General features: G+C 46.5%; 42 protein-coding genes, 2 tRNA genes and 1 pseudogene (1 of these 45 running past the window's edge). 18 read left to right on the plus strand and 27 right to left on the minus strand.

What is annotated here, in order from left to right:
- The coding region (locus C9I89_RS16890; protein ID WP_146155082.1) for a VCBS domain-containing protein at nt 1–4,647 on the plus strand (4,647 nt) is incomplete at its 5' end.
- Between the two features lie 119 nt (nt 4,648–4,766).
- On the opposite strand, the gene C9I89_RS16895 is transcribed toward C9I89_RS16890, so the two are convergent.
- Together C9I89_RS16895 and gap are read right to left on the minus strand one after the other, a co-directional pair.
- Complete coding sequence (locus C9I89_RS16895; RefSeq protein WP_107284498.1) at nt 4,767–5,645, minus strand: D-hexose-6-phosphate mutarotase; 879 nt, start codon at nt 5,643–5,645, stop codon at nt 4,767–4,769.
- Nucleotides 5,646–5,979: 334 nt separating this feature from the next.
- Nucleotides 5,980–6,975, minus strand: a complete 996-nt coding sequence (gene gap, locus C9I89_RS16900; RefSeq protein WP_107284499.1) for a type I glyceraldehyde-3-phosphate dehydrogenase — start codon at nt 6,973–6,975, stop codon at nt 5,980–5,982.
- 338 nt (nt 6,976–7,313) lie between these two features.
- Here gap and msrB point away from each other — a divergent pair, with 338 nt between their 5' ends.
- Nucleotides 7,314–7,703: a peptide-methionine (R)-S-oxide reductase MsrB gene (msrB, locus tag C9I89_RS16905; protein WP_245905512.1), complete on the plus strand. Its 390-nt coding sequence runs from the start codon at nt 7,314–7,316 to the stop codon at nt 7,701–7,703.
- 163 nt (nt 7,704–7,866) lie between these two features.
- Here the strand turns inward: msrB and C9I89_RS16910 are convergent, their stop codons facing one another.
- Nucleotides 7,867–8,709, minus strand: a complete 843-nt coding sequence (locus C9I89_RS16910) for a DUF2989 domain-containing protein (RefSeq protein ID WP_107284501.1) — start codon at nt 8,707–8,709, stop codon at nt 7,867–7,869.
- Between the two features lie 255 nt (nt 8,710–8,964).
- On the opposite strand from C9I89_RS16910, the gene C9I89_RS16915 reads away from it, so the two are divergent.
- Complete coding sequence (locus C9I89_RS16915; protein WP_107284502.1) at nt 8,965–9,258, plus strand: YeaC family protein; 294 nt, start codon at nt 8,965–8,967, stop codon at nt 9,256–9,258.
- A 63-nt stretch (nt 9,259–9,321) separates the two neighbouring features.
- Here the strand turns inward: C9I89_RS16915 and C9I89_RS16920 are convergent, their stop codons facing one another.
- From C9I89_RS16920 to sppA, 3 genes are all read right to left on the minus strand, one after another.
- Nucleotides 9,322–9,996: a glutathione S-transferase family protein gene (locus C9I89_RS16920; protein ID WP_107284503.1), complete on the minus strand. Its 675-nt coding sequence runs from the start codon at nt 9,994–9,996 to the stop codon at nt 9,322–9,324.
- A gap of 190 nt (nt 9,997–10,186) precedes the next feature.
- Nucleotides 10,187–11,197, minus strand: coding sequence for an asparaginase (gene ansA, locus C9I89_RS16925; protein WP_107284504.1), 1,011 nt, complete (start codon nt 11,195–11,197; stop codon nt 10,187–10,189).
- 89 nt (nt 11,198–11,286) lie between these two features.
- Complete coding sequence (gene sppA / locus C9I89_RS16930) at nt 11,287–13,134, minus strand: signal peptide peptidase SppA (protein WP_107284505.1); 1,848 nt, start codon at nt 13,132–13,134, stop codon at nt 11,287–11,289.
- A gap of 205 nt (nt 13,135–13,339) precedes the next feature.
- Between sppA and C9I89_RS16935 the strand changes: the two genes are divergently transcribed.
- From C9I89_RS16935 to C9I89_RS16955, 5 genes and pseudogenes are all read left to right on the plus strand, one after another.
- Nucleotides 13,340–15,352, plus strand: a complete 2,013-nt coding sequence (locus C9I89_RS16935) for an NADPH-dependent 2,4-dienoyl-CoA reductase (protein WP_107284506.1) — start codon at nt 13,340–13,342, stop codon at nt 15,350–15,352.
- A gap of 301 nt (nt 15,353–15,653) precedes the next feature.
- The gene (locus tag C9I89_RS16940) at nt 15,654–16,202 is read left to right on the plus strand and encodes an NAD(P)H nitroreductase (protein ID WP_107284507.1); all 549 of its coding nucleotides are present in this window, start codon (nt 15,654–15,656) and stop codon (nt 16,200–16,202) included.
- A 113-nt stretch (nt 16,203–16,315) separates the two neighbouring features.
- A pseudogene (gene selD / locus C9I89_RS16945) lies at nt 16,316–17,350 on the plus strand (selenide, water dikinase SelD).
- The gene (gene mnmH, locus C9I89_RS16950; protein ID WP_107284508.1) at nt 17,350–18,444 is read left to right on the plus strand and encodes a tRNA 2-selenouridine(34) synthase MnmH; all 1,095 of its coding nucleotides are present in this window, start codon (nt 17,350–17,352) and stop codon (nt 18,442–18,444) included. Before selD ends, mnmH begins: the two are co-directional and overlap by 1 nt.
- A gap of 158 nt (nt 18,445–18,602) precedes the next feature.
- Nucleotides 18,603–20,537, plus strand: a complete 1,935-nt coding sequence (locus tag C9I89_RS16955) for a DNA topoisomerase III (protein WP_107284509.1) — start codon at nt 18,603–18,605, stop codon at nt 20,535–20,537.
- On the opposite strand, the gene C9I89_RS16960 is transcribed toward C9I89_RS16955, so the two are convergent.
- Nucleotides 20,534–22,147, minus strand: a complete 1,614-nt coding sequence (locus C9I89_RS16960; protein WP_107284510.1) for a GGDEF domain-containing protein — start codon at nt 22,145–22,147, stop codon at nt 20,534–20,536. The two genes, C9I89_RS16955 and C9I89_RS16960, sit on opposite strands and share 4 nt — an antisense overlap.
- Nucleotides 22,148–22,404: 257 nt before the next feature.
- Between C9I89_RS16960 and C9I89_RS16965 the strand changes: the two genes are divergently transcribed.
- Nucleotides 22,405–22,686 (plus strand): hypothetical protein, encoded by a 282-nt coding sequence (locus tag C9I89_RS16965; RefSeq protein WP_170107726.1) that lies wholly within the window; start codon nt 22,405–22,407, stop codon nt 22,684–22,686.
- A gap of 87 nt (nt 22,687–22,773) precedes the next feature.
- Here the strand turns inward: C9I89_RS16965 and C9I89_RS16970 are convergent, their stop codons facing one another.
- The gene (locus C9I89_RS16970; protein ID WP_107284511.1) at nt 22,774–24,636 is read right to left on the minus strand and encodes a DUF3413 domain-containing protein; all 1,863 of its coding nucleotides are present in this window, start codon (nt 24,634–24,636) and stop codon (nt 22,774–22,776) included.
- Between the two features lie 49 nt (nt 24,637–24,685).
- Complete coding sequence (locus C9I89_RS16975; RefSeq protein ID WP_107284512.1) at nt 24,686–24,904, minus strand: YejL family protein; 219 nt, start codon at nt 24,902–24,904, stop codon at nt 24,686–24,688.
- An 89-nt stretch (nt 24,905–24,993) separates the two neighbouring features.
- Here C9I89_RS16975 and yejK point away from each other — a divergent pair, with 89 nt between their 5' ends.
- The 3 genes from yejK to C9I89_RS16990 all read left to right on the plus strand — a co-directional run bounded on the left by yejK (nt 24,994) and on the right by C9I89_RS16990 (nt 28,073).
- The gene (yejK, locus tag C9I89_RS16980) at nt 24,994–26,007 is read left to right on the plus strand and encodes a nucleoid-associated protein YejK (protein WP_107284513.1); all 1,014 of its coding nucleotides are present in this window, start codon (nt 24,994–24,996) and stop codon (nt 26,005–26,007) included.
- Nucleotides 26,008–26,250: 243 nt separating this feature from the next.
- Nucleotides 26,251–27,507 (plus strand): Hpt domain-containing protein, encoded by a 1,257-nt coding sequence (locus C9I89_RS16985; protein ID WP_107284514.1) that lies wholly within the window; start codon nt 26,251–26,253, stop codon nt 27,505–27,507.
- Nucleotides 27,508–27,707: 200 nt separating this feature from the next.
- A complete protein-coding gene (locus C9I89_RS16990) occupies nt 27,708–28,073 on the plus strand; it encodes a nitrous oxide-stimulated promoter family protein (RefSeq protein ID WP_107284515.1) in 366 nt (121 codons plus the stop codon).
- A gap of 134 nt (nt 28,074–28,207) precedes the next feature.
- Here the strand turns inward: C9I89_RS16990 and fldA are convergent, their stop codons facing one another.
- The 4 genes from fldA to nhaC form a co-directional block, all read right to left on the minus strand.
- Entirely contained in the window at nt 28,208–28,705 is a 498-nt protein-coding gene (fldA, locus tag C9I89_RS16995; RefSeq protein WP_107284516.1) for a flavodoxin FldA, read from the minus strand.
- Between the two features lie 173 nt (nt 28,706–28,878).
- Nucleotides 28,879–32,436 (minus strand): pyruvate:ferredoxin (flavodoxin) oxidoreductase, encoded by a 3,558-nt coding sequence (gene nifJ, locus C9I89_RS17000; RefSeq protein WP_107284517.1) that lies wholly within the window; start codon nt 32,434–32,436, stop codon nt 28,879–28,881.
- 251 nt (nt 32,437–32,687) lie between these two features.
- Nucleotides 32,688–34,037 carry a hydroxylamine reductase gene (gene hcp / locus C9I89_RS17005; RefSeq protein ID WP_107284518.1) on the minus strand — a complete coding sequence of 450 codons (1,350 nt, stop codon included), beginning with the start codon at nt 34,035–34,037 and terminating at the stop codon, nt 32,688–32,690.
- A gap of 654 nt (nt 34,038–34,691) precedes the next feature.
- Nucleotides 34,692–36,131 (minus strand): Na+/H+ antiporter NhaC, encoded by a 1,440-nt coding sequence (nhaC, locus tag C9I89_RS17010; protein WP_107284519.1) that lies wholly within the window; start codon nt 36,129–36,131, stop codon nt 34,692–34,694.
- Nucleotides 36,132–36,872: 741 nt separating this feature from the next.
- Here nhaC and asd point away from each other — a divergent pair.
- Entirely contained in the window at nt 36,873–37,988 is a 1,116-nt protein-coding gene (gene asd, locus C9I89_RS17015) for an aspartate-semialdehyde dehydrogenase (RefSeq protein WP_107284577.1), read from the plus strand.
- A 124-nt stretch (nt 37,989–38,112) separates the two neighbouring features.
- On the opposite strand, the gene sodB is transcribed toward asd, so the two are convergent.
- Nucleotides 38,113–38,697, minus strand: coding sequence for a superoxide dismutase [Fe] (gene sodB, locus C9I89_RS17020; RefSeq protein WP_107284520.1), 585 nt, complete (start codon nt 38,695–38,697; stop codon nt 38,113–38,115).
- A 519-nt stretch (nt 38,698–39,216) separates the two neighbouring features.
- Between sodB and C9I89_RS17025 the strand changes: the two genes are divergently transcribed.
- Complete coding sequence (locus C9I89_RS17025) at nt 39,217–39,561, plus strand: Grx4 family monothiol glutaredoxin (RefSeq protein ID WP_107284521.1); 345 nt, start codon at nt 39,217–39,219, stop codon at nt 39,559–39,561.
- Between the two features lie 159 nt (nt 39,562–39,720).
- Here the strand turns inward: C9I89_RS17025 and C9I89_RS17030 are convergent, their stop codons facing one another.
- Nucleotides 39,721–41,043, minus strand: a complete 1,323-nt coding sequence (locus C9I89_RS17030; RefSeq protein WP_107284522.1) for a Na+/H+ antiporter family protein — start codon at nt 41,041–41,043, stop codon at nt 39,721–39,723.
- 307 nt (nt 41,044–41,350) lie between these two features.
- Here C9I89_RS17030 and C9I89_RS17035 point away from each other — a divergent pair, with 307 nt between their 5' ends.
- The gene (locus C9I89_RS17035) at nt 41,351–41,956 is read left to right on the plus strand and encodes a peroxiredoxin (RefSeq protein ID WP_107284523.1); all 606 of its coding nucleotides are present in this window, start codon (nt 41,351–41,353) and stop codon (nt 41,954–41,956) included.
- Nucleotides 41,957–42,027: 71 nt separating this feature from the next.
- On the opposite strand, the gene C9I89_RS17040 is transcribed toward C9I89_RS17035, so the two are convergent.
- The 3 genes from C9I89_RS17040 to rnt all read right to left on the minus strand — a co-directional run bounded on the left by C9I89_RS17040 (nt 42,028) and on the right by rnt (nt 46,937).
- Nucleotides 42,028–44,511 carry a VolA/Pla-1 family phospholipase gene (locus tag C9I89_RS17040; RefSeq protein ID WP_107284524.1) on the minus strand — a complete coding sequence of 828 codons (2,484 nt, stop codon included), beginning with the start codon at nt 44,509–44,511 and terminating at the stop codon, nt 42,028–42,030.
- Between the two features lie 53 nt (nt 44,512–44,564).
- A complete protein-coding gene (locus C9I89_RS17045; RefSeq protein ID WP_107284525.1) occupies nt 44,565–45,806 on the minus strand; it encodes an outer membrane protein transport protein in 1,242 nt (413 codons plus the stop codon).
- 465 nt (nt 45,807–46,271) lie between these two features.
- A complete protein-coding gene (gene rnt / locus C9I89_RS17050) occupies nt 46,272–46,937 on the minus strand; it encodes a ribonuclease T (RefSeq protein WP_107284526.1) in 666 nt (221 codons plus the stop codon).
- A 194-nt stretch (nt 46,938–47,131) separates the two neighbouring features.
- Between rnt and motY the strand changes: the two genes are divergently transcribed.
- Nucleotides 47,132–47,983 carry a flagellar protein MotY gene (gene motY, locus C9I89_RS17055; protein WP_245905515.1) on the plus strand — a complete coding sequence of 284 codons (852 nt, stop codon included), beginning with the start codon at nt 47,132–47,134 and terminating at the stop codon, nt 47,981–47,983.
- Between the two features lie 74 nt (nt 47,984–48,057).
- On the opposite strand, the gene gloA is transcribed toward motY, so the two are convergent.
- The 8 genes from gloA to rsxA form a co-directional block, all read right to left on the minus strand.
- A complete protein-coding gene (gene gloA, locus C9I89_RS17060) occupies nt 48,058–48,450 on the minus strand; it encodes a lactoylglutathione lyase (RefSeq protein ID WP_107284528.1) in 393 nt (130 codons plus the stop codon).
- Nucleotides 48,451–48,535: 85 nt separating this feature from the next.
- Nucleotides 48,536–49,177, minus strand: a complete 642-nt coding sequence (nth, locus tag C9I89_RS17065) for an endonuclease III (protein ID WP_107284529.1) — start codon at nt 49,175–49,177, stop codon at nt 48,536–48,538.
- A 108-nt stretch (nt 49,178–49,285) separates the two neighbouring features.
- Complete coding sequence (locus C9I89_RS17070) at nt 49,286–49,984, minus strand: electron transport complex subunit E (RefSeq protein WP_107284530.1); 699 nt, start codon at nt 49,982–49,984, stop codon at nt 49,286–49,288.
- Nucleotides 49,981–50,616, minus strand: coding sequence for an electron transport complex subunit RsxG (gene rsxG, locus C9I89_RS17075; protein WP_107284531.1), 636 nt, complete (start codon nt 50,614–50,616; stop codon nt 49,981–49,983). Before rsxG ends, C9I89_RS17070 begins: the two co-directional genes overlap by 4 nt.
- Nucleotides 50,617–50,628: 12 nt before the next feature.
- Nucleotides 50,629–51,678, minus strand: coding sequence for an electron transport complex subunit RsxD (gene rsxD, locus C9I89_RS17080; RefSeq protein WP_107284532.1), 1,050 nt, complete (start codon nt 51,676–51,678; stop codon nt 50,629–50,631).
- Between the two features lie 3 nt (nt 51,679–51,681).
- The gene (gene rsxC / locus C9I89_RS17085; protein WP_107284533.1) at nt 51,682–53,868 is read right to left on the minus strand and encodes an electron transport complex subunit RsxC; all 2,187 of its coding nucleotides are present in this window, start codon (nt 53,866–53,868) and stop codon (nt 51,682–51,684) included.
- 2 nt (nt 53,869–53,870) lie between these two features.
- Entirely contained in the window at nt 53,871–54,452 is a 582-nt protein-coding gene (rsxB, locus tag C9I89_RS17090; protein WP_107284534.1) for an electron transport complex subunit RsxB, read from the minus strand.
- A 1-nt stretch (nt 54,453) separates the two neighbouring features.
- Entirely contained in the window at nt 54,454–55,035 is a 582-nt protein-coding gene (gene rsxA, locus C9I89_RS17095) for an electron transport complex subunit RsxA (RefSeq protein WP_107284535.1), read from the minus strand.
- A gap of 357 nt (nt 55,036–55,392) precedes the next feature.
- Here rsxA and C9I89_RS17100 point away from each other — a divergent pair.
- Together C9I89_RS17100 and C9I89_RS17105 are read left to right on the plus strand one after the other, a co-directional pair.
- A tRNA-Asn gene (locus C9I89_RS17100) sits at nt 55,393–55,468 on the plus strand.
- A gap of 54 nt (nt 55,469–55,522) precedes the next feature.
- Nucleotides 55,523–55,598: transfer RNA gene (locus C9I89_RS17105), tRNA-Asn, on the plus strand.
- Nucleotides 55,599–56,308: 710 nt separating this feature from the next.
- Here C9I89_RS17105 and ushA read toward each other — a convergent pair.
- Nucleotides 56,309–57,671, minus strand: the 3' portion of a protein-coding gene (ushA, locus tag C9I89_RS17110) for a bifunctional UDP-sugar hydrolase/5'-nucleotidase UshA (RefSeq protein ID WP_281258263.1). Its footprint extends 371 nt past the window's final position; only the last 1,363 of its 1,734 coding nucleotides appear in the window; the start codon falls outside the window, past its right edge; its stop codon occupies nt 56,309–56,311.

The raw sequence follows: 57,671 nt of genomic DNA on the forward strand, positions 1-57,671 counted from the left end.
GCGGTGTTCGCCCCGCAGAGCAAGGTTGCGGGCGAGCACGGTACCTTCAGCATTGACGCCGAGGGCAACTGGACCTACGAGCTGGACAACAACGATCCGGCAGTACAGGCGCTGAAAGAGGGCGAGATGCTGCCGGCCGAGACCTTCGAGGTCAAGAGTGCCGACGGCTCAGCATCCCACCCGATCACCGTGACCATCACCGGCACCAATGACGGTATCACCGCCCAAGCGGATAGCGGCGCGACCGACCAGAACACGGTACTTGATGTCACGGCCTCCCACGGCGTGCTGAGCAACGACACCGATCTAGATGGCGACAGCCTGATCGTGAGTGAAATAAACGGCGATGCCACTCAGGTTGGCAACGCGGTCACCCTGGCCTCCGGCGCGATCGTGACCCTGAATGCCAATGGCAGCTACAGCTATGACGCCAATGGTCAATTCGACAGCCTGAAGCAGGGCGAAAAAGGGACTGACAGCTTCACTTATACTGTCACTGACGGCAAGGGCGAGACGGCGACCGAGACGGTCACCATTACCATCACCGGCACTAACGATGCGCCTACCCTGGCGGCAGGCAGCATCAGTGCGAGCGAAGATGCGTTGGAAAACGGCATTAACGTCGATGCAGCGACCAGCAATCTGCTGGATAAAGCCCACGATGTGGATGATGCCGACGGTACGCTGGCTATCGGCACTGTGAACGGCAATGCGGCGAACGTAGGCGAGGCGGTCACCGTGACCCTGAACTATACCGATGCGGATGACCAGGCCCAGACCCAGGACGTCAGCCTCACCGTAAATGCCGACGGCAGCTACAGTATCGCCGGCTTTGATCTGGATGCATTGCCGGCTGGCAGCAACGCAACTGCAAGCTTCAGTTACCAGGTGAAAGATGACCAGGGCGAGCTGTCGAACAGCGACACCGCAACCATCACCATCACCGGCACCAACGATGCGCCTGTCATTCACCACCCGGAAATGGGTAGTGATACCTGGGTTCATGACACCTATGCCGAAGGTTCCGGTAAGCAAAATGTATTTTCTGAGGTATCCGTTTCCGATGTAGACAGCGCCAACCTGTCCAGGGCCGTAATAAGCCTTACTTCGCCAACAGAGAAAGACGGTGAATTGCAAAATGGTTACGATCCCGCTCACGATAGCCTGACGCTGCCGGCAGAGTTAGCCGACCAGTTTGTGTTGACTTACAGAGACTACCCGGACGCAAAAGGCAACCCTACCGCATACTGGACCCTGGAGATCAAAGACGGCGGCACTCTGCCTAAGGCCGAATTTGAAGCAGCACTCAAAGCGCTGCAGTATGAAAATACCGCTGATGAGCCGGTAGGGATCAATGCAGCCAAGTCTTTTGGCTTGGATGTGTTCGATGATCAAGGGGCGAGCAGCAACCGCCTATCGCTGGAACTTAAGTTGCAAAATATCAATGAGGCTCCAGAATTTAGAAGTCCCGGTAATGATGACCACGGCCTGGATGCCCAAGGTCAAGCTGATGCGGACAGCTACAGCTTCACGGTGAAGGAAAATGATGCAGGTGCCAAGATTGGTCAGGTTGCATCTTTCGATCCGGATGCAGGTGATAAGCCGACCTATTCTCTGACTAACCACACCGAACTGTTTGAGATCAATCCCAATACAGGTGAGATCAGCCTGAAAGAGGGCGTGGCGCTGGATTACGAAACTAAGAACAGCTACGAGCTCAATATTGAGGTCAGTGATCAAGATGGTCTGAAAGACACGGCCACCGTCGAGGTAAAGGTCGATGATGTCAATGAGGCTCCGGATGCCGTTGACGACAAGGGGATAGAGAGCGAGCCGGTGATCCTGGACGGCAGCAACTGGGATACCAGCGCCGATATCAAGGTCGATTATTATGTGATTGACGTTAAGACCGGCGTCAAGGTAGCGGATGCCCAGAAGGTGGAATTTACCGGAGACGGCAATACTGAGTTTGGTGTCCATTCTGATCTTATTGATGGCAAGGGATCAGACCCAGAGAATATATGGGTGGCTCAAATGGCTCACGCTGACGGTAAAAGTGAGGCAATGTGCTTTAGCTTTGAAAACAATCAGCTTTCAAACCATGTGGATGTATCTATCGGTAACCTCTGGGGTAATGGCTGGGAACTTGAGCAGGGTGTATGGAAAGCCTATTACCAGGGCTCTTTGGTTGCGACAGATGTTTTCAAAAGGGCCGATCTTGCCCCGAGCGAGTCGGGTTACACTGATTACCACCGATTGGGAATTGATACCGGAAATCGTTATTTCGATCGCGTAGAGTTTTCTGCTATTGAGTACGGCGAGGGTACAAAAGGTGCTGATAGCTCCGACTATTTCATCACGAAAGTAGAAGCGAATCTAACCACCTTCGATCAGGCTTTCCAGGCTGGCGAAGGCGATAAGCTAATCATAGATGTGCTGAGCAATGATACCGATCCGGATACCGGAGATAAGATAAGTATCGTTCCTGGCAGCTTCCCGAGCGAGTTTGTCTCTCTGAATGACGACGGTAAGCTGGAGTTTGATGCTGCCAAGTATCTGCAGACCCTGGCTGCTGATGAGCGGGATCTGCAGGTCGGTGAGGTCAGAAATGTTGAGTTCGAATATACAATTCAGGACGAGGCCGGTCTGCCAGATACTGCCAAGGTGACAGTCACTGTGATTGGCGAGAATACGTTACCTGAATTTATTAGTGACACCGACAATGATGCAGGAATGGGTTCCGATGGTACACCGACCGATGACAGTTATCAGTTCTCGGTAGCCGAGCATGAGTCAGGGGCCAGTATCGGTATGGTTGCCGCCCATGATGCGGATAGCGACAGTGGGCTGAGCTATCAGCTGATTGACGAAAGCAACCTGTTCCAGGTTGACGGCTCAACCGGTGAGATATCGCTGAAAGCAGGGGCTCAGCTCGACTATGAGACCCAGACCGAGCATAAGTTGCAGGTGAAGGTTACCGACAGCGAAGGCGGCAGCGATCTGGCCGATGTGACCGTCGCTGTCACCGATATGAATGAGGCGCCACGGGTAGCTCCACTGCATGGCTATGGAGATATCGAGCCGAGCCCAGTTAATAAGGTAACAATCATCTTCGATAATTCAGCAAGTATGGGGAATGATTTTTCGGGTAAAAGAATTTATGAAGATGAAAATGGCCGTTTTAGCTGGGATGAATTTTGGTCTTCAGACCGTTGGCCCCAGACCCGTATGTACAATGCGGTTCAGGCTATTAAGACTATGCTGGATGGTATTGAAGAGCAGGGTGGTGACAGCACTTATATCCATTTGGTAACTTTCAACAGCGATGCAAAATCTGAAGGATGGTTTACTGTTGACAGCCTGCAGGAATGGCTGAGCAATAACAATAACCTCATTCCCGGGGGGAGCACGGATTATAGTTTAGCGCTCCAGAAGGCGATGGATAACTATGATTCAGGTGATTTGAATTCCGGTGTACCTGCTGATCTCCATCAATTAGATGGAGAAAATACCATTTACTTTTTCTCGGATGGTGATTCTGATGTTCAGGAGCAAGTTATTACTGATTGGAAAGCTTTTACACAGCAACAGGACGCCAAGGTATGCGCTGTAGGTATTGCCACTGAGGGTAATGACAAAGCCGAGGCGGCGCTGGGAAGCGTCTCTTCCGAGGTGGTTTATGTTAATAACGGAGAGGATCTGGCTCATTACCTAGACGAAAATAAGCCTAATCCTATTAATGGACATTTGTTGCAAGGGGTGAGTGACCCGAATGGCGATCTGGCTCTGTCGGTGGTTGTTGATAGCATTGATGATATCAACCTGCTAAAGGCCGAGTTATCAGAAGACATCAATGCAACGGAAAATGTTTTGCTTGGGAAAACGGTCATCGATGGTTCGCTGCAGATAGACACTGTCTTTGGTAATTTGATCATTGAGGCAAATGGGGACTATAGCTTCAACCCCGGCAGTAACCCTCAGGTTCAGTTGACCGACGGCCAGCAGGTTGATCTCAAGTTCCAGTACCAGATCGAAGATGGTAAGGGGGGCGTCAGCGACAACGTATTTACCCTCACCCTGACTGGTGGTATCGGCAGTGACAGTAAGCCTATTGAGCTGGAGCAGAACGCACAGGCTGGTGATGAGCTAGCTAATATTTTGTCTGGAACCGACAGAGCCGATATCCTGCTGGGACAAGGCGGTGAAGATACCCTCGATGGGGGAGCCGGCAATGATATCCTGGTTGGCGGCAGCGGCAATGATATCCTTTCCGGCGGACTGGGCGATGATATTCTGACCGGAGGTGAGGGCAGTGATGTGTTTACCTGGCATACATCGTCGTTGAGTGATGTTGTGCAACAGGATGTGATCACGGACTTTCAGTTGGGTGAAGACAAGCTCGATTTGATCGAGATCCTTCCGGGGATCAAAGATGATAATCCGGATATGGATGCGCTGCTTGATCATCTGAAAGCTGATGTGACAGATGATGGTAAAGTCAATCTGACGATAACCGCTGATTCTGGCCAGCAGAATATCGTGTTGGATAACGTTGATCTGTCCGGTTTGAACCTTGAGTCAGAGGCATCTTCCCGTGATATCGTCGATCAGCTGTTCCAGCATCAGGCATTCAAGACTGATCTGTAACTCATAACCCAACCCATAACAAAAAAGCCAGTCACTTAATGACTGGCTTTTTTCTGCTTAAAGAGAAGTACTTTGTATCTATGTCTTCTTATTTTCGCTAAGTGATGTGAAAAGCAGTGTTATAACTTGCTAACCGACACGATAGTACTCAGGGTATGAGACTCGCCGGGTGCCAGCGTAATCCCCTGACCATGTATGGTTGATTCTACGCAAACCATGGTTTCATAGCTGTTATCGGCCATATCAGCCATGCTGACGGACAGTGCCTGCCACGGGTTCCAGATCACCGCTGCGTTGTGCCCCTGATTTTCGATATGGATCTGACGCTGATTGTTTGGATCAGTGATTATGATCGGATTTTTCGGCTCGGTATAAACGCGATCAACTTCCTGGTCGATGGTCAGTGTCTCACCACCTTCACACGCAATGTCACCTTGAACGCTATCGAGATATTTATCACCCATGCCAGTGATAGATACGGTGTTGATATCGTCAATATTAAAGTAAGAGTGCAAGGCTCCGCTATAAGACCACTCATGGTCGTCAGTGTTGGTTGACGTCAGGTGAACTTTTAGTTCCTGACCAAATTCAAACGTAAGCTGGTTGTGAAATTTGTGCGGCCAGATGGCATGCGTTTCTTCATTGTCTTCCAGCGTGAGAGCGACAATAACTCCTTTTTCATTTTCACGGTGTTCGTGAAGCGTCCATTGGCTGTTTCGGGCAAATCCATGAGATGGGGCGCCTGCTTTGCCAAACCATGGCCAGCAGACCGGAATGCCGCCACGAATGGCTTTTTGTGTGTCAAATTCAGCTTTCTCACTGAGCCAGATCACGTCTTGCTCGCCCGCAGGTTTGTACCATACGAGGTGGCCTCCGTGTAGCGAAATGCCAGCTTCTGCTGTTTGGTGGATAATACGAACTATTTTTACGTCTTGAAATTGACAGATGGTTACGGCATCTGAAAGCGCATTAATCGTAGAAAGCTTACTTAAATCCATCGATTATTCCTTAAGTTTTAATATCTATTCCATTGATTATCGCAGAATATGGTTGAGAAAAGCAGGGGGATAGAAACTTATTTCTTGTTTGAAAATATCAAAGTGTATGAAAGTAAATTTGTTGAATTTGTGAAGAGTATAGAAGATAGCTTTGGTCGTTGAGGTACTTTATTCTAGTTTCTAGTTTCTAGTTTCTAGTTTCTAGTTTCTAGTTTCTAGTTTCTAGTTTCTAGTTTCTAGTTTCTAGTTTCTAGTTTCTAGTTTCTAGTTTCTCAAATTTTGCTTACAAAAAAGGCGGCTATCAGCCGCCTTTTATCACTCAACTAAGTAGCAATTACTTAGAGATGTGAGCTACAAGGTCAAGAACCTTGTTTGAGTAACCGATTTCGTTGTCGTACCAAGATACAACTTTAACGAATTTGTCAGTTAGTGCTACACCAGCTGTTGCATCGAATACTGAAGTCTGAACTTCACCGATGAAGTCTTGAGAAACAACTGCATCTTCAGTGTAACCAAGAACGCCAGCCATTTCGCCTTCTGATGCAGCTTTCATAGCAGCACAGATTTCTGCGTATGAAGCAGCTTCTTTAAGGTTAACGGTTAGGTCAACAACAGAAACGTTAGCAGTTGGTACGCGGAAAGCCATACCAGTTAGTTTGCCGTTTAGTTCTGGAAGAACAACGCCTACTGCTTTAGCAGCACCAGTTGATGATGGGATGATGTTCTGAGAAGCACCACGACCGCCACGCCAGTCTTTAGCAGAAGGACCATCTACAGTCTTCTGAGTTGCAGTAGTAGCGTGAACAGTAGTCATAAGACCAGATTCGATGCCCCACTTGTCGTTAAGAACTTTAGCGATTGGCGCTAGGCAGTTAGTAGTACAAGAAGCGTTAGAAACGATGTCTTGACCTGCGTAAGTCTCGTGGTTAACACCCATAACGAACATTGGAGTTGCGTCTTTAGATGGACCAGTAAGAACAACTTTCTTAGCACCAGCAGTGATGTGCTTACGTGCAGTCTCGTCTGTTAGGAAGATACCAGTTGCTTCAGCAACAACGTCAACACCGATTTCGCCCCACTTAAGGTCTTCTGGGTTACGTTCTGCAGTTACGCGAACTGTTTTACCGTTAACGATTAGGTTACCACCTTCAACTTCAACAGTACCGTTGAAACGGCCGTGAGTTGAATCGTATTTTAGCATGTATGCCATGTATTCAACGTCGATAAGGTCGTTGATACCAACAACTTCGATGTCGTTACGCTCTACAGAAGCACGGAAAACAAAACGTCCAATACGGCCAAAACCGTTAATACCTACTTTGATAGTCATTACAGTTGCTCCACAACTTAATTTCTAATGAAAGATAACTGGTAGTAAAATTACAGAATACTTAGTGACCCTGCAAGCAAAAAACGAACTTAAATTGCTTAAGGTCAAAAAAATGTTCGGATTTTTTTTACATTCCCTCTACAACGGCAGTAATTTGAACATGATTTATTCAATTATCCGCAAAAGTAGTTGTTAACTTTTAATATGAATACCCAAAACAGATAAACTGAATTAGGTAAGTAAACAAATCTTTAAAGCAGAAAGTATGTGCTACAGTTGTGATAATTGGCAACCTTAAATGCCAAATTGAACTGAAAGGAATGAACTCAGGATCGAAAATGACTGATAAAACAGATGATTATTGGCGAAAAAATTTAACAGAAGAACAGTATAAAATTTGCCGCGAAAGGGGGACAGAAGCGCCGTTTTCTGGCACTTTGCTTCATAACCGTGAGACTGGAATTTATCGCTGTACTTGTTGTGATCAGCCCTTGTTTCGTTCCGACAACAAATATGACTCCGGTTGTGGCTGGCCCAGTTTTGATGCGCCAGTGAACGGTAAGGCCATCAGGTATATTGAGGATAACAGCTATGGCATGCATCGTATTGAAATTCGTTGTGCAAATTGTGACAGCCACCTGGGGCATGTTTTTCCGGACGGTCCCAAAACAACAGGTGAAAGATATTGTATAAACTCAGTTTCTCTCATCTTTAAGGCTGACGATTAATTGACTGGTTGAGACTAAAAAGGATGACGGTGTCTATTTTAGTCTCAAACCAACGCCCACTACTGTCTGACATAAGGGGCATCGCCAGAATAATCTGCTGTAATAAAAGAGTGAGCTGGTAATAAAGAAAATGCGAGTGATTAACTGGTCTTTTTTTGTGGTTTTATTTCACCATATTAACCGTAAAATCACCTTTCTTGAGTGCTTTTGTGATTTTCTTAGCTTGTATATTCAAAGCCTCGCGTTCAGCATCTTCCATTGGATAGAAGGCAGCAAGCCTTTCAGGCCTGACGACTGGCAGGTTAAAGTCTCTTCCTACTGTTGCCCATATATAAGCATGGTGTGCCAGCCCCTGCTGATGCGATATTGTTGCAAGGCTCAGAATAATCTCCGGTTTTATCGGCTGATCCTCTTTGTACAGCTCAAGTGCATGAGACAGTATCTGTAATGTCTTTTCTTTATCTTGGCCGGTGTAGTAGGTGGCCAGTGCGAGCTGAAGCTCCGGAGTTTCGAGCTTAGCGCTGCCTTCGAGCAGCAAAAACTGACGAAGTGCTTTTTTATCGCCCTGCCCCCATCGATAGTAGATAATATTTGGATCTTCAGAGCTTGCCAATTCCTGATTCAGACGCTTAATGGAATCATAGCTATGGATCAGCGCGCTCATGCGACGCGACTTGCGCTCTTTCAATTCTGTCGGCTCTATGCGCGCGGCATACTCCAGACAGACCTGATACTTATGGGTGAGTTTTAACTCTTTGAATTTTTCTGCATCAGCTGAATTTTTCAAAACATCATAGCGTTGCCATATCAGGTTAGAACGCTGGATCCGGCACTGGCCATCATTGACATTCAGTCCGGCACAGAGTGAGGGGTAAGCTTCACACAGACTGTCTGTGGTACGGTGGCGCTCATAACAGCCGCTGAGCAGAGAAACACAAAGCGCAACCAGGCCAAACTTCAGGTGAACAGGCTTTAAGTAACCAAGGCTTCGGTTGGAGATACGCATATAATATTGACAACTCATTGGGATAGTAGGGGAAAGCTCGGTTTTCATATTATACGAACTCAATAAAAAAAACTTAAGCCAACGATAATTTTACCTTTTTGTGAATAGAGGTCTCAGTAATCCGTTATTCGATAAGGGCAGCCTGACATCTCTGTGATCCTGAAAGCAAAATTATTGCTCTTGCTTGACTGTATGCCCAAACTACCTCAGGGTTCAGAGTTCTGTGCCTTTTTTGTTGTGCAATGGAGCGTGTGAATGGACGTAAAACAATTATTAGAAGCAATGACGCCTGATGTTTACCAGCGCATCTTAACGGCAGTGGAGATCGGCAGATGGCCTGATGGTACCCCTTTGACGACGGAGCAAAGAGATTCGGCGCTTCAAGCGGTGATGTTATACCAATCTCGTCACAACACGAATGCCGAACATATGTCCGTCGAAGCCGGTGGCGAAATTAAATTTAAGTCTAAAGCGGAGCTAAAGCGTGATTTTGGGGGCGAAAGATCCGCTCAAGATGATATCGCCCGATTTAGCCATGGTGACATATAGTTACGTCTAGTTGTTTTTAAAGGCCATAGTTATTAACTACCATGCCATTAAAGACCATTATTATTAAAGATCATTGTCATTCAAGATCATGGGTTCACAATAAAAACTGCTGAGTTCATGATCTTCTTCGCTGATTAAATTAGCGATCCAAGGCTCTTGCTCTATTGCCGTGATATAGGCATGTAGTTTGGGGTAATGAGGAGCAAGCCTTAACCCAGCCATCCAGCCATTTCGAAGAATGCTCCACAGACTGATTTCTGCCATAGAAAAATGGTCGGTAATATACCCTTGTTCTGGTATTTGCTCTTCCAGATATTGCAGTACCTTAGGCAGGTGATGGTGCATGCATTGATCAATGGCATCCTCATCAACGCTTTTGTTGAGCATTTTACCCCGCATGATTTTCTGATAAAACAGTACCCCACTGACCAGAGAGGTTAGCCTGGTATCGGCATATTCTTCCAACCAGCGGATCTGGGCTCGATGCTCTGCCGTGCCGGGATAGAGAGGGGGGACCGGACAGATATCATCCAGATAATGAGCAATGACCGTCGAGTCCATAATGCTGTGGCCATTGTGTTCTAACACTGGCACTTTTCCCATCGGATGGCGTTTTTGTGCCAGCTCTTTTTCTAGATAAGGGTTGAGCGGCTGTAAATCATAGGTCATCCCTTTATAGGTCAGTGCCAGCATGATCTTTCTGACAAATGGAGAGATAGATGCACCGTGTAAAATCATAAGCGTGTCTCTGATTAGTTCAGACCGATAAAACTGTATTTATTCCAATACACTAATCCGTTTGGTCTTGATGTGATAGGTATAAGTGTGATTGGTATTTATGTGACTGGTATAAGTGTAGCCGTAAAAAAAGAGCCGAATTAAATTCGGCTCTTTTATGATGATTTGCAGATGTTACCTGACGGTGGGATCAGAGAGTCAATTCACCACGCAGATCCTGCTGCATTTTACTACGAAGCGTTTCCAGCGGCAGATTCTGGCTCAACAGGAAGTGTAACTTTGCCAACGCGGCTTCAGGTGTCATATCGTAACCACTGAGAACGCCCGCATCAGCCAGTGCACAGCCCGTTGCGTAACCGCCCATATTCACTTTACCTGACAGGCATTGCGTCAGGTTCATTACGATTACCCCGCGATCTGTTGCTTCTTTAAGCTGTTCAAGCAGCTCTGGGTTTTGTGGTGCATTACCTACACCAAAGGTCAACAAAATCATGGCGTTAACTGGTTGTCGCAACGTATTTCGGATCACTTTTGGTGAAATGCCCGGGTACATAGTAATCACTCCAATGGGTTGAGGTGTGATTGTGTGTACCTTAAATTTACCTTCCGGTTTTTTGTCTAATTCAACATTGTTTAGCTTGATGTTGATACCCGCTTCCAGCAGTGGTGGCAGGTTAGGTGAAATGAAGGCGCCAAAGCCGTCAGCATGGGCTTTAGTACTTCGGTTTCCACGGATCAACTGGTTGTTGAAGAATAGCGTCACTTCATTAATCGGGTAATTTGCCGCAATGTGCAGTGAGTTCAACAGGTTGCTTTGACCGTCTGAACGCAGTTCTGCCAGTGGAATTTGTGAGCCGGTCACAATCACTGGTTTATCAAGGTTTTCAAACATAAACGACAAAGCAGAAGCAGTGTAAGCCATGGTGTCCGTACCATGCAAAATGACGAAACCGTCATACTTGTCGTAGTTTGCTTTAATATCATCAGCAATGCGCTGCCAATCCGCTGGCGTCATATCCGAAGAGTCGATAAGAGGTTCGTACTCATGGATAGTGAATTTAGGCATTTCTGCACGATGGAATTCCGGCATGCTTTCCAGCTGCTTCTCCATGAAGCCAGCAACGGGAACATAACCATGGTCTGATTTCTGCATACCAATGGTTCCGCCGGTGTAAGCAATGTAAATGTGTTTTCTTTCCATATTTAGGCACAGACTTATCGGTTTGGTGGGCGCATTATACGGTTAACGCTCGTTAAAAAAAGCCCGGCAGTGCCGGGCTGATCTCACTTTTAATTATTGATGCAGTTCAGGCAGAAGGCATACTGCCCTTTTGGGTCATTAAAGTTATTCAATGTGGAGAGATCGGCTACAACTTGCTGGGTGACGGGTTGTAACGCACCAGGCAACTGCCCCAATACCATAGTGGCGACCTTAGTGCTTACTTCACCAACGAATTCCTGCATAAATTGCTCTGCCGGGCTAAGAGGCTCTGCCATCCAGTTTATTTCATAACTCTCAAGTTTCGCCAGCTCTGTCGCGGCGATAATGGCATCGTCAAAATCACCCAATTGATCGACCAGCCCTAACTTAAGTGCATCGTGACCGGTCCATACCCGGCCCTGAGCGATTTTATCGGCTTGCTCAAGCGACATGTTCCGATACTGGCTGACTAAGCCGATAAAGCGCTGATAGCCATGCTCGATACCAAGCTGGAAAACCTGTGCGACCCCTTCGGGTAATTCGCGAGTAACGCCCACCCCAGAAAATGGTGTTGTACCAACCCCGTCACTATAGATGCCCATCTTCTCCAGTCCTTTTTCAAAGGTGGTTAAAATGGCAAAAATACCGATAGAACCTGTGATGGTTGTTGGCTGAGCGATGATCTTATTTGCACTTGATGAAATCCAGTAGCCGCCTGATGCAGCCAGGCTCGACATAGAAACGACGACAGGTTTACCCGCCAGCTTCAGTGCATCGACTTCATTGCGGATCACTTCGGACGCAAAAGCACTGCCGCCAGGGCTGTCGACCCGAAGAATTACCGCTTTAACATCATCATTTAATCGCGCTTCGCGCAGCAGGTTTGCGGTTGAATCGCCACCCACGGTGCCTTGGCGCTGCGTACCATCAATGATGGCACCGCTGGCGACAATAACGGCGATCTGGTTTGGACTTGGCAAGTCCATTTTGACCACTGTTGGCTGGTAGTCATAGTAGCTGATTTGATTAAAGCTGCTGTCACCGTCACTGCCGAATTCATCAATCATTTTCTGGCTAAGTTGAGGGCGAGAAATGAGTTCGTCCACTAAGCCCATATTGAGTGTTAGCTGAGCAAAATCACCTTTAACGGCTTTGAGTTGCTTGACAAAGCTATCAAGGTCCGGGGTTAACGAAGCGGCTTCGATATGGCGGTTTTGTGCCACATCACCCGTATAGGCTGACCATAATTGATTCAACCAGACGGTATTGGCTTCACGAGCCGCTGGTGACATGCCATCACGAGTATAAGGTTCAACGAAAGACTTGTAAGTACCCACGCGGAATACATGGGTATTGACGTCGAGTTTCTCTAACAGGCTTTTGTAATAAAGGGTGTAGCTGCCATAGCCCGTTAGCATTACGCCGCCGTCAGGTGACATGGACACCTTATCCGCGTAGCTGGCGAGATAGTATTGGCTCTGGCTGAAGTTATCACCAAACGCATAAACTGGTTTTCCGGCATCTTTGAACTGGTCAATGGCCTTGGCAATGTAACGCAATTTGGTCAGGTTGGTGTCTGCCATGTCTTTCAGGTTCAGCACTAATCCGGTAATACGCTGGTCAGTGGCAGCCGTTCGTATTGTTTCCACAATGTCAAACAGTACATTTTCCTGTACAGGCTGTTGCCCCAATGCATTACTGGTAATTCTATCAATTGGATTGATATAACTGCGCTGTTCAACGATCGGGCCGGATAAATCCAGAACCAATGCGGCTTCTTCAGGTAATTCAGGCCCTTGGCTATCTTGGCTTAGCGCAATAATAATTGCACCCACAATTAGTAAGAAGAAAATGTTGAGGATAAATTGTCGGGTGAAACTGATCAGTTTCCAGATAGCTTGGAATATTTTCCCAATGCCTTTGAATATCACTTTCATGAACGTTCCTGATGATGATTCTTATTTCTTATCGTAACTTACTCAACATGGAATTTCAGTAACTAATCCACGCATTGTTCTTTCATTCGGCACCTTAAGAACTGAATCAAATCACAAAATGTTGTATTAATGTAAACAAATGTTTGAAAAAGGTTACTCTTGTGCAATATACTGGTCAGACCATAATTAAAAAAGAATGGAAGCCATGGACGATAAATCTTACCCTCATTTGTTAGCGCCCTTAGATCTTGGTTTCACTGAGTTACGTAACCGAGTATTAATGGGGTCGATGCACACAGGCCTTGAAGAGGCTCGTGACGGCTTTAAGAAATTGTCGGCATTCTATGCTGCTCGTGCCCGAGGCGGCGTTGGGCTGATTGTGACAGGTGGTTTTTCACCTAACTTTCGAGGTCGTCTGCACCCGCTCAGTGCGCAGTTCAGCTCTGCTCGTGCAGCGCGTGCTCATCGCGTGATTACTGATGCGGTCCATGAAGAGGGCGGTAAAATTGCGTTGCAGCTTCTTCACGCGGGCCGTTATGCGATGCATCCTTTTGCGGTTAGTGCTTCGGCGATTCGATCGCCAATCTCCAAATTTACCCCGCGAGCAATGAGCTCTCGACAGATCCATAAAACTATCGAAGCCTTTGCGAAAAGCGCAGAACTTGCTCGTGAAGCCGGTTATGACGGGGTGGAATTAATGGGGTCTGAAGGGTACCTGATTAACCAGTTTATCTGTAAGCGCTCTAATCATCGTTATGATGAATGGGGCGGTAGTTATGAAAATCGTATTCGCTTCCCGATAGCGCTGGTAGAAGCGGTACGTAAGCGCGCTGGACGTGATTTCATTATCATCTTCCGTTTGTCTATGCTGGATCTGGTCGAGCAGGGCAGTACCCTGGAAGAAGTTGTCAAACTTGCAAAAGAATTAGAAAAAGCGGGAGTGACTATTCTTAATACGGGGATTGGCTGGCATGAAGCCCGCGTACCGACGATTGCAACACAAGTTCCTCGTGCCGCTTTTACCTGGGTAACGGAAAAACTGAAAAATGAAGTCAATATTCCATTAGTTACGACTAACCGTATAAATACTCCGCAAGTTGCCGAAGATATTTTGTCGTCTGATCAGGCCGACATGATCTCGATGGCTCGTCCGTTCCTTGCTGACCCGGAATTTGTTGTTAAAGCCGAGCAAGATCGAGCGGATGATATTAACACCTGTATTGGCTGTAATCAGGCTTGTCTGGATCAGGTGTTTGCCGGTAAGCGTGCAAGTTGCTTAGTCAACCCGCAAGCTTGTTATGAGACAGAGCTGGTGTTGACGCCTGCGGCCAATAAGCGAAAAGTGGCCGTGGTTGGGGCAGGGCCTGCGGGTTTAGCTTTCGCGACTGCGGCTGCAGAACGTGGTTTTGACGTCGATTTGTTTGATAAGAATGAATACGTCGGTGGCCAGTTTAATCTGGCGATGCAAATTCCAGGGAAAGAAGAATTTAAAGAGACCATCCGTTACTTCACTCGTCGTTTAGAGCAGACAGGGGTGAAAGTGACACTGGGGCATGCGGTAGAAGCGGACGAATTGAAGGGCTATGACGAAGTGGTTGTTGCCACTGGGGTCAAACCGCGTCTGCCGAATATTCCGGGTGTCGAGAGCGACAAGGTGATTGATTACCAGACCCTGATCCGTGATAAGGTTCAGCTGGGCCAGAAAGTCGCCGTTATTGGTGCGGGAGGGATCGGGGTGGATGTTTCCACCATGCTAACCGAACCCGACCATCAGGATTTAGACAGCTGGCTCAAAGACTGGGGTATTGATAAAACCATTGAACATGCGGGTGGATTGTATCCTTATGAGCAGCATATGAGCCATCGGCAGGTATGGTTGATGCAGCGTAAACCTGGCAAGGTTGGTAAAGGGCCGGGCAGAACAACAGGCTGGATCCACCGACGTGTGCTGGAAAAACGCGGTGTTGAACTCCTTGGTGGTGTCAGCTACGACAAAATTGATGAGCAGGGATTGCATATTACCGTCGAAGGACAACCGCGCATTCTCGATGTTGATAATATCGTGCTGTGTTCGGGACAGACCTCTGTTGAGCAGTTATCAGATGATCTCAAGCACATGAATGTGAATGTTCATGTGATTGGCGGTGCAGAGATTGCGGGTGAGGTGGACGCTAATCGGGTGATTCGCGAAGCGGTTGAGTTAGCAGCGAAGCTGTAGTTGCCGGGAAGGGCGGGAAGAGCGGACCTAGGGCCCTGGGGTTCTGTGGGATCTAGTTTCGAGTTCCTAGAAACGAGTGACTAGGAAGAGCGGTAAGGGCGGTTCTATGGAGGACTCGTTTACCAAGTTCCTAGAAACTAGCCCCTCGACACTCGTACCAAGTTCTTAGATGCGAGTAACGAGTGGCTAGAAAGGGCGGGAAGAGCGAACTTATGGCCCTGAGTCCCCTGAACTATCATGGTTTTTCACCTCCATTTTTGTGATATATTAACAATAATAATCATTTGTATTTGAGGCCGCCATGGATGCGCTAGCGCTTTTGTTAAATCGACGTTCATTGCCAAAATTGATAGAACCGGTTCCACAGGGTGATTCGTTAAATAATATCTTCCGGGCTGGGCTGCGAGCACCGGATCATGCAGGTTTAACCCCATGGCGCTTTATCGTATCGCAAGGCGAAGGCCTGCAAAAATTAGCCGACATTCTGGTCGAAGCCGCAAAAGCTGATGGTGCCGATGACACCGTGATCGAAAAAGCAGGCAAGGCGCCGTTCCGCGCCCCGATGGTGATCACTGTGGTGGCTAAAGTCACCGACCATGACAAAGTGCCGGTTATCGAACAGCATCTATCGGCAGGGTGTGCAGTGCAAGCGATGCAACTGGCTGCGGTAGCGCAAGGTTTCGCCGGTTTCTGGCGAACGGGCAAATGGGCTTACCATCCGGTAGTACGTGAAGCCCTGGGTGTGACAGGGAATGATTTAATTGTCGGCTTCCTCTATATGGGCTCGCCAGCCTGTCGTGAGGCGAAAGTACATGAACGCGATATCGCACAATTTGTCGAATATTTGTAACCTTACCTTTTCTTGCTAATTTGATTTTTATAATCGACATACGCAGGTTAGGGTGACACATCTGGTTCTCAGGAGTAGAATCCTTGGCTCTCTTTGTTATTCCGGAGTGTGTCATGGAAAACGTTCGTCTTACTCAATACAGCCACGGTGCAGGATGTGGTTGTAAAATTTCTCCTCAAGTTCTTGATACTATTCTCCAAACCCAGTTAAAGCCGTTTGCCGATCCTAACCTGCTGGTCGGTAATGAAAGTAAAGATGATGCAGCCGTTTATGATTTAGGAAATGGCACGGCAGTGGTCAGTACAACTGATTTCTTCATGCCTATCGTCGATGATCCGTATGATTTTGGCCGCATTGCCGCAACCAATGCAATCAGCGACATCTATGCCATGGGCGGTAAGCCAATTATGGCGATTGCGATCCTCGGCTGGCCTGTCAATGTGCTGGATCCTGAAATTGCCCAACAGGTAATTGAAGGCGGCCGTTCGGTTTGCCGTTAAGCGGGGATCTCCCTAGCCGGTGGTCACTCGATTGATGCGCCTGAGCCTATTTTCGGTCTGGCGGTAACCGGTATTGTCGATACTGACCGGGTTAAGCGTAACAACCGCGCTGAAGCGGGCTGCAAACTATTTTTGACCAAGCCGTTAGGGATTGGTGTATTAACAACGGCGGAGAAAAAATCCAAGCTTGCCGACGAACACCATGGTCTGGCCCGAGACTGGATGTGTAAACTGAATATCCCTGGCGCTGATTTTGCCAATGTTGAAGGCGTAAAAGCGATGACGGATGTCACCGGCTTTGGCCTGCTGGGGCATTTGAGCGAGATCTGTGAAGGTAGTCAAGTTAAGGCAAAGGTATGGTTCGATAGCGTTCCTCACTTGCCAGGTGTCTTTGACTATATCGATCAAAATTGTGTGCCGGGTGGTACAGAGCGTAACTATGCAAGTTATGGCAGCAAGATTGGTGCACTAACGGATAAGCAGAAAGCACTATTGTGTGATCCGCAAACTTCTGGCGGTTTATTACTGGCTGTAACCTCTGATGCGGAACATCAGGTTCAGGAAGTGGCAGAAAAACATGGCATTGAGCTGCAAGCCATTGGTGAACTACTGCCACAAGATGGCGAAATCCTGGTTGAGATTTGTTAATGCCACGCCCAAATTGTGAAGATTATCGCCAGCTGTTTGTCAATGACACGCCGTTGATGGATATGCGTGCACCGATAGAGTTTACTCAAGGTGCATTTCCAACCTCGCTCAACAATCCGCTGATGTCGGATGATGAGCGAAAAGCGGTTGGTACTTGCTACAAAGAACATGGTCAGGAAGCTGCGATTGCTTTAGGTCACCAGTTAGTTAATGGTGAAGAGAAAGCCAGGCGTGTCGCGCAGTGGAAAGCGTTTTGTGAAACCAACCCGACGGGTTATTTGTATTGCTTCCGTGGGGGCTTGCGCTCACATATTACTCAGCAGTGGCTGAAAGAAGCGGGCATTGATTACCCGATGATAGTCGGCGGTTATAAAGCGTTGCGCCGTTTCCTTATCGATACGATAGATCAGGTGGCTCAGCAGCCAATGACCTTGATCGGCGGGAATACCGGCAGTGGTAAAACTATCATGGTGAATCAGCTTGCCAATGGTATTGATCTGGAAGGGGCGGCGAATCACCGTGGCTCATCTTTCGGCCGTTATGTTACCGCACAGCGAACACAAATTGATTTCGAAAATGCGTTGGCCGTTGAGATGCTGAAAAAACAAGCGTCAGGGTGTAGGCAATTTGTGTTGGAAGATGAAGGTCGGGCGATTGGTTCTGCCAGTGTACCTTTACCGATCAATGCGGCGATGCAAACTGCAAAAATCGCCATAGTAGATGATCCGCTTGATGTTCGTCTTGAACGTTTATTAGAGGATTACGTAGTACGCATGCAGCGTGATTTTGTCGCTCTTCATGGCGAAGATCATGGCTGGCAGATGTTTGCTGATTATCTTGAAAAAGGGATGTACGGTATTCGTAAACGACTGGGCCTGCAGCGTTATGAAGAATTGCTGACCGCACAACAGCTCGCAGTTCAAGCTCAGCAGAATAATGGTTCCCTTGCCGGACATGATGCCTGGTTGAGACCTTTGCTCGAAGAGTATTACGATCCGATGTATACCTATCAACTGAGTAAAAAATCTGATCGGATAGTATTCCGCGGTGACTTCAATGAGGTCAAAGCGTGGCTGGTGGAGCATACAGGCTAGCATTGAGTTACGAGTTTCTAGTATTGAGTTTCGAGGCCCTGTGATCTCGAAACTCGCCCCTTCCCCTACGTATACTGTCTTTTTATCCAGTAACTTCTTGTCCTCATCCCGTTCTTTCGATAAAGTTTCCTTCAAATAACACTAACCCGATTAACCGGATGACTCGTCTTTATATTGCAGAAAAACCCAGTTTGGGTCGTGCTATTGCCGCGGTTTTGCCTCGCCCTCATAAAAATAACAATGGTTACATTGAAACGGGGAATGGGGATATTGTGACATGGTGTATCGGTCACTTGCTCGAACAAGTAGAGCCGGACGCCTATGATGAAAAATATAAAAAATGGAATATGGCGGATTTACCGATTATTCCCGAGCAATGGCAACTTGTCGCAAGAAAGTCAGCAAAGCAGCAATTGGCGGTTATTCGTAAATTAGCGAAGCAGGCAACGGAAGTCGTGCATGCGGGAGATCCCGACAGGGAAGGGCAGCTGCTGGTCGATGAAGTTATCGATTATGTGAAATTATCGGCCAAGAAAAAAGCCGAGATCCAGCGTTTGCTGATTTCAGATTTAAACCCTGCAGCCATCAAGCGGGCATTGGCAACAATGCGCAGCAACCGCGATTTTATTCCGTTATCGGTTTCCGCTTTAGCGCGATCACGTGCAGACTGGATGTACGGAATGAATATGACCCGAGCGTATACGTTGCTTGGACAGAAAGGGGGATATCGTGGTGTCTTGTCTGTTGGTCGAGTCCAAACTCCGATATTAGGCTTAGTCACTCGACGTGATGATGAGATTGCAAATTTTAAGCCTAAACCATTTTACGAAGTCTTTGCCTTAATTCCATATCAGGATATGGAAATCCGAGCGCGTTGGAAGCCCAGTGAAGCCTGTCAGCCCTGGCAAGATGAAGATGGGCGAGTGCTCAATCGCCAGCTATGTGAAAACGTGGTTAAGCGAATTAAAGGTCAGCCCGCCGAAGTCACTGAATCGGAGCGTAAGGAAACCCGGCAGGCACCGCCGTTGCCGTACTCCTTGTCTGCGTTGCAGATCGATGCTGCAAAGCGTTTCGGTATGAGCGCGGCCGATGTACTGGCTAACTGTCAGTCTCTGTATGAAAAACACAAAGTGATCACTTACCCTCGTTCTGATAGCCGTTATCTGCCAAACGAGCATTTTAAGCAGGCCGGAGATGTCTGCCTGGCGATTGTCAGTAATGCCGGTGAGTTAGCTAAGGCGGGTGACGGGGCAAATCTGTCACTGAAATCAAAAGCCTGGAATGATAAAAAAGTCGATGCTCACCATGCGATTATTCCGACGCCAAAGCAGATTAATTCTGGCATGTTGAGTGCCAGCGAAAGCAAAGTTTACCAGTTGATTGCCCGTCAGTATTTGATGCAGTTTTATCCGGTGGCTGTTTATGCCGAAGCGAAGTTAGTCTTTACTATTGCTCAGGGGCATTTTATTGCCCGTGGTCGCCAGTTGATGAGCGGTGGATGGCGTGCGCTACTGGGGCGAGATGATTCTGTCAATGATCAGGCTGATAAGGGATTGGCTGATAAAGTGCCGCCACTTGAAAAAGGCACGGTGTTAACCTGCCGCAATGGCGAGATCAAAGACAAAATGACCGAGCCTCCGAAAGCCTTCACTGAAGCGACATTGCTGCAGGCGATGACGGGGATCGCCCGGTTCGTATCGGATACTTCGTTGAAAAAAATTCTGCGAGATACCGATGGCCTGGGTACTGAAGCGACGCGTGCGGGTATATTAGAGCTTTTGTTTAAACGGCAGTTGCTGAAACGGCAGGCCAAGAACATTCATGCGACAGAAGCGGGCAGAGGGCTGGTATATGCTTTGCCAGATGAAGCCACTTATCCGGATATGACGGCTCATTGGGAGCATCAGTTGCAAGATATGGCGGATAAGAAATGTGCCTATCAACCGTTTATGGACGCTTTACAGCAGCAAGTACACCAGCTGATGGATAAAGTAAAGTACAGCGAAGTACCCATTAGCTTACGTGAATTGAAATCACCCGAACCGAGACAAACGGGTAAAAAGCGACGTTATACCAAGCAGAAGAAAAGCTAAATCACGCAGTAACGGTTCCTGCCTTGTGATTTCGCCTCATAGAGTGCCATGTCGACCCGCTTGAAGAACTCATCGGGTGAGCCGTGTATTGACGGGATCATGGTACTGACACCAATGCTGATGGTGACAATGTTGCGGGCGTCGTCGACGCCGTACTCTCTCGGCAACTGCAGTTTTTGTATTGCAGATAAAGCCCGTTTAGCTGCGAAAATAGCGGCATTATGATCCTGACCGGGTAATAGCAGCACAAACTCTTCGCCGCCAAAGCGGGCAAAGAGTGAACCAGAACGTCGCTCAAGCTTGGCCAGTGTGGAGGCGATGACTTTTAAGCACTGATCACCGGCAGCATGACCATATTGGTCGTTATACATTTTAAAGTGATCGACATCCATGATTAGTAAGGAGAATGGCAGTTGGTGGCGTTCAGCCCTATGCCATTCTTCCATAATTTTTTGGTCAAAAACCCGGCGATTATACACTTCTGTCAGGGGGTCGAGTTTGGAAATTATTTCGAGTCTGGCGTTTACCCGTTCCAGCTCGGCGGTTCGCTCAGTGACACGCTGTTCCAGTTCTTTGTTCAGCCTGATCAGGCTTTCTTCTGCCTGACGGCGTACGATATGCTGCGAGACAATAAAGCCAAACTGTTTGAGCAGGTAGTGGTGGTAATCATGCAGTGGCATGCCAGTCAGCAGGTTATCACAGGCAATCCAGCCAACAGGCGTATCTTCATCCCATAGTGAGATATAAGCACTCCAGCCAAAGCCGACCTGTTTCAGGTCATGGTACAAAGGCGTATTATTTTCAATCGCAAGATATTCCTCATTTGACACGGTATGGGCGGTAAACCACAGATCGGGGATTTCCGATTCAAAGTAATGCTCATCGACAGTATTGCCGTGAATGTCTGTGCCATAAGTCCCGCGCATGCGCTGGTTCTTTGCGAATAGAAAAATGGCCATACGATCGAGGTGTAACTGTTTTTTCCCTTCATCTACAGCGGTAAATAGCATGCTATTCATCGAATCAGCTCGCCATAATTTAAAGGAAATCTCATGTAAGGACTGAAGCTGTTGTAACAGGTTTTGTTGTTCATGCTGGCTGATTTGTAATTCACGCTCAGCTGAACGGCGCCCCAAATGCTCATCTTTAATTGTCTGGCTGAGTAAGCCGGCATCGAGTTCAGAGGCAAGCAGGGTCGCTAACAGCGAAAAATCTTCACATGCCTGTTGTGTTTCGGAGGGAAGATCGACAATTAAGCAACCTATGATATTTGAACGGCGTTCTAGCGGTAACCATAGACGTTTAATGTTGCCATGGGTGGTATATTGCGGCCTGTGATTGCTGATGGCCTTAGTGACATGCTCACTGGTAATACGAACATTGCTGACAACGTCGATAGGAGGGAATTGGTAGTGAATCCCTTCATGATCCATATCGAGCAAGGTTTTCCATGTCGACTTATAAGCGACCAAGAGTTGGCTATGGATCACACCAAAACTTTCGCTGAAATTACGGCATGTTAATTCACAAACAGTACGAAGCCCATGGGCATTACCCCATTGTTCAATAATCCTTTGATAGAAAATACTTAACTGTTTTTGACTGGCCAACGTCTGACTTCCATATATTTATTTTTATAAGCTGTATTCTTAACGATTGGAGAGAATAAATTTAGCATGGAAGCCACAGTTTAATATGAAATTTGCTTTGAATTTATAAATTTGCGACAGGAGCCTCATAAGTGTAGGGGAACAAGTCCAATGGGGGCTGAAGTACAAGTCAGTAAGTTTCAAATATAAGCTAGAAAAATTTGCGTTTATATGCTTATTTTATTGGTATCGCAATTGTTTTTCAGTGGAGTACTGCTATGAGGCCAATAATAAGATTTTGCCTGTTCCTCACTGGATTATTGTTGTTAACGGGAGTGGCGGGGTGTACGACTCGCCATGATCAGCTGGCGGAATTAGGCTTCACCCGTAACTATCTTGATGGTTATCAGGACGGCTGCAGTAGCCGTAAAGAACAAACGACCACGTATATCGATGGTTTTCGTCGTGATCCCGAACGGATGATGGCTGACATGAAATACGCCAGTGGCTGGACCGATGGCTTCGAGCAATGCTATGCCGATAACACGGACTTTTACTAGTAGCGCGAATGGCCTAATCTTGCAGAAGGCGATCAAAAAAAGCCGCGAGTTTACGGCCTTCTAATTCTTATTTCTAGAAACTTAAAACTACTCAGGTTGGTAAAAGCGTTTTAACTCATGCATGACCTGCATCAGTGTCGACAGTTTTGGTTTACCTTCATCCATCAGTTTGTAGTTGTTATCGTAAACGCGGTAGTTGCCGTATTTATCGACCACCGTGGTGCGGTTTTGCTGAATTACCACGATGTCACGACTGTCACCCGCTAAAATCCAGCTGCGTTTAGGATGTTCTTCAAACAGGTTAACGCCACTGCTGTAGATTTTCGGTGATGATGAGACATTAAGTAGAGATTCCATCACGGTGGGTACCACATCAAGATGACTGGTTGGGCGGTTGATCTCTGCTACAGGCTGCCCCGGCCAATGAATGACCATCGGTACTTTCAATTGATACTGGCTGTAATTACTGTTTGCGCCCCAGCTATTAGTACCCGTTTCATTGAACTCCGTTCCATGGTTAGCTGTGATAATCACAATGGTATTATCCAGGTCCTGTTTTGCGGTTAGTTCTTCAAAAATATCAGCCAGCAGCTCATCGACATAATAGGCTGCATTACGGTAGCTGTTTTTAAGTAACAGCGTAGAGTCAACGCCCTCGGCGTTTATCTTGACGTTACCAAGCGAAGGTGTGAATTGCGGCACATAATCGCCACCTTCTTCAAATTCTTGTACGGACTTCAGTTCAAGATAGCTGAACCAAGGTTTTTCGCTATTTTGACTATCTAACCAGGTTTTCCAGTCAGCAATAGCCAGTTGGTCATCTGGCTGCTGGCTTTGATTGGTAGCCAGATTTTCTTCAGCTTGCTTGGTGTTAAAAATAGCCTGGTAGTAAATAGGGGCTTTAAACTGGTTACCACTGAACAAACCGAAGTCATAATTGCGTTCTTTAAGGGTCTTCAACAGAATTGGCGTCGAGCCTTCAGAACGTACACTATTGATATACCCACCAGGCAGGCCGTAGAACAAGCCAAAGATGCCGGTCATATTGTCATTGCTGGCACTGTAGTGGTTTTTGTAGTTTAAATTCTGGTTAGCAAAAGCTGTCAGGTAAGGCATGGTTTCTTCATTTACCATGTCACTGCGTAAGCTATCAATCATCACAATCAGTAAGTTCTGATTAGTACCACGATTGTTAAAGCTCAGTTTTTCAATGGGGTAGCGGATCAGTTCACTTTCGTCTAAACCTTGCTCAGCCCGGCGTTTAACATAGTCTTGACGATCAAGCAGGCCGTGTTTTTCCATGAAGCTTTTCGCTGTCATCGGGTAAGATAACGGGAAGTTTGAACGCTGCATGGTGACAGGGTGATACAAGTTAGCATCTGCCCAGATATAGAGCAGATGACTACCCAGGAAGCATAAGCCAAATACGGTGGCAATCGGCACACCCACGTGCTTGCGTGTGAGTTTTCTGAGTTTGCGCCATAACCATTCGGAAAGAATTAATTGCAGCAGGAAGATGATAGGAACAACAACAAACAGGTATTGCCAGCGGGCATTCAGTTCTGTTTTCTCACCACTTAATAGCAGATCCCATACCAGCGGACTTAAATGTAACTCAAGACTTTCGTAGGCATGGGTGTCTAACAATAATGTTGTCAGACCAATTGTAGCGACTAACACCGCAAACAGGCGCATCAGGCGCTGTGACGGGATCAGAAAACTGGCAGGAAAAAGGATTAAGATATAAAAACCAAAGACAAGAAACCCGAAATGTCCGATCCAACTAAATCCAAGATAAAGCTGTCCCAGTAGCGTTTCAGGCCATTCAGATTGCACAATGTAACGCGTGCCTAAAAGCATGGCTGCGATAATATTGAAAAAGCTGAACCAGTGCCCCCAGCTAATTAGCTGGGAGACTTTGTCTTTATAATTATTTCCGCTGGCGACCATAAATGTCTGTTCTTCTCAGTCTTAAATGTAAGCGTACAAAAAGGTAAGCTTAATCTTTTTTAATTGAGTTCAGCAGAGCTTGTGCGAATTTCTCCGCGATGGCTTTCTTTTGCGATGCCGGAACATCGGCATTGATGATGTTAGTTGCAATATTACCCACCACCATAAGTGCAAGTTCTGCAGAAGCGTTATGGTTTTCAAGTACGTCGTACACATCGCTAATGATCTGTTCAACTTGCTGATTGCTGTATTTTGAAGTAATTGGCATAGGAAGTCTTGTTTAATGTCTTAGTTTAAAGTTTAAGAAAGCGACTTATAATAACCTACACTTTACTCTTACTGAAAACCTTTTCCATTATGAGCCTTATACTTTCGAACGTCATCCTTCACCAGTTGACAAAAAACGAACAAGATGAGCTTGAGATTCATCTTAGAAAACAAATGCTTGATCAGGGTGAGTCAACAGAAGACCTAGTTACTGAACTGCATCGAGTATATAGCAGTAAAGGTGCCAAAGGGTTCGCACATTTTGCTGAAGACAGTGAATTTTGCCATTGGTTGAAGCAATGTCGCACTGGCGAACTGGACTTTTTGACATTTTCTAACCAATCTGCCCAACGATTACAGGCTGAATTAGCAAAATATCCGTTCGCTGAAGCCGGTACCTTAGTGATGGCTGAATATCAGTCATTGGCTACGGATTACCTGTTTATTGGTTTGTTGCCAACCCGCCACAGCATGAAAGTTACCGAACAGCTGGATATCAGTGCAACTGATTATCTGGACGTTGCCAAAATGGATATCGCGGCGCGTATTGATCTGTCGTCTTGGGAAACGGATGCGGATTCTAATCGTTACCTGACGTTCATCAAGGGCCGTGTGGGCCGTAAGATCGCTGATTTCTTCTTAGATTTTCTGCAGGCGGTTGTTGGTTTGGACGTGAAGGAACAAAATCAGGTGCTGATGCAGGCGGTAGAAGATTTCTGCGCCGACTCACGCTTAGATAAGGAAGAGAAGCAGCAGTATCGTAAGCAGGTTTACGATTACTGTAACGGGCAGCTTCAGTCCGGTGATGAAGTGGCAGTAAAAGAACTGGCCGGTGAATTACCTAATGCTGAAGACGGGACAAACTTCTACGAATTTACGTCGAACCAAGGGTATGAATTGGAAGAGAGCTTCCCTGCCGATCGCACATCCATGCGTAAATTAACCAAGTTTGTAGGATCTGGCGGCGGGCTAACAATTAATTTCGACAGCATGTTGCTGGGTGAGCGTATTTTCTATGATGCAGAAACTGACACGCTGACTATCAAAGGTACGCCACCTAACTTAAAAGATCAGCTACAGCGACGTTTGAACAGCGATAACTGATCTAATACCAACCGGTATAAAATGGCTATGTACGTAAACCATCTTCGTTCTGACGAAGGTGGTTTTTTTGTATCTTCGATGTGTTTGGTTTTACAGGCAGATTTGATGTGTATGTATTAATCTTATTGCTTATTGGATTTCATCAGCAACTTTGTCTAAAGTTAATACTAACTAATTGTATAAAAAGAATATTGGAGGCGATGGTACCAATTTTCTTTTTCTGATGCGATAACAGGAGTTAGCATGGATGACAGAGAAACCGTACTTTCACTCCAGGCTGAAAAGACTGCCCCCAGTCATCGTAAAACCAGATTGCTACTCTCGAAGAAAGTACTTTATACCTTCGTATTGGTGATTATTTCGAGTGCTGGCCTGTTTGGTTACCTGTCATTTCAGTCTTCCCAAGTGCGAGAAGTTATTGGCCTGATTTCTCAGGTTGAGTCGGAAGCAGAGCAACTAAGAAGCACTGTCCCCCTGAATATGGCAGTGCCTGAATCAGCGCAAAGCCATGTGTCGGTGGCACTCCGAAAACACCTGCTTGAACTCAACGATGTCTCCGTTGCCAGTCAGTTTGAAGAACCGCTGAAGACCTTAATTTTACAAGGCGGACAATTCGTTGAGGAAGTCGATAAGGCTTTAATGACCGGGCAGGCGAACCATCGGTCAGCTGTTCAAAATATCAGCCAGAGCAGCTCTCAGAACCAGTTTTATACGCTTAAAAATGACCTGTTGGCTTATGAGCTCTGGTTGTCCCAGATGAACTTGATACTAATGGCTGTCGTATCACTTTCAGGGGTGATGATGACACTCTATGCCGCGAAGAGGGCTGACGAAGTCGCAACAGCAGGCGTATCAACAACGGAGGCATCAATAACATTAAGAGGAGAAAAGGTGAATGCTGCCGTTGTAGTTGCAATGCCGGCAGAAGAGGTCAGTGAGGCCGAAAAAGCAATAATTTCAGAGTTGATGACAGCGATACCTGAGCCTGTTGAGCCTTCAGCGATGTGTGCAGAAGTGTCACCGGTGGAATTGACAGAAGTGGCTTATTTACAGCAAGAGGCAATATTTGATGTTCAATCTATATTAGACAGTATGGATGGCGATAAAGAGTCGGTAATAATGTTGCTGGAAATCTTCATTGAGGAACATTCTGGTGACGGGGAGCACCTGAAAAACTGTATTGAGCAGTCTGATGTCGATAAGGCCAGTTTATTGATCCATAGCTTGAAAGGAGTGGCGAGCAACCTCGGAGCGGCGTCATTGCGGTCGATTTCCGAGCATATTGAGTATGCTTTAAAAAATAAACAAACAGTGACCAGTACAGACTGCACAGATCTCAGTCTGGCGATTAAAAATGTCGTCAGTGCAGTAGAAGCCTATCTGGTGGAAGAAAGAAGTGTTTCTGAGGACTCCCCTGATACAGCCGAAGAAGTGAAAAAATGTCAGTTTGTTGAGGTTAATACCAATCGTGATGATAATCTGGCCATTCAGCAAGAATGAATGGGTTCAGTAAGAGGTACTTGACTGCGGAGAGCGCCTTTCTCTGCGGGTATTTATTCACATGGGCAATGCCACCACCGTATATTGTATAGACCGTTTTACTGCAACAATTCAGCCTCTAGAGGATAAAAGTGTGAGCAATGCACAAAGTTGATCCTTATCAATAGTTGGTTTTCGAAGGGGTGGATAATAGCCGCCCTATGATTATTCTAAATAAACAGTCAGTTCGTTCACAGCGTGAACTGGATACAGTGAAAGCGATGATTCGCCTATATTGTAAAACGCTGCACCGTGGGGCGATTGTTTGCCCTGAATGTGAAAGTCTTTTTGAGTATGTTAAAAACAAGGTTGATGGCTGCCGTTTAGCGGATGAAAAGCCAACCTGTTTGAAATGTCACCGGCATTGTTATCACCCTGCCAAACGTCTGCAAATGGCACATGTGATGCGCTGGGCGTTACCAAGATTCATCTGGCGTCATCCGCTACGGGCATTACAATATAAATTTTATGGGAAGAGTCAGAATAGCAATCTGCCATCACGCAATGTTACGGAGTATCTCAAGTAATTGTTGATGCATTGATGTGCGATGGAGAGATACCGACTGACAAGGACGTTGATATAAGGATTAAAGAGAAGGCTGCCAGAGGCAGCCTTTTTGTTTGCTGTTCGTTTGCATACGGTTATACCGATTGGTATTAATTATGCGGCGCTCAGCCCCAGGTTTACCAGCCAGGTCGCAATACGGTCATCGGTCAGTTCTGGCTGACGGTCTTCATCCAGCGCCAAGCCGACAAATTTATCATCAACTACCGCGCGGGAGTCATTAAAGTCATAGCCATCAGTGGACCATTGACCGATGAGTTCCCCCCCCGCATCTTCAATCAGCTCAGCAAGATCGCCCATTGCATCCTGGAAGCTGTCTGGGTAATCAACCTGATCGCCAAGGCCAAATAGCGCGACTTTTTTGCCACTGAGATCGGCATCTTCCAGTTCTGGTACAAAGTAATCCCAATCAGGCTGCATTTCACCGTAGTTAGCGGTAGGGGTGCCTAAAATGATTAAGTCAAGATCATCAAAAATTTCGTTGCTGCAGCCGGCAATGTCACTGGCGTCAACGCCTAACTGCGCTGCAATTTTATTAGCAACGGCTTCAGTGTTTCCGGTGTCACTACCAAAAAAGATACCAATGTTTTTCATGTTAATCTCCAGTGCCATTACGCTTAACTATTTAGTCGCTATGGCGGGTGTTTAAAATTAATTTCGAGTTTCGAGTTTCGAGTTTCGAGTTTCGAGTGTCGAGGACCTAGGGGCGAGGATCTAGAATCGAGTAACTCGGACCTGGGAACTCGATACTCGCCCCTCATGACTATTTACTCGCTTTTACTTCTCTTCCAGCCACCTAACTGCTCTAGCAATTGCAGTTTGTGCTGGACTTGCTCTCGCAAGCGTTCGAGGTTGGCCTGATACTGCTGCGGATCACGGCGCAATACCTGAGTAAAACGGGCTTCGCGGCTGATCAGGGCCTCCACATCTTTCTTTGGTGGCTTAGAGTCCATCTGCAGTGCTGCCCGCCCTTTATCGACGCGGCGCGGATCAAAGCGGAACAGCGGCCATAAGCCGGTTTCAACCAGTAGTTGCTGGTGTTCGATGCCTTCTGCCATGTCATAACCGTGGGTGATACATGGTGAGTAAGCAATGATCAGGGATGGCCCCGGATAGGCTTCTGCTTCTTGCAATGCTTTGATGGTCTGGTTCATGTTGGCACCGAGGGCAATTTTGGCGACGTAAACATTGCCATGCATCATCATGTTTATTGCCAAATCTTTGCCATTGCTTGATTTGCCCTGGCTGGCAAATTTTGCGACCGCGCCGGTTGGCGTTGCTTTCGATTGCTGGCCACCGGTATTGGAATAACCCTGGGTATCCATCACCAGTACATTGACGTTCTCGCTACCCGCTAATACATGATCTAAACCGCCAAAGCCTATGTCATAAGCCCAGCCATCGCCGCCGAGAATCCAGTTACTTTTTGCTACTAAATCTTCGGCTCTGTCGATTAAACGACGGTGCGAATAATCAAGCTGGGCGCGTAATGTTGCGATGTTCTCGCGCTGACGGATAACAGCTTGTTCGCTGCTATCAAATGCATCTTGCTTGAGCTGTTCCAACAGATCTGCTGGCAGTATGTCGGCGGCCATGTTAAGCAGGTTCAGGGTATTATCCCGCTTGCTGTTCAGGGCTAAACGCATGCCTAAGCCAAACTCGGCATTGTCTTCAAACAGCGAGTTCGCCCATGCCGGTCCACGGCCATGTTTATCCACGGCGTAGGGGGTTGTCGGCAGGTTGCCGCCATAAATCGATGAACAACCGGTAGCATTGGCAATTAACAGACGATCGCCAAACAGCTGGGTTAGTAATTTAACGTAAGAGGTCTCGCCGCAGCCGGAACATGATCCCGAGTATTCAAATAATGGCTGCAACAGTTGGCTGGTTCGAGCATCGATGCGTTTAATATTGATACGCTCTAATTCTGGTAAATCGAGGAAGAACTCGAAGTTATCGCTTTGCTGTTGCAATAATGGCTGCTTCGGCGCCATGTTGATAGCTTTACGGCTTGGATCATCTTTATCGCTGGCCGGGCACGCAGTGGTGCAGAGGTTACAGCCGGTACAGTCTTGTGGTGAAACCTGCAAGGTGTATTGCTGGCCTTTAAAATCACGCTGTTTGTATTCGGTTGACTTGAAGCCTTCAGGTGCGTCTTCAAGCTGTGCCGGGTTAACGGCTTTGGCACGAATGGCTGCGTGCGGGCACACAAGAGTACAGATATTACATTGGGTACACAGATCGTCTTCCCATACAGGGACTTCCTGAGCAATATTTCGTTTTTCCCATTGGCTGGTGGCTGTTGGCCAGCAACCGTCAACTGGGAATGCACTGACAGGCAGTAAGTCGCCTTTATCGGCCATCATCATGGCACTGACGCCTTTAACCAGTTCAGGTGCTTTTTCACTGACAACGGCAGGGCGGCTGAACGGGCTGCTAACCTGATCTGGAATGGTGACCTGTTGCAAGTGAGCCACCGTGGCATCTACCGCTTTATGGTTGGCTTCAACAATGGCCGGGCCGCGTTTACTGTAGCTTTTCTCAATTGCCTGCTTTAGCTGGCTGATAGCTTGTTCCAGCGGCATCAGATCACTGAGGGCAAAGAACGCGGTTTGCATGATGGTGTTCAGGCGGTTCTTTAAGCCTAGCTCTCGTGCCAGCTCAACCGCATTGATGACGTGTAAATTCAGCTGCTTGTCAATGATCACCTGCTGGACTTCACGAGGAAGGTGATCCCACACTTTATCAGCAGGGTATGGGCTGTTTAGCAGTACCGTACCTTGTTGTGTCGTGTGCTCAAGCATATCCAACTTTTCAATGAACTGGAATTGATGGCAGGCGACAAACTCGGCTTGCTCTATCAGGTAAGGGGCTTCAACCGGCACGGCATCAAAACGCAGGTGAGAAACCGTTGTGCCACCTGATTTTTTTGAGTCATAGACGAAGTAACCCTGAGCATGTAATTCGGTATTTTCGCCAATAACCTTGATGGTGTTTTTGTTTGCGCTGACGGTGCCGTCAGAGCCTAAACCGTAGAAAAGTGCCCGCAAACGTGAAGCCGGTTCGACTTCAACAGCGGCACCAATCGGCAGTGACAAATGGGTAATGTCATCGTTGATCCCAACGGTAAAGTTATGCGTCAGGGTATTTTCTGCCATTGCGTCAAAAATAGCTTTGGCATGTGTCGGGTTGAATTCTTTGGATGATAACCCGTAACGGCCGCCGACAATGCTTGGTTGGTGCGAATATTGTCCGGAAGTCACGGCCTGGTTTATTGTCGCAACAACATCCAGATACAGAGGTTCACCCATTGCGCCCGGCTCTTTGGTGCGATCCAATACCGCGATTTGCTTGACTGAAGGTGGTAGCACCTGAACGAAGTGTTTGAGGGAAAACGGACGATAGAGGTGAACGCTCACTACACCTACTTTACGGCCCAGTATCAGCAGGTGATCGACGGTTTGTTCCATCGTCGATGTTGCTGAGCCCATAATAACCACAATGTCAGTGGCTTCGGGGTGACCATAATAATCAAAGAGTTTGTATTCACGGCCTGTCAGTTCAGCGAACTGCGCCATTTTCTCGGCCACAATCTCGGGGCAAGCCTGGTAATAGTGGTTGGCGGCTTCTCGGGCCTGGAAGAAAGTATCCGGGTTTTGGGCTGTACCGCGAATGCTTGGCGCGTCAGGTGTTAAGCCACGCTTATAGAAAGCATCGACCGCATCCTGGTCAATCATATTATCAATGATATCATCGTCAATCATCGCAATCTTGTTGATTTCGTGAGAGGTGCGGAAACCATCGAAAAAGTGCACAAATGGAATGCGGCTGTTTAATGTTGCAGCCTGGCTGATCAGGGCCAAGTCATGCGCCTGCTGAACAGAATTGGCTGCGAGCATCGCAAAACCCGTCTGGCGTACTGCCATCACATCGGAATGGTCACCAAAAATAGACAAGGCATGGGTGGCAAGCGTGCGAGCCGCAACATGCATCACAAACGGAGTCAGTTCCCCGGCAATTTTGTACATGTTAGGAATTTTCAGTAACAGGCCTTGTGATGACGTAAAGGTGGTCGCAAGAGAGCCTGCCATCAGTGCGCCATGAACAGCACCCGCTGCGCCACCTTCTGACTGCATTTCCATCACCTGGGGTACTTGTCCCCACAGGTTGGTTTCCCCCTGGCTTTCCCAGCTTTCGCAGGCTTCAGACATAGGTGATGACGGAGTAATGGGATAAATCCCGATCACTTCATTGCAGCGATAAGCAATTGAAGCGGCGGCTTCATTACCATCCATTGTCTTATAGGTACACGGTTTTTTAGGCATAACAAACTCCAGCGAACAGGCACCGTCTATTCTAAATCGGTCGAATAAATTTGTATTATGTATTTAATCAATCAATTCAATTCGTAATAATTATTTTAAAATTGATTAAATGTGCAGTATCTGTTTTGTTGAATTGAGCCAGTCCCTGAAAGTAGGGTAAGGCTGACTCAGGTAAGGTATCCCCTCATATTTGAAATTGCAGACTGCATTTCCAATTAAGAGGGGCATAGGAGTGGGTGATCAGGGCCGGATTAGACCTCGACTAGTTCAATCTCAGGCTGTGGGTTCAGCATTTTAGCCAAATCGTCTTGCGCCTTACCCGTTAACTGCAAGTTAAACTGCTGCTGTAAGAATGCGAAGATATCTTCGTTAACAAATTCTGGTGGGTTCGGTCCCAGGTAAATGTTCTGGATACCAAGATTAAACAGAGCCAGCAGGATCAGAACCGCTTTTTGCTCCATCCATGACAGAACAATATTAACCGGCAGATCATTGACCGGCACACCCATAGCGTCGCTAAGTGCCAATGCAATCATTACCGCACCGTAGCTGTCGTTGCACTGGCCAAGATCCAGATAACGAGGGATTTCAGTACCAGGAACCGTGCCGAAGTCATGGTCATTAAAGCGGAACTTACCGCAAGATGAGGTCAGGATGATACAGTCATCCGGAACAGACAGTGCCAGATCACGGAAGTAGTCATTCGGTGTACCTGGCTTATCACAGCCCGCAATGACGAAAAACTGACGGATCTTACCCGAGTTAACTGCGTCCAGAATTTGCGGTGCCAAACCAAGAATTGTTTTGTAGTTGTGACCCGTCATCAGGGTTTCTTTGCTGTCAAACCCTTCGATATCCGGCAGGCTGAGTGTCTGCTCGATCAACGGGCCAAAATCTTCACCAAGCTGGCGGCAATTGTCGATACCGACAATACCATAGCTGTACAGGCGATTAACGTAATTGGCGCGGCCAGTTGGTGGAACAATACAATTAGTCGTCACAATGATCGTGCCATTCCATTTCTGGAACAGTTTTTTCTGATCAAACCAGGCTTTACCCACGTTGCCTTTAAGGTGGGAATATTTGCTTAGCTCCGGGTAGCCGTGAGCTGGCAGCATTTCTGAGTGGGTGTAGATATTAATACCTTTGCCTTCTGTCGCGATCAGCAGACGTTCTAAGAGTTCAAGATCATGGCCTGTAACCAGGATCCCTTTGCCTTCGGCCTTGTTCTGAGGAACACAGACAGGGGTAGGAACACCTAAACGTTTATGGTGAACTTCACCAAGCAATGACATCATCTCGCTGCCAGCACCACCAATTTTCATTAATTGCTCAATGTGCTGATCAAAACTGAAGTTAACGTTAGTTAGTGTGAAATATAGGGTTTCAGCAATGACATCATCAACGGTTTTAGTATGCGCTCCAAGATCATCGGCGTGGGTACGATAGGCTGATAAGCCTTTCAAGCCAAAAATCATAATATCCTGCAGGCGAGAGAGGTTTTCATCTTTACCGCATGTGCCTTGAGTTTTACCTGTGCTACCACAGCCACCGGTTTGTGCCATTGAGCACTGGTGACAAAACATTGCTAGGTTCGACATTACTGCATTCCTTTAAAGGTATATTTATAGTGCAACTTTTCGTAAAGGATATCGAGACAGCTTTCGGTTGGTCTTTGATCCGGATCATCAATTGCTGATTAAGGTGTATTTCGAATGCGATTTATAACCAAAGGGGTAGGCAATTTCGCTCAGACATCCAGCTCAGGATCGATTCAATAGCTTAGTACTGGTTGGATTTGATGGAATCATTGAGCAACGTATTATCCCGTCTTGCTTGTTTTATGCGCGCTCTGTGACTAGTTATGCGGGCAGTGCATGATTTCTTGGTTTGTGTCGTTAGAAGATAACGAGTAAAGAATCAATGGTAGTTTTCTTGGAATAGCCACTACCTTGAACCAAGTTCACCTTGAGAAAGATAAAAGGGAGTGGATACCGTTCATGAGTTACCACAAGATGAGTCGACAGTTACGCCGCAAAGCTGAAAATGAATCACAAGAACACCTGCGTCAGATCAGAGCAAAGTTTTTAAAACAACATTTATTTAAACAACAGGATGAAAAATGCCTTTTACCGGCAAAGAGTGACTCGTGGCAGTAGCAGTTGTTTATTAGGGCCTACCTGAAAAACCATATTTTTCTAGCATATAAAAAGAGCGCCTAAAGGCGCTCTTGCTGTTTTCAGTGTTTACATTACTTACGCAGTTTGTTGTGTGACTGTCATATTTTCATCTTCATCCAAATCAGCTGTTGCTGTCGGCGGGCAACGGTCTACAAACCAACCCATGTAAGAAGAGACAATAGTAACCAGAATACAAACGAAGCTTAGCCACATGAAAGGGGCGTAAGAGAACGTTGCAACCCCCAGAATACTCGCCATGTAGATACCGTTATCACTCCAAGGCACCATACCCGATGTCAACGTACCACCAAACTCAGCGTTACGAGACAGGTTCTTGCGTTGGTAACCTAAGCGATCATAATTCTTCGCACAGATTTTTGGCGTCAGGATCAGCGATACGTACATTGCTGAACCGAAGACATTACCCAGGAAAGCGGTTGCAATGGTTGATACCGATAGGCTGCCCGCAGAGTTGACGCGCTTCTCAAACAGTTTAGCGACGGTTTGCAGTACACCCACTTTATCAAGCAGGCCACCAAAACCCAGACCGAAAATGATTACAGCCACTGAGCCCAGCATGGATGACATACCGCCACGGTTCAGAATCGCATCAATGAAGTCAACGCCAGAGCTGATGGAGAACGGAGCCCAGGCTGTGTTGAATGCAACAAGTGGATCCATGTCCTGAACCATAACAGCCCAGACAATACCCAGCAGTGAACCCAGCGTGATCACAGGGAAGGAAGGCAGGCGCATCGCTAGCAGAGCAAGTACGATGATAACCGGCACAAATGAGAACGGAGAGATAACAAACTGGTCTTCCATTGCCAGAATTACAGACTCAACCTGACCCATATCAACGTTACCTGCGTAGTGCAGGCCAGCACCGGTAAACAGAATACCCGTGATGACGTAGCTGATCAGCGCAATCGGCAGCATGCCTTTAATGTGCTCCATTACTTCTACGTTAGACATAGAAGAAGCCAGGATCACTGAATCAGACAATGGAGACATCTTGTCGCCGAAGTAACAGCCGGAAAGTACGGCACCAGCAGTCATCGGTGCCGGAACGCCAAGACCTTGACCGATCCCCATCATAGCAATACCGGCAGTACCCGCAGCCCCCCAGGATGTTCCAGTTGCCAGAGCGGTCAGTGAACAGATAACCATGGTGGCAAGCAGGAAGATGGACGGGTGAATCGCTTTCAGACCGTAATAGATGATTGTCGGAACAATACCACCTGCGATCCAGGTACCTACCAAGGCACCAACAGCAAGAAGGATCAATATGGCACCTAAGCCGTTAGATATGCCATTGGTTGCTGCTTTTTCTAAAGATTTATAATCGTGACCGAGTTTTATACCCAGAGCCATGATGATGAACCAGCCGATATAAAGTGCCAGCTGGATGGGTAAATCAAGTTTAGCGGTGAAAGAGAATGCCAGTGCAAGGAAAGTACCAAGGGCAAGTATAACTTGCATCATCGATGGTAATTTCACAGTCTGTTTGTCCATACTTTTAACCTTGTTTAATCGAACCTGTAAAGGGAATGTCCCTGAAATTAGCGTTAACAGGAAGCTAATAATTAGTAGTTATTATGACGTTTGAGTCACTCTTTAAGGGACTCATGTTGTTTCGGCGCTACTCTATCTAAATGACCAATTCACTGCGATAGATATTGTGCCTTTCTGTGATCTGAATCTTTCAGCAGGTATAAACAGGAAAAACAATATGTTTGCATGTTCATTTACTGTTAAATTCTGGTTTTAATGTTGTGTGCTTGCTGTTTTTTAACCGTTCTAATGTATGTCTGTTTGTGTTCTTTTTTGGCGTATGTGCGGGTATAAATATCCTCAAATCATGATTTGCTGGGTAATTCATCTCATCATATGCTGTATCTTAGGTTATCAGGGTGAGGGTACTATTTCAAAATTTATGCATTTATAGTGTTTGGTCTGTTAATGGGTGAAATCAAGTTTAGGTTCGTAAAATATACAATTACAGGTGTAAAAGATGGTCAATTGAGCGCGGCTTGATGCTTTTCTAGCCCGGTATGACCACCTGATAAAAATGTTGTAACCCGACAGGCAAAGGGAATCCTTCCGGAGCAAGAAAACTATCACAATTTGGTCAGTAAAGAATTTTTATGCATTTTCTTCAGATTATGCTTGTTTTTAGGTGTTTAAAACTCTATAGATGGGAGTAGAAATACCAAATTAGTGTGTAATTAAAAGCAGGGAGTGTAGTAAGCAATGATGAAAGTTGGTTTAGTCGGTTGGCGTGGCATGGTTGGTTCTGTGCTGATGCAGCGTATGGTTGAAGAGGGTGACTTCAATTATATAGAGCCTGTTTTTTACTCGACATCACAAGTAGGTATTCCTGCTCCTAATTTGGGTAAAGATGCTGGCTTACTGCAAGACGCTTTTGACATTGAAAGCTTAAAACAACTGGATGCCGTCATTACCTGTCAGGGTGGCAGCTATACAGAGAAAGTTTATCCGGCATTGCGTGCAGCAGGCTGGAAAGGTTACTGGATTGATGCGGCTTCGACACTGCGTATGAATGATCAGGCGATCATTACGTTAGATCCTGTTAACTTAGAACAAATTCAACAAGGAATTCATTCTGGTACCAATACTTTCGTTGGCGGCAACTGTACGGTCAGTTTGATGCTGATGGCAGTGGGTGGCTTATATAAGGCTGGTCTGGTTGAATGGATGACGTCACAAACTTACCAGGCTGCTTCTGGTGCCGGTGCGAAAAATATGCGCGAGTTAATCAACCAAATGGGCGTGATTAACGATACGGTATCTAGCGAGCTGGCTAATCCTGCAACATCCATTTTGGATATTGATCGTAAAGTAGCTGAAACACTTCGTTCTTCAAACTTCCCGGCACAGGAATTTGGTGCGCCGCTCGCGGGTTCATTGATCCCGTGGATTGATGTTAAGCGTGACAATGGCCAGAGTAAAGAAGAGTGGAAAGCGTCGGTTGAAACCAACAAGATCCTGGGTCTGCAAGATAATCCGGTTCCAATTGACGGTACTTGCGTACGTATTGGTGCGATGCGTTGCCACAGTCAGGCATTAACGTTGAAATTGAAGAAAAACGTCCCTCTTGATGAAATTGAAGAGATGATTGCGTCACACAACGACTGGGTTAAAGTGATCCCGAACGACCGTGACATTACGGTTCAGGAACTGAGTCCGGCGAAAGTAACAGGTACGCTATCTGTTCCTGTCGGCCGTTTACGCAAACTGGCAATGGGGGATGACTTCCTCAATGCCTTTACGGTCGGCGATCAGTTGCTATGGGGGGCGGCGGAGCCACTACGTCGTACACTGCGTATTATTTTGGCGGAAAAGGCTTGACGGATCTAAGCTGCATAATACGGGCGGCATAGTGATTGTCGTTTCGGTTAATACAAAAAGACCTCGCAATGCGAGGTCTTTTTTATAGCAGCTGATAGATTTAATCAGCTATCGAATCAGAGCATTAAGCTGCTAGATTTTTCGCGACGAAATCCCAGTTTACCAGTGCCCAGAACGCATTCATGTAGCTTGGACGAAGGTTACGGTAATCAATGTAGTAAGCGTGTTCCCACAGGTCAACAGTCAGAAGCGGTGTTACGCCTTCTTCTGTTAGTGGAGTACCTGCGTTAGACGTGTTGACGATATCTAGAGAACCGTCAGCCTTCTTAACAAGCCAAGTCCAGGAAGAGCCGAAGTTGTTGATCGCTGAATCAGTGAACTTCGCTTTGAATTCTTCAAAAGAGCCGAAGGCTTTAACGATAGCATCAGCGACTTCGCCTGTTGGTTCACCGCCAGCGTCAGGGCTTAGGCAATGCCAGTAGAAAGTATGGTTCCAGATCTGAGCTGCATTGTTAAATACACCACCAGTTGATGTTTTGATGATCTCTTCAAGAGATTTTGCCGCTAGATCAGTACCTTCAATCAAGCCGTTTAGCTTAACAACGTAGGTGTTGTGGTGTTTTCCGTGGTGGTATTCCAGCGTTTCCTGAGAGATATGTGGCTCAAGAGCGTTGATTGCGTACGGTAGAGCGGGTAATTCGAATGCCATTGCTCAATTCTCCATTTTAGTATTTGAGAGGGCAAGCCCTCGACATTGCTTCCGGTAGACTTCAGGTCTACTTTATAGTTTTGAATCTGACTTAGTTTATTTTAGCAAGTTTTTACTTTATTAAAAGGGTTTGTCGGTAAAAAAGCGATTAAGAATATCCTTATAAATAATAGGCATTTTTTTCCGGTTCGTGACAAAGTAGAATGATGTATGTAAAACTCATAATATATACCCAAACCACTTCAAGATGCAGGATTCAGAGTGACATCAGCAAGCCTAGTTTAAGGAAAACGACGGTAGGAATGGTGTACCCATTTCAGCGTCATTGGACGCAGAAATCGGCTTGCTGAATCACTCCCGAAGGGCGAGTTGACTGGGCTAGTATGCTGTGTTGCTGCTTTTTAACGTAGAGCCACTATGTTTTTAAATCAGCGCCTTGCCTACCAGCCCAGTCATTCTCGCTGAAACGAGCATCTTGAAGTGGTTTGGGTATCAGCAAATTGTCGTAACGAGGAAGCTATGGAAACCATTGATAAGATTAAGCAACAGATCGCTGAAAATCCTATTCTGTTGTACATGAAAGGCTCTCCAAAACTGCCAAGCTGTGGTTTTTCATCTCAGGCGTCACAAGCACTTATGGCATGTGGTGAGAAATTTGCTTATGTCGATATTCTGCAAAACCCGGATATTCGTGCTGAACTACCTGTTTATGCCCAATGGCCGACTTTCCCACAGCTGTGGATTGAAGGCGAGCTGATCGGTGGTTGTGACATCATTCTGGAAATGTTCCAGAAAGGTGAACTTCAGCCAATGATCAAAGAAGCCGCAGCCCGTCGTGACGGCGACGAGGCAGCCGCTGAGTGATCTGCTAGCATCAGAACTTATGATGTGTTTTAAAATGCCCCGAACATGTGTCGGGGCTTTTTTTATCTAAACGGTATAGGTGAATAGATAGAGGGATAAACGAGAGGGCTAGATCAAAAAAGACCGCGGAAGCGGTCTTTGGTATTTGTTTATGAAGGCTTACAAAACCATGGCTGCTAACCAGCCAAATGCGATAAGCGGCAGGTTGTAGTGAAGGAAGGTCGGAACAACGGTTTCCCACACATGCTCGTGCTGACCATCGGCATTCAGACCCGCCGTTGGGCCTAATGTTGAGTCTGAGGCCGGTGAACCAGCATCACCTAGCGCTGCAGCAGTACCAACCAGCGCAATGGTTGCCATTGGCGAGAAACCAAAGGTCAGACACAGTGGCACATAGATAGTTGCCAGAATTGGAATGGTCGAGAAAGAGGAACCAATACCCATCGTCACCAGTAAGCCAACAACCAGCATCAGCAAGGCAGCAAGTGGTTTGTTGTCACCAATCACCGCAGACAGTGAGCTGACCAGGGTTTCAACGCCACCAGTGGCTTTCATTACGGAAGCAAAACCAGCGGCAGCAATCATGATAAACCCAATCATGGCCATCATGTGAACACCACGGGTAAACACATCGTGGGTTTCTTTCCATTTGATCACACCGCCAAACGTGAAGACCATGAAGCCGACCAGGCCGCCGATGATCATCGAGCCGCTGTATAGCTGGGCACCCAGTGCTGCAACAATAGCACCGACGGCAATGTATACGTGGCGCATGTTGATTACAGCGTGCTCCGGTTCGCTTGCCAGGATCTTCTCTTCTGAATATTCACGCGGTTTACGGTAACTTACAAACGTTGCGAGTAGCAGGCCGAAAATCATGCCTGCGGCGGGTAAAATCATAGCTACCGGAACCTGGCTTGCAGTGACATCCAAGCCGTTGTCATGGAGGTTTTTCAGCAGAATATTATTCAGGAAAATGCCACCGAAACCGACAGGCAGTACCATATAAGGCGTCACCAGACCGAACGTCAGTACACAGGCAATCAGGCGGCGATCAAGCTTCAATTTCGCAAAAACATGCAGTAACGGCGGAATGACAATCGGAATAAACGCGATATGAACAGGGATAACGTTCTGAGAAGAGATAGCAAGTAAAACTAAAATGGTGAGAACGCTATATTTAACGCCTGTTGCCGCGGCAGCATTTTCATGGCCACTGATACGTATAATGACTTTTTGTGCCAGGACATCCGTAATGCCAGAGCGAGAGATCGCCACAGCAAACGTACCAAGCATGGCGTAACTCAGAGCCGTTGTCGCACCGCCCCCTAAGCCGCTTTCGAAGGCAGAAATAGTTTCTGCAAGTGGCATCCCGCCGATCAGGCCACCGATAATGGCACTGAAGGTAAGCGCAACGACGACATTGACTCGCATCAGAGCGAGTACAAGCATGACGCATACCGAAATAACTACTGGGTTCATAAAACTAAGATCCATCCGTTTTGTTATATCATATATGTAAAATTAACTAAGCTGAGTAATTATGTGAGTCACTTAATTATTCTGCCCGTTTTTATTCAATTTTTGACTATTTTGCTCAGGAAAATTCATTTTGCTGGAATTTTCTGACATGTCGAGAAAAAATTGATACCTGTGCAGAATTTTATTGGCATTGCGCCTGATGTCGAAGTCTTATCATCACGCGGTGTCTATAATCAATATTGCTTTATTGGTAGGCAGAACAATCTGTTACTGTCGATTTGAACGCTAATTGTTAATGGAGCTAACCATGAGTGTATTAGTAGGCCGTCCCGCGCCTGATTTTACTGCTGCAGCTGTGCTTGGAAACGGTGAAATTGTAGATAGTTACAACTTGCTTGAAAACATTAAAGGTAAACCCGCGGTTATTTTTTTCTACCCGCTCGATTTCACCTTTGTCTGCCCGTCAGAATTGATTGCGTTTGATAAACGCTATGCAGATTTTCAGACGAAAGGCGTGGAAGTGATTGGTGTTTCTATCGACTCTCAGTTCTCTCACAATGCGTGGCGAAATACCGCTGTTGAAGACGGCGGTATTGGTGCTGTGCAATATCCGTTGATCGCAGATACCAAGCATGAGATTTGCAAGGCTTATGATGTTGAGCACCCAGAAGCGGGTGTGGCTTTCCGTGGTTCATTCCTGATTGATAAAGAGGGTGTGGTTCGTCACCAGGTCGTGAACGATCTGCCGCTAGGCCGTAATATCGATGAAATGCTGCGGATGGTCGACGCGCTTCAGTTCCATGAAAAGAACGGCGAAGTGTGCCCGGCTCAGTGGGAGAAAGGTAAAGAAGGCATGGATGCATCACCGCAAGGGGTTGCGAAGTACCTGTCTGAGCATACTGATGACTTGTGATTTAGCTTAAAATTTCGAAATGAAAAAAGAAAGGCTAGCCGAGTGGCTAGCCTTTTTCTATTGCGCTACTTTTATTGAATTAAAGTTCTATCTCCAACACCTACGGCCTGACCTTCGGCGGCCGTGAAGGTGGCGATTTGAGTTTGAGCTGCTTTGGTTGTGCCTGCGGCTAAGACTGGATCAATAACATTGTTCTCACCATCTTTATATTGAGGTGCGATAGCTGAGCTATGTTGCGCTTTTGATTGGTCATTAAATTCAGCGACACCATTAATTTCAGCCGTTTGATCTTCAGTGATTTTACTTAAACCTAGCTGTTTAACCAAAGGTTGTGTACCACCAATGACACTGTAGGTGGTGGTTTGGTTCGGTACTACCTGATCTTCAAATGCCTGCATTACATATACGGGGCCTTTAACACCAGATGCCAAGTTATACGGATCGACAGTATCCATTACTGTTTGCGCCGCATATGCAAAGGTACTGAAAACACCGTCAATTTCGGCTTGTGTTGCCGCATCTAAGCTATTGAAGAACGTGGTGAAACAATTTGAACCAATTAGTGCAGAACCACAGACTGACTCGTAGGTTGCATCACCTGAACCCAGCAACAGCGAATGCTTGATGGTTGGGCCGAATGCTTTTGACTCAAGTAGTAGCGATGGAATACCACCGCCCGGATTGGCAAAGGCACCAGAGCTGAAGTTAAACAGTGCGTTTGCTTGAGCTTCTTTAGCGGGATCAGTTAAGCCCAGACTCTTATTACCTAAGCCATAGGTGCCAATACCTGTAATAGCTCCCATTGAGTGGCCGAAGAAGCTGATCTTGCTGATGTCAATGGTCTTAAGGATCGGATGAGGACTTCCTTTCATCACGGTTAGTGAGGTGCGTAACCCAAGATCATCAATGATGCTCTGACGGATGTTATCACGACCGACATTTAGATAATTCAGGTTCATGTATACGTCAGGAGTTGCTGATGTGGTCACGGTTCCATCAGTCAATGCCCGTTCACCATGTAATGGATGGTCGATAGCAATGATTGCTTTAGGTGTTTGACTAGATCCTACAGCCAGCCCCATGTGGTTGGCTGCAAACATATAAGACGTTTCTTTAACGGAAGTGATACCGTGTTGGTAAATGACAGCGCCAGGTGCAGGGGCTGAAGCGGTGTCAGGCATAAACACTAATACGGGTACGGGTTTTATCGATTTGATCTTCGGCAACGGGCTATATTTGGTGATCAGGCGCTCTGTATCCAGCTGGCTACCGTCAGCAAGTTTGCCTTCAAGGCCAATCAGATGAATCATTTCTGCTGGATCACCAGTTAGTAATTTGGCGATATCAACTCCAGCCAGTGATTGTGCCAGTGCTGCTTTATTAGCATCGGTGCCACTTTTCATCACATTAGCGATTTTTGCTAGGCTCGGTATCGCACTTTCCCATGGCGTTTTCTTCCACGCTTCATTTGTAGGGTCATCACTCAGGAAATAAGGAAGGTTTACGGTTCCTTTGTATACCTTAATTGTGACACCTGTGGCCGAAGTGGTGTCCTCATATACTTTTTTAAGAGCAGCTTTAGCCAATGAACCATCTGGATCACTTTTACTTTTCACGACGTTGGTCAGCATCAGGTCAGCATCAATGGCATCAGCTAAATCAACGCCAGTCACTGGAAGATCAATCGAATACAATTTGCTTAAATCAAGATCGTTCGGATTCGACTCACCTTTCCAGATGATTTCTGGTGTTCCGCCAGCCTTCACTGTTGCGATAGTTTGGGCAATAACGGCCTTGGTCGCGCTAAGCACATCCCCCACAGAAGCGGTAGTAAACCAGCTGGAGAAGATAATGCCGTCAGCATTTACACCCGCAATATCAAGTTCTTTCTCCGTTGCATGAACAATGGTCTGGGCAGGGATAAGCGCTGGCGATGGTGGTGTTGTTGTGGCTTTCAAAATTGCGTAAGAGCCTGTCATCCCGACGCTGTTGCCTTTTACGTCTTTTAGATCGTCAGTGATAGCAAACATATAATTGCTGGCAGGCTTAAGCGGTTTCAGTAAAACAACCGTTAGTGTTGAACCCGATACCGTTACCATGAAATCGCCATCAGCAGCAGATAAAGAGGTCGGCTGAGCCGAGTCTGTAGCATCTGTTGGATTTTTAGATTCAATCAGGTAGAAACCATTATCAGCGGATGCTGCATCCAGATCGTTACCCGTAAAATTAATGACAAAGGGTTGTGTGGTACTCCAGCCATCGGTTTTACCCATTGCGGTTTTAGGGTCTGCGAGATTGGTTGAGTATTTATCGCTGCCATTGCTTCCCTCAACACTTAAGGTGCCATCCGTTGCATCCATCGCGAGGAAGGTTGGTATGACTATTACAGGGTTCGATGAGTCGGTAATCAGATCAAAATTGATTTTTGTTTCTGCTTTTAAGCTTTTTTCGATGATTGGGTCAATCGTCGGGTTACCGGTAAGTTCTGTTTCGTCACCGCAACCGTATAAGCTGATGCTTGATGCAATAAGTACTGCTAATATGTTCTTTTTCATATGAAATCCCTATCTTTCAAATCAGATGCAGACTGGAAGGTGCTGCTGAAGTTTTAAAATTTATAATTGATTTGCGCGGCGGTGATAAATGCATCACTTGTCGAGGTGAAAGAGGTCTCATCTTCTTCGAAGGTGATTTCTTTACCACGCAGATAGGTAAAACCAAAGTCAAACGACATATTTGGGCTGTAGGTATAGGTGGCACCGGCTGAGTACCAGTAGCGATCGGTATCAGGAATACTCAGGGTCGATTTACCTGCTTGTTCGTCGAAAGCAAAGCCGGCACGCAAGATCCACTCAGGGTTTAGGCTGTAGGTTGCGCCTAAAGCCCAGCGGAAGTTATCGTCATAATCTTCATCTTTCATCAGGCAAACCCCCGCTTCGCCTTCATAACCGGGGTTACACTGGTCACTTGTTGCACGCAGTTCTTCAAATTTGCTGTACTGAGTCCATTGCACGCTATAATGAACAGCCCATTGATTATTCAGAGCGTGATAGCCGGAGAACTCAGCAATGGCAGGCAGAACAACAGGGAGTTTACCTGTAACTACAGTATTCGGTGTGCCAGTAATTTTACCTGTGTAATCAGTAAAATCGCCTTCAAAATCAAGATCAACTTGTGAACGGTAGCTCAGGCCGAAACGGTGATCGTCATTGACTTCATAGAGAGCAGCAATATTCCAGCTCCAGTCATAAGTATCTCCTTCCATCTTGATGGTATTATCGCTCGAATTTTTTCCGACAAGACCTAATAATCCATAATGACGCTTAAGTTCGGCATCACCGTAGACTAGGCTTATACCACCACCAATACTGAAATGGTCATTAATGCGATAAGCGATATTCGGGTTCAGGTTAACGGTCATCAGCGATGTCTCACCTGCTGTTGATCCCGCATTAAACTTATCCGGGTACTCGGTTGCGACGCCATAGTTGGAAAACATTGCCAGTCCGACCGCGATGCGATTATTGATCGGGTGGATATAATATGCGGATGGTATAAAACCCATCGGTGCAACATCTTTTGCAGACTGACCGAAATCATTGTCGTCAACATCAACCGTCGGGTCGACAATGCTTAATCCACCAGAAAGTTCAGCTGTTTTGAAAAGAGTCATCGCGGCAGGGTTACGGGCTAGCACTGCTGCGTTATCTGCTATTGCCGCTTCGCCAGCGAAAGCTCGGCCTAAACCGGAAGCGGAGTGTTCTGATACCTGAAAACCTGCGCCACTTGCATTAAGTGAAGTCATGGCGACGGCTACGGCAAGAACGGGGTATCTTTTTTTTACGGACATTATACTGCCTCTCTATTATACAACTTGATTCAGCTTCTTGTTCTTCAGTCCATGAAGGAAAAACAACCATTTATATGCCGGGTCAGTATAAGGATGTTGCGAGCAATGTTAATTGCTTGTAATCACAGTTTTTTGCTGCAAATATCACGCAGTCAGCATCACTTTTATCTTTATGTTTTAAATGGTCGTTTAAAATGAAATGAGCGTTTGAAAACATCATTCTAAAAGCCCGGCAATACTGGGTTTAAAAGGGAGGGGGATGAATATGCTTGTTTAATTTTTTAGGCTTTGATATTTCATCTGTTTGAGAAGGTGAAAAGTCACCTGAAAGCTATTTTTTTCTATTTGTTAACGATCTCACAAAATAGTTCTGCTGTTCTTTTTGTATCCGTTTGAAAAAGTATTCTAAAAGCCCAGCAACGCTGGGCTTGAGTAGTGGTCCGATGAGTTTGTTTGTTTGACTTTTTATGACTCAGGTACTTCTTCCGTCTGAGGTGTTAAAAGCGGCCAGCCACCTAATTTTTTCCATTTATTAACAATTTCGCAAAATAGTTCAGCGGTTCTTTCCGTATCATACAGTGCTGAGTGAGCTTCTTTATTATCAAAAGGAATACCTGCCGTGCTACAAGCTTTAGCCAATACAGTTTGACCAAAGGCAAGACCGCTTAATGCTGCTGTATCAAAGGTTGCGAATGGATGAAATGGATTGCGTTTTAATTTAGCTCGCCCGGAGGCTTCCATCACAAAGCTATGATCGAAGTTTGCATTGTGTGCCACCATAATGGCACGCGAGCAATCTGCCGTTTTCTGTTCTTTGCGGATCTTCTTAAAGATCTCTTTTAAAGCGGTCTCTTCAGACACAGCGCCACGAAGTGGGCTGAAGGGGTCACGAATTCCATTAAATTCTAATGCTTCTTTATTTAAGATCGAGCCTTCAAATGGCGAAACGTGGAAATGAATGGTGGTGGCGGGCTTTAACCAGCCATCTTCATCCATTTTCAGGGTGACGGCACAGATCTCAAGGAGTGCATCCGTTTTTGCATTAAAACCTGCAGTTTCAACGTCAATGACCACGGGGAAATAGCCGCGAAAGCGACTTTTTAATGTATTTAGTTCGTTATCTTCGCTCATAACACTGCTGTCGATATAAAGTAGGCGGGCATTATGTCAGATTCATAAACGGAGCTAAACCTTCAGGCCGGAAATGTTGATACAAAGGTGGCTAAAGATTTTCTGTGAAGATTCGATACAATAGGTAGCATTACGATCGACGTAGTTGGAATGGTATGAACAATTTTTCAAAAATGGCATGGCTGAATGCTTCGATGCTGGTGGGCTTGATGATCAGTCTTCCGGCGCAGGCAACAAAACAATATGTGGCAACGCCAGCGCAATCGAGTTGGAAGGTCGCTGTTGATACGCCATTAGAATGTCGGATGATCCATGCCATTCCTAGTTACGGAGAAGCGCAATTCACCTCCAGGGCCGGAAAGAAAATCAACCTTGATTTTGAATTGAAAATGCGTCGTCCGATGGGTGAAACTCGCGATGTTAACCTGATATCTATGCCTGCTCGCTGGATGCCTGGTGACGCCGCCGAGCCGATCACCCGATTGACGTTTTTTAAACAATTCGATGGTTATGTCGGAGGCCAGATGGCCTGGGCGATGTTGAGTGAATTGGAAGGTGGTCGCTATCCTACCTTTAGTTATCAAGACTGGCAGCACCGGAATAAAATGATAGAAGTTTCGCTTGCTGCGGTCTCTTTCCAAACCCCTTATCAGCAGTTCAGTCAGTGCCTGGATAACTTGTTGCCTTATAGCTTTGAAGATATCGCCTTTACGGTACTGCATTATGACAGTGACAGTGATGAACTGAACAAGGCATCACAGAAGCGACTGGCGCAAATTACGGACTTTGTTCGTTACAGTGATGATATTGATTTAGTGCTGCTTGCCACTTATACCGATTCAGATGGCGGGAAAAATGTGAATCAGAACTTGTCTGAACGGCGGGCGAAGAAATTAGAAGAGTACTTTATGTCGCTGGGCTTGCCGGAAAACCGGATTCAGGTTGAGGCTTATGGCAAGCGCCGGCCGATTGCTGATAATTCAACGCCTATCGGTCGTAATAAAAACCGACGTGTTGTGATTTCGTTAGGCAGAACGATCATTTAGAAATGGTGTGTCAGGTTTGAGTTTCTAGTACCGAGTATCTAGTATCGAGAACCTAGTCTCTCGAACCTGCCTCTTTAGCCCCGCTGGATCAGTTCTATCTGGTAGCCATCGGGGTCTTTAACAAAAGCGATATGCGTTGTTCCGCCTTTCACCGGCCCCGGTTCTCGGGTGACATTACCACCGGATGCTTTGATGGCAGCGCAGGTGGCATAAATATCTTCTACCCTAATCGCAATGTGACCGAAGGCACTGCCCACATCGTATTCTGTCGTTCCCCAGTTATAGGTCAACTCAATCACGGCGCCTTGAGTTTCATCACCATAACCGACGAATGCCAGGGTGTATTTGTAAGCTTCATTATCATGCTTACGAAGCAGTTCCATGCCCATTACATCAGTATAAAACGCAATAGAGCGGTCAAGATCGCCAACCCGTAGCATAGTGTGAAGAATACGTCCGTTTGCCATAATGCTCTCCAATGTTCAGGGCTTTCGCCTGTTTGTGATGTTATTAAAATTATCGAATAAATGGCTAGCGCTCTACCGATTGCTATTACTCGTCCGGATACACTTTATCTTTGTATTCACAAAGATCTTCGATGATACAGCTACCGCAACGTGGCTTGCGGGCTATACAGGTGTAGCGACCATGAAGGATCAACCAATGGTGAACATCGACTCTAAACTCTTTGGGAACCACTTTGAGTAACTTTTCTTCAACCTGATCGACGTTTTTGCCCATGGCAAACTTGGTACGGTTTGATACCCGGAAGATATGGGTATCAACCGCGATGGTCGGCCAGCCAAAGGCGGTATTCAGTACGACATTCGCGGTTTTGCGGCCGACGCCGGGTAAGGCTTCAAGCGCTGCACGGTTTTCCGGTATTTCACCACCATGTTTTTCCAGTAAAATTTTGCAGGTTTTAATGACATTCTCAGCTTTTGAATTGAACAAACCGATAGTCTTTATGTATTCCTTGACGCCTTCAACCCCCAAATCAAAGATGGCTTGGGGCGTATTTGCAATCGGGTAGAGTTTGTCTGTTGCCTTGTTGACACTGACATCTGTCGCCTGGGCGGACAGTAGTACTGCGATCAGCAGTTCAAATGGTGAGCTCCACTTTAGCTCGGTTTCCGGGTGGGGATTTTCTGCCCGAAGGCGTTCAAGGATCTGAACTCGTTTGTCGTTGTTCATCGTATATATGGCTTCCTGACTGACCGGATCTGCAGACACTGAAGTTGGTGTCGGAGGTTGAGCTTGTCCGTTTTTAATGCCTGCAGATCCGAGATGAATACTCTGCTCTTAATTGGCAGATGTAATACGTACACGCTCAATCGTGGTTTTTTTCTCAGCGGTTGATGATTTCTGCTCGCGCTTCTTATCGATAACGTTTTTCAGGGCAATCATAAAGCCAACACCGATAAAGGCTCCGGGTGGCAGCATGGCTAACAGAAAACTACTGTCAAAGCTGAAGACTTCAATGCGCAGAGATGCAGCCCAATCTCCAAGCAGACGATCAGCACCATCAAACAACGTACCGTTACCTAAGATTTCCCGCATTGCACCCAGCGCAACCAGCGCCGAAGTCATACCAAGTCCCATCCACAGGCCGTCAAGGGTTGCCGGAAGAGGATCATTTTTGGAAGCAAAAGATTCTGCACGGCCAATGATGATGCAGTTGGTTACAATCAGTGGAATGAAAATGCCTAAGGATTGATACAAACCATAGGTAAAGGCGTTCATCAATAATTGAACACAGGTAACCAGAGACGCAATGATCATGACGAAAATCGGAATGCGGACTTCTGAGGGTACCCACTGGCGTACCAGCGACACGATAAGGTTGGATCCGACTAAGACGGCAGTTGTTGCCAGACCTAAGCCTAAGGCATTGGTGACGGTGGCAGACACGGCCAGCAGGGGGCATAACCCCAGTAGTTGAACAATGGCCGGATTATTTTTCCACAGGCCATTTTTCATTAGTTCTTTATTCAGGCTCATGATTCACCTTGACAATTCAGAGGTTGATTAAGGAGTTCCTGTTGATGGCGTTCAAAATACAGTGACACATTTTTAACGGCTTTCACAACTGCACGAGGTGTGATTGTTGCGCCGGTAAACTGGTCGAAGTCACCGCCATCTTTACGTACCGCCCAAGCTGGATCTTTTTCGCCTTGTAGCTTTTGACCGGTAAAGCTATCGATCCAGTCTGTCACTCGGGTATCTATTTTATCACCGAGCCCCGGCGTTTCCTGATGGCTCAGTACCCGGACTCCGGTGACAAAACCTTTCATATCCAGACCAACAATGATCTTGATAGCACCGTTATAACCATCCGGAGCAATCGCATCAATGGCGACTCCTGTTGGTTCACCGGCTTTCTCTGCGATGTAAGCCGGCATGGGGGCGGAAGTACCTAAGTATTGCTCGTTGGTGATTGCCGTGCAGTTTTTGTATAGCTCATTGTCATGGCTCTGTGCAGGTATTACCTGATTCAGTACTTTGAGCAGTTCTTTTTGCTGTTGTTCTATGATCTTATCTTTTGTCAGTAAGTGGGTGACAGAGACAAGGCCTGTTGCGAGCAGCGCAAAAATAGCCAGCACACCACTGTTTTTCTTCATTGCATTTAGCATGATCGTGCGCTCCTAGGAATGGCCGTATGTACGGGGGCGAGTGTAGTAATCAATTAAAGGGACACACATGTTCGCCAGTAACACGCTGAAAGCAACACCATCAGGGAAGCCGCCCCAGGTACGGATCAGGTATATCAGCACACCAATCAACGCACCAAAGATAATACGACCTTTTACTGTCGTTGCTGCCGATACCGGATCAGTGGCAATGAAAAAGGCACCTAGCATGGTTGCCCCCGAGAACAGGTGAAAAAGAGGTGATGCCGTACCATCCGGGTTTAGCAGAAATGCGACACTGCTAATGACAAAGAGCGCACCCAGCATACCGACAGGAATATGCCATTGGATCACCCGCATTTTGAGCATGATTAATCCGCCGAGCAAGAAACCCAGGTTTATCCATTCCCAGCCAACACCTGCAAAGGTGCCGAATACAGGTTTAGCCATTGCTTCTGTGGTTGTAAGGCCTGTGGTCAATGATGTTTTCAGCGTATCTAAAGGTGTCGCCATGGTTACGCCGTCAACCGATAAACGCAGTTGATGAACACTGAAACCGTCTTGGGTAAAACCGGTGAAAATCGCCAACAGGCTGTCAGTGAGTGATGCAGATTCGGCACTCAATGATAATGGCGGTAGCCAGGTTGTCATCTGTACGGGGAAAGAGATCAGCAGAACAACATAAGCCACCATCGCGGGATTAAATAGGTTCTGGCCTAATCCGCCATAGAGGTGTTTGGCAATTACGATAGCAAACACCACACCAATGACAGTGATCCACCATGGTGCGAGTGGTGGGAGCGATATGCTGAGTAACACGCCGGTCAGCAATGCACTGTTATCTCGAATGTACGGCAGAGCCGGGCGCTTTCTGAATTTCATGATGGCGGCTTCAGAAGTCACCGCGACAACAGAGGCTAAAAGAACCTGAATTAATGTTCCCCAGCCAAAAAAGAACCATTGTGCAGCAACACCTAATGCGGTGCATAAAATTACAGTTCGCATGATGTCGCTTGTACTGCGGCGACTATGCGTGTGGGGTGAGCTGGCAATATTAAAAGCCACGGTTTAGTTTTCCTCGTTATTCTGTTGAGCTTCTTTTGCTGCCTGTTGGGCCGCTTTACGCGCTTTGGCACGGGCGACGGCAGCAGCGACAGCGGCTTTCTTGGGATCGACATCAGCCGTATCGGTCACATCATCAGCCGTTTCAGCATGGGTCTGTTCTGCCTGCTGAGCCGCTTTACGCGCTTTGGCACGGGCAACGGCAGCAGCGACAGCGGCTTTTTTGGGATCGACATCAGCCGTATCGGTCACATCATCAGCCGTTTCAGCATGGGTCTGTTCTGCCTGCTGAGCCGCCTTGCGCGCTTTGGCACGGGCAACGGCAGCAGCGACAGCGGCTTTTTTGGGATCGACGTCAGCCGTGTCGGTCACATCGGTCGGTTCAGTCTGAGTTTGCTCTGCCTTTTGAGCCGCCTTGCGCGCTTTGGCACGGGCAATTGCGGCAGCAACGGCATCTTTCTTCGCATCACCGGTACTTGCAGTACCATCATCTTTTGTCGAAGACTGATCTTTCGAAGAAGACTCTTCTTTTGCCGCTTTACGTTCGCGAGCCAGGCGCTTACGTTCTTCACGTAGCTTGGCCATTTCCCTGTTATCCGGTAAAGAAGCATCAGGTAAAACGTTATCGGATGTTTCCGACTTAACTTGTGCTGCCGATGCCTGCTTTGCTTTTGCCCGGGCAATGGCAGCGGCAACGGCGTCATCGCCACCGGAGCTTGCCATATCTTTACGACGATCATCTGCCGCTTTCTTAAAGCGATTTTCACGTTCAGCCTTATCTCGCTCCATACGGGCAGTTTTAGCTTCATAACGCTGTCTTGCTCGCTCGGCATTGGCTTCATCTTGTTTACGGGTTCGAATTTCAGCTTTTGCCTGGCGGTAGTACTGTACCAATGGGATTTCACTTGGGCAGACATAGGCACAAGCTCCGCATTCAATACAGTCAAATAAGTTATATTCTTCGCACTTATCAAAATCTTGATCTTTTGCATACCACTGCAATTGTTGCGGTAGCAATGAAACCGGGCACGCTTCAGCACATGCAGTGCAACGAATACATGCCATTTCTTGATTAGTCGGTGAAATTTCTTTACGGGTCGGTGCCAGAATGCAGTTTGCCGTTTTGGTTATTGGCACATCACAGTGTGGCAGTGTAAAGCCCATCATCGGGCCGCCCATGATTACGCGTGGCAGTTTCTTATCAGCTTTATAGCCGAATTGCTCCAGCAGAAAGCTAACGGGTGTTCCTAGTAGCACCCAGGCATTACCCGGTTGCTTAAAGGTGTTGCCTGTTAATGTGACCACGCGCTGGATCAATGGTTCGCCATTAATAACAGCGCGTTTAATCGCATGAACGGTACCGACGTTCTGCATCAAGATGCCAATATCGGCGGGAATGCCTTTCGCCGGCACTTCTTTTCCTGTCAGCACTTTGATCAGCTGCTTTTCACCACCGGACGGGTACTTGGTTGGGATCACGCGGATCAAGATACCGTCATCATCAGAGACAGAACGCTTCAGGGCGTTGATCGCTTCTGGCTTGTTATCTTCAATGCCAATAACCGTCAGTGCCGGTTTTAGAATGTAGCGAATAATACGAATGCCTTCGATCACCTCGGCGGCATAATCCTGCATCAGGCGGTCATCAGCGGTGATGTAAGGTTCACATTCGGCGGCATTGATAATAAGCAGATCTGTTTTACCTAACCCACTTTGCAGTTTTCGTCCGGCAGGGAAGCCTGCACCGCCCATACCGGCAATACCACTTAGACGAATATGCTCAATCAGATCAGCGGCTTCTATATCATTATAGTTACTGAGAGTTTTTCGTTCACCCCAGCGATCTTCACCATCAGGCTCAATGACGATACATAAATCGGCCAAGCCGGAAGGGTGGGCAATGGTACGTGATTCCACCGCTTTGACCGTACCGGATGTCGGTGCATGGATCGGTACACTCAATGCCACATCAGCGTGTGTCAGCGGCTGACCTTTGACTACCTTGTCGCCAGCGGAAACTAAAATATCACCTATTGCACCAATATGTTGTTTCAGGGGAAGTACTAACTCATCAGGAATGATGACGTCTGATATTTCAGATTTATTTGACAGGTTCTTCTGCTCCGGCGGGTGGATCCCCCCCGGGAAGTCCCATAACTGGCCTTGTTTTAATTGCTCTATGATTGACAGCATGGTTACTCTACCTTGTCGACGCTAGCTTCTGCAGGAATGTTAACAACAGGGATCTTATTCAGATCCCACTTCCAGCTTTCCGGAGTGGTTTCAACCGGCACCATTTCAATACAGTCAGTAGGGCAAGGCGAGACACAAAGGTCACAACCGGTGCACTCCTCTTTAATCACTGTATGTAGTGCTTTTGTGCCACCAACGATGGCGTCAACAGGACATGCTTGAATACATTTAGTACAGCCAATACACATGTCTTCGTGAATAAAGGCGACTTTTTTCAGTCCTTTATCTTCGTCATGTGCTGAATCCTGAACTTCAACCCCCATTAGGTCGGCCAGTTTTTCGATTGTTGCCTGACCTCCCGGAGGACACTTATTTATGTCATCACCATTTGCAATAGCTTCTGCATAGGGGCGACAACCCGGGTAACCACACTGGCCACATTGGGTCTGAGGCAGGATTGCATTGATTTGTTCAACAATAGGATCCGCTTCGACTTTGAAACGAATAGAAGCAAAGCCGAGAAGAAGACCAAAAATTGCGGCTAAAACGGCGATTGCAATCACTGCAATTAAAATTCCGCTCATCTTACAGTTTCACCAATCCAGTAAAGCCCATAAAGGCAAGAGACATCAGCCCTGCGGTAATCATGGCGATTGAGGCACCTTTAAAAGGTTCAGGCACATCGGCAGCCGCGATTCGCTCACGCATAGAGGCAAACAGAACGAGCACCAGAGAGAAGCCGACAGCAGCACCGAAACCGTAAATAACCGACTCAATGAAGTTATGACGCTCGTTAATGTTTAACAGGGCAACACCTAACACCGCACAGTTAGTGGTGATCAGGGGGAGGAAAATCCCGAGTAAACGATAGAGAGTAGGGCTCGTTTTGTGTACCACCATTTCAGTGAACTGTACTACGACAGCGATCACCAGAATGAAGCATAGGGTGCGTAAGTACTGAATGCCTAAAGGCACCAGAATATAGGCTTCAACCAGGTAAGCGCACACAGAAGCGAGGGTCAGCACAAATGTGGTCGCTAACCCCATGCCAATTGCAGTTTCCAGTTTCTTTGATACCCCCATGAAAGGGCACAAGCCTAAAAATTTTACCAGTACAAAGTTGTTAACCAACACTGTACCTACGAGTAGTAGCAGGTATTCAGTCATACCATCTTAATTATGATTGAAAGTGATCTGCATATTATCTTCCTTTGTACAGGCTATAACAACTCCCCTAAAGCAGGGTTTTTCCTTATTGATGATGTTTTCATCAATGGTTCAGTATTTGAATGGTGGGGATAAGGTTCTAATTCGCTTATTAATACTCCGTCGGAGCCTTTGAAAGTCATCAGCGTGCAGTAACAAATGGCGGGGATATTAAGGAGGAGGCAGTTGTTGATTGGCCTCTGTGATTAAGCAAGCAACAAACTGTTGAAAGTGTCACCGGTCGGTTATTTTTTGAAATATTTATGGTTGACACATTTTAGGAGGCTAGCTAATATCTGGCCCGTAAAACAGAGTGATTCCCCTTTAGTTCAGTTGGTAGAACGGCGGACTGTTAATCCGTATGTCGCTGGTTCAAGTCCAGCAAGGGGAGCCAAATTTAGCCTTGTCGCAGTTAACATGATTATATGCGGTAAAGCACAGAGATAATTCCCCTTTAGTTCAGTTGGTAGAACGGCGGACTGTTAATCCGTATGTCGCTGGTTCAAGTCCAGCAAGGGGAGCCACATTAAAAGCCTCATCTTCGGATGGGGCTTTTTTGTACCTGATGATTACTGCTGCAGTATTAAAAGATTTATCTTTGGATAGAACTTTTTTGTGGTTATGTCACTGCTTTATTGCATGAAGAGCGCTTTATCAAGAGTAATCACTCGTCATTAATTGATTGCAAAATATTACATCAAAAAACACTTGATTTTCTTGGGGCTAGAACTGGCAGGGGCTTTAGTTAGTTATCCACGGAAACTGTGGATAACTGTGTTGATGGATGTTAGAAAAACGTAATAAGCTAAAGGAATAGTTGATCTATCTTGTCCTGCCAGCTGTGAACGCATAAGCATAAGCATTTGTTATTACATCGGAATAAACAGTAATAAAGGAATGTTTAAAAAAATTAGAATAAATGCTTTAAACTATTTCTTGCGTGAAAGCAACTGTGAATTGATTTAAATCGGAAGTTGAATAAGCTGTGGATGATTCTCATCAATCGTTATGATGAAAAGGAATTTTATGCTGTATTTACAAGACGGATTTTCTGCTCTTTCTGGGAGTGATTTACTCCGTGGGCGGTGATAATACGCCTATGGAAAAATTTGATCAATCCCTACTTTTGATTTTCTTATTATTTATTCGCATTTAGAGCCCGATGTCTAAGTGAAAAGGGTATAAAAAAGCCCAGACAGGGTTATCTGGGCTTGGGTATTTTGAGGGCTATATGTTATGGCGTAGCAATTAGACAGCCATCATTACTTGCGCTGTTTAGGTAAACAATCCCTTTAGGCGTGTAATCAACAGCATTGATATGGCCTTTGTCTTGAATGAATTCTTTCAGTACATCGGCATCAACAAAGCCGCTATTGACATAGCCGTTTTCAGTTGTATTGACTTTTGGATAACCATCGCCACCGGATGCACTGTAGCTCGGCACAGTGAAGGTATAAGTTGCTGATGGATCAAAATCTTGCTCGCCAATGGTATTAATGGTGACCTTTTTGGCTTCACAGTCAACACTCATATCAATGCCAGCAAATTGTGCATAAGCGCCAGAACCAGCTGTCATGGTTGCCACAGTGTTCAAATACTCAATCACTTCTGCAGCTGGCATGGTCACGCTGGCAACCATATTGCCGAAAGGTTGAACAGTCAGTACGTCTTTGTAGCTGATTTCGTAGCCATCACCATCTCCGTCAATTGAGGCCCGTACACCGCCTGAGTTCATGACACCGAAAGAGGCCGCTGCTATTTTATTGTAATGCGCTTTCGCAATCAGGGTACCCAGATTGGTTTGTTTTGTTCGAACAACACCGCGATCGCCTTCCAATTTACCGGTGGCAGTAGCGATAGTCCCCTCAATCTCTTTAGCGCCTTTGTCGTGATAGTATTGAAGCTCAGTTAATAGCTCTTCGTCTGGTTTGATTTCTTTGCCGATTAAGACTCTCTCACCTGCATCATTTTTGACTTTTAAGTTAACCGGGATCAGCTCGTAGTTTGTTAGCTTAACTTCTTCGCCTGTTACTTCAAAGTCGGCGCGGCCTACATATTTGCCCCATTCATGAGCTTGCATGATATAGGTGCCGTTTTGTTTATCAGGCGTACATTCATCGCCAGGATTGAAATCTGCATAGTCATTGGTACCAGGCTCCATGCAAACTGGATTCTGCGAGTGGCCACCAATAATGGCATCTAACGAACCTGCTTCAAGTGCATTTGCTAAGGCAATATCTCCAGGTGCGTTACTACCAAAATTACCATTTTCGTAATGACCCATGTGAGTGGTTGCAAGAATGATATCAGGCTTTTCAGAAGCTTCTAGCTCGGCAATAACTTTCTTTGCTTCTTCCTTTGGATCACGGAAATCGATGTCAGCCGTATATTCTACATTACCAATTTTTGCCGTGTCTTCAGTTGTTAAACCGATTACTGCGACCTTCAGGCCATTAATATCAAAGATTTTGTATGCATCGAAAAGGCGTTCGTTTTTGTCCTTTAGGTAAATATTGGCAGCAAGCATCGGAAACTCTGCCAGATCCCGTTGCATATCCAATACTTGGCGAGGGTTATCGAACTCATGGTTACCAACC

Source organism: Photobacterium lipolyticum, assembly GCF_003026475.1.
Lineage (GTDB): Bacteria > Pseudomonadota > Gammaproteobacteria > Enterobacterales > Vibrionaceae > Photobacterium > Photobacterium lipolyticum.

Excerpts from the sequence above, each read along its gene's own strand:
- C9I89_RS16895 (WP_107284498.1), bottom strand. The coding sequence starts at position 5,645 with ATGGATTTAAGTAAGCTTTCTACGATTAATGCGCTTTCAGATGCCGTA.
- gap (WP_107284499.1), bottom strand. The coding sequence starts at position 6,975 with ATGACTATCAAAGTAGGTATTAACGGTTTTGGCCGTATTGGACGTTTT.
- msrB (WP_245905512.1), top strand. The coding sequence starts at position 7,314 with ATGACTGATAAAACAGATGATTATTGGCGAAAAAATTTAACAGAAGAA.
- C9I89_RS16910 (WP_107284501.1), bottom strand. The coding sequence starts at position 8,709 with ATGCGTATCTCCAACCGAAGCCTTGGTTACTTAAAGCCTGTTCACCTG.
- C9I89_RS16915 (WP_107284502.1), top strand. The coding sequence starts at position 8,965 with ATGGACGTAAAACAATTATTAGAAGCAATGACGCCTGATGTTTACCAG.
- C9I89_RS16920 (WP_107284503.1), bottom strand. The coding sequence starts at position 9,996 with ATGATTTTACACGGTGCATCTATCTCTCCATTTGTCAGAAAGATCATG.
- ansA (WP_107284504.1), bottom strand. The coding sequence starts at position 11,197 with ATGGAAAGAAAACACATTTACATTGCTTACACCGGCGGAACCATTGGT.
- sppA (WP_107284505.1), bottom strand. The coding sequence starts at position 13,134 with ATGAAAGTGATATTCAAAGGCATTGGGAAAATATTCCAAGCTATCTGG.
- C9I89_RS16935 (WP_107284506.1), top strand. The coding sequence starts at position 13,340 with ATGGACGATAAATCTTACCCTCATTTGTTAGCGCCCTTAGATCTTGGT.
- C9I89_RS16940 (WP_107284507.1), top strand. The coding sequence starts at position 15,654 with ATGGATGCGCTAGCGCTTTTGTTAAATCGACGTTCATTGCCAAAATTG.
- mnmH (WP_107284508.1), top strand. The coding sequence starts at position 17,350 with ATGCCACGCCCAAATTGTGAAGATTATCGCCAGCTGTTTGTCAATGAC.
- C9I89_RS16955 (WP_107284509.1), top strand. The coding sequence starts at position 18,603 with ATGACTCGTCTTTATATTGCAGAAAAACCCAGTTTGGGTCGTGCTATT.
- C9I89_RS16965 (WP_170107726.1), top strand. The coding sequence starts at position 22,405 with ATGAGGCCAATAATAAGATTTTGCCTGTTCCTCACTGGATTATTGTTG.
- C9I89_RS16970 (WP_107284511.1), bottom strand. The coding sequence starts at position 24,636 with ATGGTCGCCAGCGGAAATAATTATAAAGACAAAGTCTCCCAGCTAATT.
- C9I89_RS16975 (WP_107284512.1), bottom strand. The coding sequence starts at position 24,904 with ATGCCAATTACTTCAAAATACAGCAATCAGCAAGTTGAACAGATCATT.
- yejK (WP_107284513.1), top strand. The coding sequence starts at position 24,994 with ATGAGCCTTATACTTTCGAACGTCATCCTTCACCAGTTGACAAAAAAC.
- C9I89_RS16985 (WP_107284514.1), top strand. The coding sequence starts at position 26,251 with ATGGATGACAGAGAAACCGTACTTTCACTCCAGGCTGAAAAGACTGCC.
- C9I89_RS16990 (WP_107284515.1), top strand. The coding sequence starts at position 27,708 with ATGATTATTCTAAATAAACAGTCAGTTCGTTCACAGCGTGAACTGGAT.
- fldA (WP_107284516.1), bottom strand. The coding sequence starts at position 28,705 with ATGAAAAACATTGGTATCTTTTTTGGTAGTGACACCGGAAACACTGAA.
- nifJ (WP_107284517.1), bottom strand. The coding sequence starts at position 32,436 with ATGCCTAAAAAACCGTGTACCTATAAGACAATGGATGGTAATGAAGCC.
- hcp (WP_107284518.1), bottom strand. The coding sequence starts at position 34,037 with ATGTCGAACCTAGCAATGTTTTGTCACCAGTGCTCAATGGCACAAACC.
- nhaC (WP_107284519.1), bottom strand. The coding sequence starts at position 36,131 with ATGGACAAACAGACTGTGAAATTACCATCGATGATGCAAGTTATACTT.
- asd (WP_107284577.1), top strand. The coding sequence starts at position 36,873 with ATGAAAGTTGGTTTAGTCGGTTGGCGTGGCATGGTTGGTTCTGTGCTG.
- sodB (WP_107284520.1), bottom strand. The coding sequence starts at position 38,697 with ATGGCATTCGAATTACCCGCTCTACCGTACGCAATCAACGCTCTTGAG.
- C9I89_RS17025 (WP_107284521.1), top strand. The coding sequence starts at position 39,217 with ATGGAAACCATTGATAAGATTAAGCAACAGATCGCTGAAAATCCTATT.
- C9I89_RS17030 (WP_107284522.1), bottom strand. The coding sequence starts at position 41,043 with ATGAACCCAGTAGTTATTTCGGTATGCGTCATGCTTGTACTCGCTCTG.
- C9I89_RS17035 (WP_107284523.1), top strand. The coding sequence starts at position 41,351 with ATGAGTGTATTAGTAGGCCGTCCCGCGCCTGATTTTACTGCTGCAGCT.
- C9I89_RS17040 (WP_107284524.1), bottom strand. The coding sequence starts at position 44,511 with ATGAAAAAGAACATATTAGCAGTACTTATTGCATCAAGCATCAGCTTA.
- C9I89_RS17045 (WP_107284525.1), bottom strand. The coding sequence starts at position 45,806 with ATGTCCGTAAAAAAAAGATACCCCGTTCTTGCCGTAGCCGTCGCCATG.
- rnt (WP_107284526.1), bottom strand. The coding sequence starts at position 46,937 with ATGAGCGAAGATAACGAACTAAATACATTAAAAAGTCGCTTTCGCGGC.
- motY (WP_245905515.1), top strand. The coding sequence starts at position 47,132 with ATGCTGGTGGGCTTGATGATCAGTCTTCCGGCGCAGGCAACAAAACAA.
- gloA (WP_107284528.1), bottom strand. The coding sequence starts at position 48,450 with ATGGCAAACGGACGTATTCTTCACACTATGCTACGGGTTGGCGATCTT.
- nth (WP_107284529.1), bottom strand. The coding sequence starts at position 49,177 with ATGAACAACGACAAACGAGTTCAGATCCTTGAACGCCTTCGGGCAGAA.
- C9I89_RS17070 (WP_107284530.1), bottom strand. The coding sequence starts at position 49,984 with ATGAGCCTGAATAAAGAACTAATGAAAAATGGCCTGTGGAAAAATAAT.
- rsxG (WP_107284531.1), bottom strand. The coding sequence starts at position 50,616 with ATGCTAAATGCAATGAAGAAAAACAGTGGTGTGCTGGCTATTTTTGCG.
- rsxC (WP_107284533.1), bottom strand. The coding sequence starts at position 53,868 with ATGCTGTCAATCATAGAGCAATTAAAACAAGGCCAGTTATGGGACTTC.
- rsxB (WP_107284534.1), bottom strand. The coding sequence starts at position 54,452 with ATGAGCGGAATTTTAATTGCAGTGATTGCAATCGCCGTTTTAGCCGCA.
- rsxA (WP_107284535.1), bottom strand. The coding sequence starts at position 55,035 with ATGACTGAATACCTGCTACTACTCGTAGGTACAGTGTTGGTTAACAAC.